General features: G+C 67.8%; 43 protein-coding genes, 2 tRNA genes and 14 pseudogenes (1 of these 59 cut by a window edge). 31 read left to right on the forward strand and 28 right to left on the reverse strand.

Features of this window, described 5'->3' with window-relative positions:
* Positions 1 to 577, forward strand: a pseudogene (locus tag BMG07_RS12050) (DUF349 domain-containing protein); the annotation flags it as partial.
* Positions 578 to 664: 87 nt separating this feature from the next.
* Here the strand turns inward: BMG07_RS12050 and BMG07_RS12055 are convergent.
* The 6 genes and pseudogenes from BMG07_RS12055 to BMG07_RS12080 form a co-directional block, all read right to left on the reverse strand.
* Positions 665 to 1261, reverse strand: coding sequence for a hypothetical protein (locus BMG07_RS12055; RefSeq protein ID WP_198084775.1), 597 nt, complete (start codon positions 1259 to 1261; stop codon positions 665 to 667).
* 93 nt (positions 1262 to 1354) lie between these two features.
* A pseudogene (locus BMG07_RS12060) lies at positions 1355 to 2145 on the reverse strand (zinc-dependent peptidase).
* Between the two features lie 17 nt (positions 2146 to 2162).
* The gene (locus BMG07_RS12065) at positions 2163 to 2942 is read right to left on the reverse strand and encodes a UDP-2,3-diacylglucosamine diphosphatase (protein ID WP_198084776.1); all 780 of its coding nucleotides are present in this window, start codon (positions 2940 to 2942) and stop codon (positions 2163 to 2165) included.
* A gap of 25 nt (positions 2943 to 2967) precedes the next feature.
* Complete coding sequence (locus BMG07_RS12070) at positions 2968 to 3480, reverse strand: peptidylprolyl isomerase (RefSeq protein ID WP_198084777.1); 513 nt, start codon at positions 3478 to 3480, stop codon at positions 2968 to 2970.
* Positions 3481 to 3506: 26 nt separating this feature from the next.
* Positions 3507 to 4103 carry a peptidylprolyl isomerase gene (locus BMG07_RS12075; RefSeq protein WP_198084778.1) on the reverse strand — a complete coding sequence of 199 codons (597 nt, stop codon included), beginning with the start codon at positions 4101 to 4103 and terminating at the stop codon, positions 3507 to 3509.
* Between the two features lie 85 nt (positions 4104 to 4188).
* On the reverse strand, positions 4189 to 4779 hold the full coding sequence (locus tag BMG07_RS12080) for a tetratricopeptide repeat protein (RefSeq protein ID WP_198084779.1): 591 nt from the start codon (positions 4777 to 4779) through the stop codon (positions 4189 to 4191).
* Positions 4780 to 4967: 188 nt separating this feature from the next.
* Between BMG07_RS12080 and cysS the strand changes: the two genes are divergently transcribed.
* The 6 genes and pseudogenes from cysS (at position 4968) to BMG07_RS12110 (ending at position 10463) form a co-directional block, all read left to right on the forward strand.
* Entirely contained in the window at positions 4968 to 6347 is a 1380-nt protein-coding gene (gene cysS / locus BMG07_RS12085; protein ID WP_198084780.1) for a cysteine--tRNA ligase, read from the forward strand.
* A 17-nt stretch (positions 6348 to 6364) separates the two neighbouring features.
* A pseudogene (locus BMG07_RS12090) lies at positions 6365 to 7014 on the forward strand (DNA-3-methyladenine glycosylase).
* Positions 7015 to 7029: 15 nt separating this feature from the next.
* Entirely contained in the window at positions 7030 to 8010 is a 981-nt protein-coding gene (locus BMG07_RS12095; protein WP_198084781.1) for an acetyl-CoA carboxylase carboxyltransferase subunit alpha, read from the forward strand.
* A 23-nt stretch (positions 8011 to 8033) separates the two neighbouring features.
* Positions 8034 to 9019 (forward strand): annotated as a pseudogene (gene tilS / locus BMG07_RS12100) (tRNA lysidine(34) synthetase TilS).
* Positions 9020 to 9074: 55 nt separating this feature from the next.
* Positions 9075 to 10343 carry an aspartate kinase gene (locus BMG07_RS12105; protein ID WP_198084782.1) on the forward strand — a complete coding sequence of 423 codons (1269 nt, stop codon included), beginning with the start codon at positions 9075 to 9077 and terminating at the stop codon, positions 10341 to 10343.
* A gap of 27 nt (positions 10344 to 10370) precedes the next feature.
* A tRNA-Ser gene (locus tag BMG07_RS12110) sits at positions 10371 to 10463 on the forward strand.
* A 146-nt stretch (positions 10464 to 10609) separates the two neighbouring features.
* Here the strand turns inward: BMG07_RS12110 and BMG07_RS12115 are convergent.
* The 4 genes from BMG07_RS12115 to BMG07_RS12130 all read right to left on the reverse strand — a co-directional run bounded on the left by BMG07_RS12115 (position 10610) and on the right by BMG07_RS12130 (position 13511).
* Positions 10610 to 12544, reverse strand: a complete 1935-nt coding sequence (locus BMG07_RS12115) for a sensor histidine kinase (protein ID WP_198084816.1) — start codon at positions 12542 to 12544, stop codon at positions 10610 to 10612.
* Positions 12545 to 12712: 168 nt separating this feature from the next.
* On the reverse strand, positions 12713 to 13069 hold the full coding sequence (locus BMG07_RS12120) for a c-type cytochrome (RefSeq protein WP_198084783.1): 357 nt from the start codon (positions 13067 to 13069) through the stop codon (positions 12713 to 12715).
* A 2-nt stretch (positions 13070 to 13071) separates the two neighbouring features.
* Positions 13072 to 13332: a DUF3592 domain-containing protein gene (locus BMG07_RS41955; RefSeq protein WP_269758885.1), complete on the reverse strand. Its 261-nt coding sequence runs from the start codon at positions 13330 to 13332 to the stop codon at positions 13072 to 13074.
* Positions 13290 to 13511, reverse strand: coding sequence for a DUF3592 domain-containing protein (locus BMG07_RS12130; protein ID WP_269758886.1), 222 nt, complete (start codon positions 13509 to 13511; stop codon positions 13290 to 13292). Before BMG07_RS12130 ends, BMG07_RS41955 begins: the two co-directional genes overlap by 43 nt.
* 235 nt (positions 13512 to 13746) lie before the next feature.
* Here BMG07_RS12130 and BMG07_RS12135 point away from each other — a divergent pair, with 235 nt between their 5' ends.
* On the forward strand, positions 13747 to 14319 hold the full coding sequence (locus BMG07_RS12135; RefSeq protein WP_269758883.1) for a hypothetical protein: 573 nt from the start codon (positions 13747 to 13749) through the stop codon (positions 14317 to 14319).
* A 19-nt stretch (positions 14320 to 14338) separates the two neighbouring features.
* On the opposite strand, the gene BMG07_RS12140 is transcribed toward BMG07_RS12135, so the two are convergent.
* From BMG07_RS12140 to BMG07_RS12160, 5 genes and pseudogenes are all read right to left on the reverse strand, one after another.
* Complete coding sequence (locus BMG07_RS12140) at positions 14339 to 14521, reverse strand: hypothetical protein (protein ID WP_198084785.1); 183 nt, start codon at positions 14519 to 14521, stop codon at positions 14339 to 14341.
* Positions 14522 to 14657: 136 nt separating this feature from the next.
* Positions 14658 to 15464, reverse strand: coding sequence for a PPK2 family polyphosphate kinase (locus tag BMG07_RS12145; protein ID WP_198084786.1), 807 nt, complete (start codon positions 15462 to 15464; stop codon positions 14658 to 14660).
* 67 nt (positions 15465 to 15531) lie between these two features.
* Positions 15532 to 15966 carry an RNA-binding S4 domain-containing protein gene (locus BMG07_RS12150; protein WP_198084787.1) on the reverse strand — a complete coding sequence of 145 codons (435 nt, stop codon included), beginning with the start codon at positions 15964 to 15966 and terminating at the stop codon, positions 15532 to 15534.
* 18 nt (positions 15967 to 15984) lie between these two features.
* Positions 15985 to 17414 (reverse strand): annotated as a pseudogene (locus BMG07_RS12155) (sensor histidine kinase).
* A gap of 115 nt (positions 17415 to 17529) precedes the next feature.
* Positions 17530 to 18209: pseudogene (locus tag BMG07_RS12160) on the reverse strand (response regulator).
* Between the two features lie 131 nt (positions 18210 to 18340).
* Between BMG07_RS12160 and BMG07_RS12165 the strand changes: the two are divergent.
* From BMG07_RS12165 to BMG07_RS12175, 3 genes and pseudogenes are all read left to right on the forward strand, one after another.
* Positions 18341 to 19299: pseudogene (locus tag BMG07_RS12165) on the forward strand (Bug family tripartite tricarboxylate transporter substrate binding protein).
* Positions 19300 to 19437: 138 nt separating this feature from the next.
* Positions 19438 to 19989 carry a tripartite tricarboxylate transporter TctB family protein gene (locus tag BMG07_RS12170; RefSeq protein WP_198084788.1) on the forward strand — a complete coding sequence of 184 codons (552 nt, stop codon included), beginning with the start codon at positions 19438 to 19440 and terminating at the stop codon, positions 19987 to 19989.
* A 1-nt stretch (position 19990) separates the two neighbouring features.
* Positions 19991 to 21513 (forward strand): annotated as a pseudogene (locus BMG07_RS12175) (tripartite tricarboxylate transporter permease).
* Between the two features lie 79 nt (positions 21514 to 21592).
* Here BMG07_RS12175 and BMG07_RS12180 read toward each other — a convergent pair.
* The 4 genes and pseudogenes from BMG07_RS12180 to BMG07_RS12195 form a co-directional block, all read right to left on the reverse strand.
* Positions 21593 to 24708 (reverse strand): annotated as a pseudogene (locus BMG07_RS12180) (efflux RND transporter permease subunit).
* A gap of 21 nt (positions 24709 to 24729) precedes the next feature.
* Positions 24730 to 25929: an efflux RND transporter periplasmic adaptor subunit gene (locus tag BMG07_RS12185; protein ID WP_198084789.1), complete on the reverse strand. Its 1200-nt coding sequence runs from the start codon at positions 25927 to 25929 to the stop codon at positions 24730 to 24732.
* A complete protein-coding gene (locus tag BMG07_RS12190; protein WP_198084790.1) occupies positions 25926 to 27467 on the reverse strand; it encodes an efflux transporter outer membrane subunit in 1542 nt (513 codons plus the stop codon). The genes BMG07_RS12185 and BMG07_RS12190 overlap by 4 nt, the downstream gene beginning before the upstream one ends.
* Positions 27464 to 27931: a CerR family C-terminal domain-containing protein gene (locus BMG07_RS12195; protein ID WP_269758884.1), complete on the reverse strand. Its 468-nt coding sequence runs from the start codon at positions 27929 to 27931 to the stop codon at positions 27464 to 27466. The genes BMG07_RS12190 and BMG07_RS12195 overlap by 4 nt, the downstream gene beginning before the upstream one ends.
* A gap of 373 nt (positions 27932 to 28304) precedes the next feature.
* Here BMG07_RS12195 and BMG07_RS12200 point away from each other — a divergent pair.
* The 12 genes and pseudogenes from BMG07_RS12200 (at position 28305) to BMG07_RS12255 (ending at position 39281) form a co-directional block, all read left to right on the forward strand.
* Positions 28305 to 29851 (forward strand): annotated as a pseudogene (locus BMG07_RS12200) (sigma-54 interaction domain-containing protein).
* 74 nt (positions 29852 to 29925) lie between these two features.
* Complete coding sequence (locus tag BMG07_RS12205; RefSeq protein ID WP_198084791.1) at positions 29926 to 30261, forward strand: hypothetical protein; 336 nt, start codon at positions 29926 to 29928, stop codon at positions 30259 to 30261.
* 2 nt (positions 30262 to 30263) lie between these two features.
* Positions 30264 to 30533 carry a hypothetical protein gene (locus BMG07_RS12210; RefSeq protein WP_307866940.1) on the forward strand — a complete coding sequence of 90 codons (270 nt, stop codon included), beginning with the start codon at positions 30264 to 30266 and terminating at the stop codon, positions 30531 to 30533.
* A gap of 144 nt (positions 30534 to 30677) precedes the next feature.
* Positions 30678 to 31864, forward strand: a pseudogene (locus BMG07_RS12215) (substrate-binding domain-containing protein).
* Positions 31865 to 32050: 186 nt separating this feature from the next.
* Positions 32051 to 33505 (forward strand): fibronectin type III domain-containing protein, encoded by a 1455-nt coding sequence (locus tag BMG07_RS12220; RefSeq protein WP_198084793.1) that lies wholly within the window; start codon positions 32051 to 32053, stop codon positions 33503 to 33505.
* Between the two features lie 47 nt (positions 33506 to 33552).
* Complete coding sequence (locus BMG07_RS12225) at positions 33553 to 34320, forward strand: ABC transporter ATP-binding protein (protein ID WP_198084794.1); 768 nt, start codon at positions 33553 to 33555, stop codon at positions 34318 to 34320.
* Positions 34317 to 35045, forward strand: a complete 729-nt coding sequence (locus BMG07_RS12230) for an ABC transporter ATP-binding protein (RefSeq protein ID WP_198084795.1) — start codon at positions 34317 to 34319, stop codon at positions 35043 to 35045. Before BMG07_RS12225 ends, BMG07_RS12230 begins: the two co-directional genes overlap by 4 nt.
* Positions 35042 to 36022, forward strand: a complete 981-nt coding sequence (locus BMG07_RS12235; protein WP_198084796.1) for a branched-chain amino acid ABC transporter permease — start codon at positions 35042 to 35044, stop codon at positions 36020 to 36022. Before BMG07_RS12230 ends, BMG07_RS12235 begins: the two co-directional genes overlap by 4 nt.
* Before the next feature lie 16 nt (positions 36023 to 36038).
* A complete protein-coding gene (locus tag BMG07_RS12240; RefSeq protein WP_198084797.1) occupies positions 36039 to 37106 on the forward strand; it encodes a branched-chain amino acid ABC transporter permease in 1068 nt (355 codons plus the stop codon).
* Positions 37103 to 37993, forward strand: coding sequence for an alpha/beta fold hydrolase (locus BMG07_RS12245; protein WP_198084798.1), 891 nt, complete (start codon positions 37103 to 37105; stop codon positions 37991 to 37993). Before BMG07_RS12240 ends, BMG07_RS12245 begins: the two co-directional genes overlap by 4 nt.
* Positions 37994 to 38050: 57 nt before the next feature.
* Positions 38051 to 38557, forward strand: coding sequence for a DUF1993 family protein (locus BMG07_RS12250; protein WP_198084817.1), 507 nt, complete (start codon positions 38051 to 38053; stop codon positions 38555 to 38557).
* Positions 38558 to 38717: 160 nt separating this feature from the next.
* The gene (locus BMG07_RS12255; RefSeq protein ID WP_198084818.1) at positions 38718 to 39281 is read left to right on the forward strand and encodes a thioredoxin family protein; all 564 of its coding nucleotides are present in this window, start codon (positions 38718 to 38720) and stop codon (positions 39279 to 39281) included.
* 19 nt (positions 39282 to 39300) lie between these two features.
* Here the strand turns inward: BMG07_RS12255 and BMG07_RS12260 are convergent, their stop codons facing one another.
* Together BMG07_RS12260 and hemH are read right to left on the reverse strand one after the other, a co-directional pair.
* Complete coding sequence (locus BMG07_RS12260) at positions 39301 to 40149, reverse strand: bifunctional 2-polyprenyl-6-hydroxyphenol methylase/3-demethylubiquinol 3-O-methyltransferase UbiG (RefSeq protein ID WP_198084799.1); 849 nt, start codon at positions 40147 to 40149, stop codon at positions 39301 to 39303.
* Entirely contained in the window at positions 40146 to 41177 is a 1032-nt protein-coding gene (gene hemH, locus BMG07_RS12265; protein WP_198084800.1) for a ferrochelatase, read from the reverse strand. Before hemH ends, BMG07_RS12260 begins: the two co-directional genes overlap by 4 nt.
* Before the next feature lie 15 nt (positions 41178 to 41192).
* Between hemH and BMG07_RS12270 the strand changes: the two are divergent.
* Positions 41193 to 41922: pseudogene (locus BMG07_RS12270) on the forward strand (HAD family hydrolase).
* A 7-nt stretch (positions 41923 to 41929) separates the two neighbouring features.
* Here the strand turns inward: BMG07_RS12270 and BMG07_RS12275 are convergent.
* Positions 41930 to 42235, reverse strand: coding sequence for an NIPSNAP family protein (locus BMG07_RS12275; RefSeq protein ID WP_198084801.1), 306 nt, complete (start codon positions 42233 to 42235; stop codon positions 41930 to 41932).
* Positions 42236 to 42353: 118 nt separating this feature from the next.
* Between BMG07_RS12275 and BMG07_RS12280 the strand changes: the two genes are divergently transcribed.
* On the forward strand, positions 42354 to 42998 hold the full coding sequence (locus BMG07_RS12280) for a LysE family transporter (protein WP_198084802.1): 645 nt from the start codon (positions 42354 to 42356) through the stop codon (positions 42996 to 42998).
* Between the two features lie 13 nt (positions 42999 to 43011).
* On the opposite strand, the gene BMG07_RS12285 is transcribed toward BMG07_RS12280, so the two are convergent.
* The 5 genes and pseudogenes from BMG07_RS12285 to hpnC form a co-directional block, all read right to left on the reverse strand.
* Positions 43012 to 43320 (reverse strand): hypothetical protein, encoded by a 309-nt coding sequence (locus BMG07_RS12285; RefSeq protein WP_198084803.1) that lies wholly within the window; start codon positions 43318 to 43320, stop codon positions 43012 to 43014.
* Positions 43317 to 44575: pseudogene (gene hpnE, locus BMG07_RS12290) on the reverse strand (hydroxysqualene dehydroxylase HpnE). The gene BMG07_RS12285 and the pseudogene hpnE overlap by 4 nt, the downstream one beginning before the upstream one ends.
* Before the next feature lie 148 nt (positions 44576 to 44723).
* Positions 44724 to 45386 (reverse strand): hypothetical protein, encoded by a 663-nt coding sequence (locus BMG07_RS12295; protein ID WP_198084804.1) that lies wholly within the window; start codon positions 45384 to 45386, stop codon positions 44724 to 44726.
* Between the two features lie 11 nt (positions 45387 to 45397).
* The gene (gene hpnD / locus BMG07_RS12300; RefSeq protein WP_198084805.1) at positions 45398 to 46237 is read right to left on the reverse strand and encodes a presqualene diphosphate synthase HpnD; all 840 of its coding nucleotides are present in this window, start codon (positions 46235 to 46237) and stop codon (positions 45398 to 45400) included.
* Positions 46234 to 47147: pseudogene (gene hpnC, locus BMG07_RS12305) on the reverse strand (squalene synthase HpnC). Before hpnC ends, hpnD begins: the two are co-directional and overlap by 4 nt.
* Positions 47148 to 47298: 151 nt before the next feature.
* On the opposite strand from hpnC, the gene BMG07_RS12310 reads away from it, so the two are divergent.
* The 4 genes from BMG07_RS12310 to BMG07_RS12325 all read left to right on the forward strand — a co-directional run bounded on the left by BMG07_RS12310 (position 47299) and on the right by BMG07_RS12325 (position 53817).
* Positions 47299 to 49143, forward strand: coding sequence for a potassium transporter Kup (locus BMG07_RS12310; RefSeq protein WP_198084806.1), 1845 nt, complete (start codon positions 47299 to 47301; stop codon positions 49141 to 49143).
* 116 nt (positions 49144 to 49259) lie between these two features.
* Complete coding sequence (locus tag BMG07_RS12315; protein ID WP_198084807.1) at positions 49260 to 50471, forward strand: efflux RND transporter periplasmic adaptor subunit; 1212 nt, start codon at positions 49260 to 49262, stop codon at positions 50469 to 50471.
* Entirely contained in the window at positions 50468 to 53626 is a 3159-nt protein-coding gene (locus tag BMG07_RS12320; protein ID WP_198084808.1) for an efflux RND transporter permease subunit, read from the forward strand. The genes BMG07_RS12315 and BMG07_RS12320 overlap by 4 nt, the downstream gene beginning before the upstream one ends.
* A 104-nt stretch (positions 53627 to 53730) precedes the next feature.
* Positions 53731 to 53817 (forward strand) — tRNA-Leu (locus tag BMG07_RS12325).
* Between the two features lie 75 nt (positions 53818 to 53892).
* Here BMG07_RS12325 and BMG07_RS12330 read toward each other — a convergent pair.
* Positions 53893 to 54879, reverse strand: a complete 987-nt coding sequence (locus tag BMG07_RS12330) for a tetratricopeptide repeat protein (protein ID WP_198084809.1) — start codon at positions 54877 to 54879, stop codon at positions 53893 to 53895.
* 266 nt (positions 54880 to 55145) lie between these two features.
* Between BMG07_RS12330 and tig the strand changes: the two genes are divergently transcribed.
* Both tig and clpP read left to right on the forward strand, forming a co-directional pair.
* Entirely contained in the window at positions 55146 to 56462 is a 1317-nt protein-coding gene (gene tig, locus BMG07_RS12335) for a trigger factor (RefSeq protein WP_198084810.1), read from the forward strand.
* Between the two features lie 116 nt (positions 56463 to 56578).
* Positions 56579 to 56590, forward strand: the beginning of a protein-coding gene (gene clpP / locus BMG07_RS12340; RefSeq protein WP_093129806.1) for an ATP-dependent Clp endopeptidase proteolytic subunit ClpP. It continues 597 nt past the right edge of the window; 12 of the gene's 609 nt are visible here — the first part of the coding sequence; its start codon is at positions 56579 to 56581; the stop codon falls past the right edge of the window.

Consider the following 56590-nt stretch of genomic DNA (forward strand, 5'->3'; position numbering starts at 1 on the left):
CGATCGCGGCGCTCCGCGTCCCGATTCGCGCGGTGACCGTGGCGGCGATCGCGGTGCACCTGGCGGCGGCCGCTTCGGCGACCGTCCCCCGCGCTTCGAAGACCGTGGCCCGCGCCTGGGCGACGCGGCTTTCCGCGCCCAGCGCGAAGCGCTCGAGCGCGCCGACATGGCGCTGCGCAAGCTCGCCGCGCAGGCGCACGGCGAAGCCCTGACGCAGGTGCTCGGCGCCTGGGAGCAGCGCGATGCCGCCCGGCTGCCCAGCGTGCAGGAACTCGGCCGCGCGGTCTCGCCCGCGGTGCGCACCGGCTGGTCGCAAGCCATCGGCTCGGCGCCGTCGGCTGCCGCCGGCGATGCCGCCGAAGCGCTGCTGCGCCTCGAAATGGCCGCTGAAGTGCCGACACCCGCCGAGCAGCTCGACGCGCGCCGCGCGCTGCAGCTCAAGCTGCTGACGAAGCGCGGCGACCCAGCACCGGCCCAGACCTGGGGCCAGGACGCCGGCAAGGTGCTGGCCGCCGCGCACGACGCTTCGAGCGCACGTCGCCTGCAGAACGCGCTGAAGGCGCTGCTGCGCAAGTAAGCCTGCCGCTGGAGTCGGTAAGCGCCCATGAAAAAGACGCCCCGCGGGGCGTCTTTTTCTTTGGGGCGCGAGCGTGCGTCTGTTCGCTCAGACCTTCTCGCCGATCACGGGCGTCTGCACCGTGGCCGCTTGTTCCGCCGCGTAGCCGCTGGCAATGCGGCGCCGGATGAACAGCCCGCCGATGCCCAGCAGCAGGGCGATGGCGCCGACGATCAGCGTGCCCTTGTCGGTGGCGCTCGAGGCCGCGGCCTTGTCCTTGTTCTCCATGATCTTCTGCACGTCGGCAAGCGACAGCACCGGCTGGCCCTTCAGCTTGACCTCGTAGACCAGGTTGTTGTCCGAAGGATCGACGCGCACGTCGACGGCTTCGTCGATCAGCGGCTCCAGCTTGCTGCGGCCGACCGCGTAGTCCACGCGCCATTTCTCGGTGCTGCCGTCAGCCAGCTTGGCGTCGAGCACGAAGTAGTGACGGGTGCTGCTGCCGCCACGGCGGCGCTTGGTGGTCTCGGTGATCTCGCTGCCGCTGACGATGGTGCCGCTCTTGGCCACCAGGTCTTCCACCGCCGTGCCGTGCGTGTCGGCGTTGGCCTTGAACTGCGCGTAGCCCGCCCAGCCCAGGATGCCGATGCCGAACACCAGCGCGATCCACGCTTTGCCCGTGAGTTGATAGAACCAATCCCTCATGTTGTTTACCTTTTTTGCAAGTTGATAACCTGTCAATGGTAAAGGCTGGAGTGCTATCGAATGGATAGCTGAAGGATGAGTCTGGATAAAGGTTTACGGGCGTTTAGGCAGAAAGAATTCATCGAAGATCGCGAGCACTTCGGGGAAATCCCGGCCGAAATTCGGACGGTTCACGAAGTAGGCCTCGCAGGCGACCGCGAAGAACTCGGTGATCGACGTCGCCCCGTATTCATCGAGCCATGGCGGCTCGGCGCCGAAGCGTTCGGCCAGGATGGTTTTCTCGCGGAAATCGTCGTAGGCGGCCTTCATGACGGCCATCCAGGCGGCGCGAGCCTCGCGCGCGTTGCGCCGCCCCCCGAAGCCGGGCGGCAGGGGCGGGCAGCCGTTGGCGTCGCCGTTGCGCATGTCGATCTTGTGGGCGAACTCGTGGATCACGACGTTGTAGCCGCGCCGGTCGTGATGCTGCTGGCGAGCACGTCGTCCCAGCTCAGCATCACGGGGCCGCGGTCCATGGCTTCGCCGGCCACGACTTCGTTGTACTCGTGCACGACCTGGGCGTCGTCGACCACCTTGCGCCGCGCCACGACCTCGGAGCGATGCACCACGATGCCGACGAAATCGTCGTACCAGTCCAGCCCGCCCTTGAGGTGCAGCACCGGCAGCACGGCCTGCGCCGCGATGGCCAGCGCCACTTCGTTGGTGATGGTGAAGCCCCGGGTGCCGTGGAATTCCTTGTCGCGCAGGAACTCGGCCGTCAGGCTGCGAAGCCGCTGCACGTCGGCGGCGGGGCGGTCGCCGAGGAAGGCGTAGCGCGCGAGCACGGCCTGCCAGGCGGCTTCGGGAATCGGGGGCAGGGCGCGCAACCGGCGCAGCCACTTGAACATCGGTGGCGGCGGCGCGGCTAGCGCAGGTCGACGCGCTGCGCGCCGGCCGCGGAAAGGCAGAGCAGTTGCGCGCGCGGCGGGTGGGCCGCGGCGTCCCAGTCGCTCAGCACGATGCGGCGCAGGCCCTGGCCCAGGTCGTGATCGGTGGGGCGGTGCGTGTGGCCGTGGATCAGCGCATGCGCCTGAGCCTGCTGCAGCCATTGGCGCGCCGCGTCGGTGTCGACATCGGCCCAGACGACCGAGGGGTCGCGCTTGCGGTCTTCGCTCTGCACGCGCATCGAACGCGCGAGCGCGCGGCGCTCTTGGAGCGGGCGCGCGAGAAACGCGGCCTGCCAACTGGGCGTGCGCACCTGGGCGCGAAACTTGAGGTAGTCGGTGTCCTCGAGGCACAGGGCGTCCCCGTGGCTCAGCAGCCAGCGCTGGCCGTGCAGCACCAGCACGGTGGGGTCGTCGAGCAGCGTGAAGCCGCATTGCGCCGCGAGCGCGGAGCCGACCAGAAAGTCGCGGTTGCCGTGCATGAAGTACACGGGCAGCCGCTGCGCCGTGCTGCGCAGCAGTTCGGCGCACTGCGCCTCGAAGCCGGGCTGGGCGGCCGAATCGTCGCCCACCCACACTTCGAACAGGTCGCCGAGGATCACCAGCGCATCGGCCGGCGTGGTCTGCAGGTAGCCGCGCCAGGCCTCGAAGGTGGCGGGCTCGCCGGCCTGCAGGTGCAGGTCGGAGATGAGGTCGACGGTGCGCCACGCGGGCGGCGCCACCAGCTCTGCGAAAGCCGGGGTTGGCGCCGTGTCGTTCATGCCGCGTAGCACCCGTTGCCGGCCGTCACTCGGCGGTGACGACGGCCTTTTCGATCACGACGTCTTCGAGGGGCACGTCGTCATGGAAGCCCTTGCGGCCCGTCTTCACGGCCTTGATCTTGTCGACCACTTCGGTGCCGGCAATGACCTTGCCGAACACGGCGTAGCCCCAGCCCTGGGCCGAAGGCGCGGTGTGGTTCAGGAAGCCGTTGTCCGACACGTTGATGAAGAACTGCGCGGTGGCCGAGTGCGGCGCGCTGGTGCGGGCCATGGCCACGGTGTAGTTGTTGTTCTTCAGGCCGTTGTTGGCCTCGTTCTCGATTTCGGCGCCGGTGGGCTTTTGCGTCATGCCGGGCTCGAAGCCGCCGCCTTGCACCATGAAGCCGGGGATCACGCGGTGGAACACCGTGTTGTCGTAGTGGCCCTTCTTCACGTAGGAGACGAAGTTCTCGACCGACTTCGGCGCCTTGGCGGCGTCGAGTTCAAGCGTGATCACGCCGTAGTTCTTGATGTGCAGTTCGACTTGGGGGTTGCTCATGAGGGACTCCTTCTTCGGAAAACGGATTACTTCGCCACCACGGTGGCGGACTTGATGGTGATGGGCTCGACGGGCACGTTCTGCATGCCGCCCTTGTTGCCGGTCTGCACGGCGCGGATCTTGTCGACCACGTCGGTGCCGGCGACGACCTTGCCGAACACGGTGTAGCCGTAGCCGTCGGGGTTGGGCGCGTTCAGCGAGTCGTTGTTCTTCACGTTGATGAAGAACTGCGAAGTGGCCGAGTCGGGGTTGCCGGTGCGGGCCATCGCGATGGTGTACTTGTCGTTCTTCAGGCCGTTGCTGGCTTCCAGCGGAATGGGTGCGCGCGTGGGCTTTTGCTTCATGTCGGCCGTGAAGCCGCCGCCCTGGATCATGAAGCCGTCGATGACGCGGTGGAACACCGTGCCGTCGTAGTGCTTGTCCTTGACGTATTGCAGGAAGTTGTCGACCGACTTGGGTGCCTTGGCGGCGTCGAGTTCGACCACGATGTCGCCGGCCGAGGTGGCGAGCTTGACGCGCGGCGCTGCCGCCGTTTGCGCATACGCGGTGGCGGTGAGCGTGAGGGCGGCGGCCAGCACCAGGGCGCTGCGGCGGCTGAATCGGGAGAGTGCGTGGATCGTCAAGTGATGCTCCGTGTGCGAAAGGGGGAGGGCGGCGCCGACACGATGGGCGCCACGTGGGGCGCGCGCGGGCCGGCTGTCGCCGTGATTACTTGCTGGTGCGACCGACCGGCTTGCGGATGACCACCGGCGCGGCGGGCAGCGCGGCGGCTTCGGCTTCGGACTTCGAGGTGAAGATCTGGCGGATCAGCGACAGCTTGGGCGCAACGCTCGAATTGGTGCTGGCGAATTGCTGGGCGCGCACATATTCCTGGGCCGCGAGGCGGGCGTACACGTCGCCCAGGTTCTCGTGCGCCGTGGCGTAGTTCGGATTGAGCTTGATGGCTTGCTCGAGCGCGGTGCGCGCCTGGTCGAACTTGCTCTGCGACGCGTAGAGCGCGGCCAGGTTGTTGTAGGGCTCCGAAAGCTCGGGGAAGTCCTGCGTGAGCTGGGTGAAGGCGACGATGGCCTCGTCCTGCTTGTTCTGCTCGGTCAGGATCACGCCGCGCAGGAAGCGCATCTGCGGGTCGCGCGGCTTGCCGGCGATGTAGGTGTCGGCCTTGGCCAGCGCCTCGGCCGGCTTGCCCTGGCGCAGCAGCAGGTTCACGTCGTCGTATTCGTTGGCGTGCGCGGCGGCGCCCCACAGGCCGAACAGCAGTGCGAAAACAAGGGGGATTCTGGAGAAAGCGGCGTGCTTCATGAAGCCTCGGAGTGGGAAGTGCGGGCTTGGGGAACACCCGGGAGATACTCGGCAGCAGCCGTTTATACTAGGTTGCATTGTAGCCGAGGGGCCATGTCCAACCCCTCGCGACCACAGCCCCCGTCACCCTGAAAAACACCGTCGTTCGCCCGTGCCGCACGTGCGCGAAGCGACGCTTTCCGAATCTCATGAGTCTGCGCATCTACAACACGCTGTCGCGTGAATTGGAGGAATTCTCCCCCCTGCAACCCGGACAGGTGCGCATGTACGTCTGCGGCATGACGGTCTACGATTTCTGCCACATCGGCCACGCCCGCATGATGATGGCGTTCGACGTGGTGCAGCGCTGGTTGCGCGCCAGCGACTACGCCGTGACCTACGTGCGCAACATCACCGACATCGACGACAAGATCATTGCCCGCGCGGTGCAGCGCGGCATCACCATCCGCGCGCTGACCGACGAAGTGATCGCGGCCATGCACGAGGACATCGGTGCGCTCGGCATCGAGCCGCCCACCATCGAGCCGCGCGCCACCGAATACGTGCCGCAGATGCTGGGCATCATCGAGAAGCTGGAGCAAAAGGGCCTGGCCTACCGCTCCGAGAACGGCGACGTGAACTACGCGGTGCGCAAGTTCCCGGGCTACGGCAAGCTGTCGGGCAAGTCGCTCGACGAGCTGCACGCAGGCGAGCGCGTGGCCGTGCTCGACGGCAAGCAGGACCCGCTCGACTTCGTGCTCTGGAAGGCCGCCAAGCCCACCGAGCCGGCCGACGCCAAATGGGAAAGCGCCTACGGCACCGGCCGCCCGGGCTGGCACATCGAGTGCTCGGCCATGAGCTGCGCCACCCTCGGCGAGACCTTCGACATCCACGGCGGCGGCGCCGACCTGCAGTTCCCGCACCACGAGAACGAAATTGCGCAGAGCGAAGGCGCCAACGGCAAGCCGCTGTCGCGCTTCTGGGTGCACAACGGCTTCGTGCGCGTGGACAACGAGAAGATGTCCAAGAGCCTGGGCAACTTCTTCACCATCCGCGAAGTGCTGCAGAAGTACGACGCCGAGAGCCTGCGTTTCTTCCTGGTGCGCACGCACTACCGCAGCGCGCTGAACTACAGCGACGCCCACCTGGACGACGCCCGCAATTCGCTCAAGCGCCTGTACACCGCGCTCGACCTGGTGGCGCCGGCCGACGTGGCCTCCATCGACTGGACGCAGCCCTACGCCGCGCGCTTCAAGGCCGCCATGGACGAAGACTTCGGCACGCCCGAAGCCATTGCCGTGCTGTTCGAGCTGGCCGGCGAGGTCAACCGCACCAAGTCCGCGGAAACGGCCGGCCTGCTGAAGGCGCTGGCCGGTTCGCTGGGCTTGCTGCAAGGCAACCCGCGGGCCTTCTTGCAGGCCGGCAGCACGCTCGACGACGCGGCCATCCAGGCCCGCATCGCGCAGCGAGCCGCCGCCAAGGCCGCGAAGAATTTCGCCGAAGCCGATCGCATTCGCCAGGAACTCCTCGAGCAGGGCATCGTGCTCAAGGATTCGCCCACGGGAACGACCTGGGCGGCTGCGCAGTGAACGGAACGACGAACCCCATGCCCGCCACCAAGAAGACCAGCGTTCAGATCTATACGCCGGACTATTGGGAAGAGGCATGCAAGCACCTGGCCAAGAAAGACCGCGTCATGAAGCGGTTGATCCCGAGTTCGGCGACGCCTGCCTCGAGTCGCGCGGTGACGCTTTCACCACGCTGGCGCGCAGCGTGGTCGGCCAGCAGATCTCGGTGAAGGCCGCGCAGTCGGTGTGGGACAAGTTCGCCGCGCTGCCGCGCAAGCTGACGCCGGCCAACGTGCTCAAGCTCAAGGTCGACGACATGCGCGCGGCCGGGCTGTCGGCACGCAAGATCGAGTACCTCGTCGACCTGGCGCTTCACTTCGACTCGGGCATGGTGCATGTCGATTCGTGGAAGGACATGTCGGACGAGCTCATCATCGAAGAACTCGTGGCCATTCGCGGCATCGGCCGCTGGACGGCCGAGATGTTCCTCATCTTCCACCTGATGCGCCCGAACGTGCTCCCGGTCGACGACCTGGGGCTGCTCAACGGCATCAGCGTGAATTATTTTTCGGGCGATCCGGTGAGCCGCAGCGATGCCCGCGACGTCGCCGTGGCCTGGGCCCCGTATTGCAGCGTGGCGACTTGGTATATTTGGCGATCGCTGGACCCGGTTCCAGTTGCGTATTGAACACAGGAGAAGACGTTGGCAAAACGAACCTTCCTCGACTTCGAGCAGCCCATTGCTGAACTCGAAACAAAAATCGAAGAACTGCGCTATGTGCAGACCGAATCGGCGGTCGACATTTCTGAAGAAATCGACCAGCTCGGCAAGAAGAGCCAGCAGCTCACCAAGGACATCTACAGCGACCTGACGCCCTGGCAGATCACCAAGATCGCCCGGCATCCGGAGCGTCCGTACACGCTCGACTACGTCAACGAAATCTTCACCGATTTCGTCGAACTGCACGGCGACCGGCATTTCTCGGACGACCTGTCGATCGTGGGCGGCCTGGCGCGCTTCAACGGCGTGCCCTGCATGGTGCTGGGCCACCAGAAGGGCCGCGACACGAAGGAGCGCACTGCGCGCAACTTCGGCATGAGCAAGCCCGAGGGCTACCGCAAGGCCTTGCGCCTCATGAAGACCGCCGAGAAGTTCAAGCTGCCCGTGTTCACCTTCGTGGACACGCCCGGCGCTTACCCCGGCATCGACGCCGAGGAACGCGGCCAGTCGGAAGCCATCGGCCGCAACATCTTCGAGATGGCGCAGCTCGAGGTGCCGATCATCGTCACCATCATCGGCGAGGGCGGCTCCGGCGGCGCGCTGGCCATTTCGGTCGGCGACCAGCTGGTGATGCTGCAGTATTCGATCTACTCGGTCATCAGCCCCGAAGGCTGCGCTTCCATTCTGTGGAAGACCAGCGACAAGGCGCAAGAAGCGGCCGACGCGTTGGGCATTACCGCGCACCGCCTCAAGGCGCTGGGCCTGGTCGACAAGATCGTGAACGAGCCCGTCGGCGGTGCGCACCGCGACCATCGCCAGATGGCCGCCTTCCTGAAGCGCGCGCTCAACGATGCGTTCCGCCAGGTCAGCGACCTGAAGCCGAAGGAATTGCTGGAGCGCCGCTACGAGCGCCTGCAGAGCTACGGCCGTTTCAACGACACCAAGGCCGACAACGGCAGGTAACGGCCGATAACGCGGTCTCTGTCATGAACTCCGCCTTCGAGCGCGCCATGGCCGCGTTCGAGCCGGCGCATTGGCCGCTGGCGGTGGGGTTCAGCGGTGGTGCCGATTCCACCGCCTTGCTGGCCGCCTGCGCGGCGCGCTGGCCGCAGCGGGTGGTCGCCTTTCACGTGCATCACGGGCTGCAGGCTGCAGCGACGATTTCGAGCGGCATTGCCGGGACGTTTGCGAGCGTCTGGCGGTGCCGCTGCGCGTGCATCGCGTCGATGCGCGGCATGCGCCGGGCGACAGCCCGGAAGACGCGGCCCGCCGTGCCCGCTACGGCGCGTTCGCCGAGATGGCGCGCGAAGGCGGGGGAGGCGGGGAGGGCGCGGCTGTTCAATCCATCGCGCTGGGTCACCACGCGGACGACCAGATCGAAACTCTGTTGCTCGCGCTCTCGCGCGGCGCGGGGCTACCGGGCTTGGCCTCGATGCCGCCCCATGCGAAGCGCAACGGGCTCGACATCCACAGGCCGCTGCTGGCCGTGCCTGGCGCGGACATCCGCGAATGGCTGGCCGGCCGCGACCTGCCGTGGATCGAAGACCCGACCAACGGCGATGCACGCTACACGCGCAACCGGATTCGCTCCGTGCTGCTGCCCGCGCTGGAGCAGGCTTTTCCGCAATTCAGGGCCACGTTCGCGCGCAGCATCGGCCACGCGGCGCAGGCGCAGGAACTGCTGGGCGAGCTGGCCGCGCAAGACCTGGAAACGACCGGCAGCCCGCCCCGCATCGCCACGCTGCAGACCCTGTCGCCTGCCCGGCAGGCCAACGTGCTGCGCCACTGGCTCATGCAGGCGCACGGTTGCGCGCCCAGCGCCGCGCAGCTCGACCAGCTGCTCGGACAGGTGCGCGCCTGCACCACCCGTGGCCACCGGATCCACCTGAAGGTGGCCGCGGGATTCATCGAGCGGCAGGGCGATTTCCTGCATTGGTACAATGCCCCGCCCTCGCCGAAGACTTTGCTCTGACAGCTTGCAGGGCGCCGCCTTTCAAGCGGCCCTTTCCTTTTCTCTGATTTCATCCATGGCATTGATCGTTCACAAATACGGCGGTACGTCGATGGGCTCGACCGAGCGCATCAAGAATGTCGCCAAGCGCGTCGCCAAGTGGGCGCGTGCCGGCCACCAGATGATCGTGGTTCCGAGTGCCATGAGCGGCGAGACCAATCGCCTGCTCGGACTGGCCAAGGAACTGGCGCCCAGCAAACCGGGCGTGGCCCACGGCCGCGAACTCGACATGCTGGCCGCGACGGGCGAGCAGGCGTCGTCGGCGCTGCTGGCCATCGCGTTGCAGGCCGAGGGCGTCGAGTCCGTGAGCTACGCGGGCTGGCAGGTCTCGGTGCGCACCGACAACTCGTACACCAAGGCCCGCATCGAAAGCATCGAGGATGCACGCGTGATGGCCGACCTGAACGCCGGCAAGGTGGTGGTCATCACCGGCTTCCAGGGCGTGGACGACGCGGGCAACATCACCACGCTCGGCCGTGGCGGCAGCGACACCTCGGCCGTGGCCATTGCCGCGGCCATGAAGGCGAACGAGTGCCTGATCTACACCGACGTCGACGGCGTCTACACGACCGACCCGCGCGTCGAGCCCGATGCGCGTCGCCTCACCACCGTGAGCTTCGAAGAGATGCTCGAAATGGCGAGCCTGGGCTCCAAGGTCCTGCAAATCCGCTCGGTGGAATTCGCCGGCAAGTACAAGGTGCCGCTGCGCGTGCTTTCGAGCTTCACGCCGTGGGACATCGACATCAATGAAGAGGCCAAGTCCGGCACGCTGATCACTTTCGAGGAAGACGAAAACATGGAACAAGCCGTCGTATCCGGCATCGCATTCAACCGCGACGAAGCCAAGATCTCGGTGCTCGGCGTCCCCGACAAGCCGGGCATCGCGTATCACATCCTCGGTGCCGTGGCGGACGCCAACATCGAAGTCGACGTGATCATCCAGAACCTCAGCAAGGACGGCAAGACCGACTTCAGCTTCACCGTGCATCGCAACGAATACGCGAAGACGGTCGACCTGCTGCAGTCGAAGGTCATGCCTTCGCTGGGCGCGACCGAGATCGTGGGCGACACCAAGATCTGCAAGGTCAGCATCGTGGGCATCGGCATGCGCAGCCATGTGGGCGTCGCGAGCAAGATGTTCCGCGTGTTGAGCGAAGAGGGCATCAACATCCAGATGATCTCGACCAGCGAAATCAAGACCTCGGTCGTGATCGATGAAAAATATATGGAACTTGCAGTGCGCGCATTGCATAAAGCCTTCGATCTGGATCAACCGAGCGCCTAAGTAATGGCATAATCGTGGCTTCTTTCAGGAACTGTGACCGAGTGGCCGAAGGTGCTCCCCTGCTAAGGGAGTATGGGGTGTAGAGCCTCATCGAGGGTTCGAATCCCTCCGGTTCCGCCAAACAAAAGCCCCTGTAGCTGTCCAGCTACAGGGGCTTTTTGTTTGGGCTGCTTCGAGGCCTGAAACTGGTAGCGAGCGAGCTCACCGCTGATCTCCAGATCGAGGCCGCGCTCTAAAGAGAGAAGAGGGCATGGCGCCCGAAGGCCTCACGCCGCAGCGACCCGTGCCTCGCGCTCCAACGGCAGCCACAGCACAAACCGCGTTCCGCTCGGCCGCGACTCCCAACTGACCTCGCCCTGGATCGACGCCGCGCGCCGTCGCTGGTTCTGCATGCCCCGCCCCGACGGCGAGGCCAGCACCTTGTCGACGTCGAAACCCTGCCCGTTGTCCTCGATCGTCACGCGCACGCCGTCGGCGTGCAGCGCAGTCTCCACGCGGATTTCCGTCGCCCGCGTGTGGCGCAGGATGTTCGAGATGCTCTCCTGCACGATGCGCAGGATGTGCAGCGCGCTCGACGGGTCGAGCCAGGGCAGGGCGGGCAGCTCCCGCACTTCCCAGCGCAGCGACACCCCCGTGCCCTCGAGCCGCGGCGCCAGCCGGTAGCGCAGGGTCGCGAGCAGCAGCAGCAGGTCGGCCTCGACCGGCTCCAGCGAGTCGAGCGTCAGCTTCAGGTCGTCGAGGCAGCTCTTGAGAATCTGCGAGATCTTCTCGTCGCTCATGCCGCCGCTTTCGACCGAGCGGATCGCGCTGACCAGCGACGAGCCCAGCCCGTCGTGCATGTCCTGCATCAGGCGCTGGCGTTCGTCGCTGATGGTCTGCAGCCGCTCGATGTCGCGCAGCCGCCGGTGGCTGAGTTCGAGCTCGGCCTCGCGCTTGTGCAGCCGTTCGGCGAGGCTCGCGTTCAGCTGCTCCACCGCGCCGATGGCGTGCATGTAGCGCCGGTACATCAGCGCGCCGAACACGCTGAAGGTCACGGCGTTGGTGTACGCGCCAAGGTACCAACTCGGGCTGATGAAGTTGTTCTGCAGCAGCCAGTCGGTCATGCCCAGCAGCACGCAGATACCGATGCCGACCGCCACCAGCCGGCCCTCGGTGGAGCGGCGCCATGCGCTGATGCCGCCGACCAGGCAGACGGCGGTGCCCATGAGGGCCGCGACCGCGTAGATCAACGGCGTCACGCGGGGCGTGTTCTGCACCAGGTTCAGGCCGGGCAGGGTCAGCACGCCGATGGCGGCGGTGGCTGCCACCACGGCATGCGTCAGCCACTTGAGCCGCCGCTGGTGCAACTGCCGCAAAAAGAAATGCACCACCAGCACCAACCAGAACAGCGAGTTGACGGTCAGCCAGGCAAACCAGTCGTTGGCGACCGGCTGGCCCACGTAGAAATGCAGGCCCCGCATGAAGGACGTGGCCGAGAGATTGAAGAACAGCAAATAGCCGGTCTCGTCGCGCCGCCTGAACCACACGAACAGCGCGAACACGCCCACCGCCATGAAGGCGGCGCTGAGCATCGCGGGCAGCTCCTGCTGCAGCCATTGGCGCAGGCCGTGGCGGCCTCGCAGCGCCTCGACGGGTCCGACCCACAGCGACGACACCGCCACCTGCGTGTTGCGGGAGTGCTCCAGGCGGATGAGGATCTCGTGCGGCGGCGTGCCGTCGGTGTGCTTGTCGAGTTCGACCCACAGCGGGGTGCGGGTGCTGTTCCACAGCGGGCCCAGTTGCTGCGCGCGATGCACCAGGCGGCCGTCGGCATACACGGCGATGGTGCCATCGGTCTTGATGCGGGCGCCATACAGCGCCAGCGGCCCGGACGAGGGCGGCAGGTCGCGCGTGGAGACCCGCAGCCAGGTCGTGCGGGTCGCCCGGAAGGCGCGAGGCGTGGCCGCGTTGCTGGTGGTGGTAGTGCCGACGGCGGCATCGGTGTCGGCCTGGCGCAGCAGCGCGATGGGCATGGCCAGCGGCAGCTCGACCGGACGCCAGTCGTCGGGCAGGTCGCGGCTGTCCCGGTGCATGGGCGGCGTGCTGAACCCCGAGGAGTCCTGGGCCTGCCAGTCGGCCTGCCGCAGGTGCAGCGCCGCGTGGGACTGCTGCAGGCCGGCGGTTCCGCCGAAGAAGGCGCCGATCACGGCAAGCAGCGTCATCGACAGGACGAGCACCACATTGGCGAAGAAAGGCGCGGGACGGGAATTCAAGGCGGTTCGGGAGGGCGCGTCCAAAAATTGACGCACCCAGTATGTAACCCATTTTCGCTCTTTGTTACCAATCCGGCGTTCTGCGGGTCTTCCCCGCAGGAGGCGGGCGGCCGCGTGTCAGTGTGTCGCGGGCCGGGACAGCACCCACCGCGCCAGCGCCTGTGCCTCGGCTTCGGACACCTGGGGCTGGCGCGGCATGATGACGCGGCCCCAGTTGCCCACGCTGCCGCCGCGGATCCTGCCGGCCAGGCGCGCGGGCGCTTCACTGTCGTTGCGGTAGCGTTCGGCGATCTGCGCGAAGCCCGGGCCCACCTGCTTGTGGACGAGGCCGTGGCAGGACATGCAGCCGTTCTTCTGCGCCAGGTCCGCCGGCGCGGTCTGGGCGGCCGCGGACATGGCCGCCTGCGCGGCAAGAAGGCCGGCGGCGGCCAGCAGGCGTCGCGCGCGGCGGCGCTTTCCGATGAAAGGCGCCATGCTCAGGCCTGCGTTTTCTCGTCGCGCCCGATCCGCCACAGGAACCAGGCGAACAGCGAGAAGACGGCGCCGATGATGCCGGCCATCGCCGGGCCGCCCCACAGCTCGAACGGGTCGTCGAGCAGGGCGTCGGCCGGGTCCGAGGGCTGGAAGAACACCTGGATGCTCTCGCCTGTCTCGTAGCGCGGCGTGCCGCTGCTGCTCGAGGTGGTGAAGTCGATCAGCGCCCCGGACGCGCCCGGAAGCGCACCACCGGCCGCCAGGTGCCCTCGGTGTTGTTCTTGTTGGTGCTGCGCACGTGCTGCAGGTCGATCACCTGGCCCTGCACCCGCTCGGCCGACATGATGAACTTCAGCTTGCCATAGAGGAGATAGCCGCTCAACGCGAGCACCCCGATGCTGATGAGCGTGAAAAGGAACTTGGCGACGGTCTCGATCTTCATGGGCGGGGCGGTGATGCGTTCGGTGCATCGTCGCAAATCCTGGGCGTCGTGCATTCGCGACAAGGCGATTCAAGAGTAACTATATGTATGGTTAAATCCCCGCAACTATCGCGAAGAAGACGAGGGATTGCATGAAGTTCCTGCTGAGCATTGCGGCCGTTGCTGTCGCATTGGCTGGCTGTGTGAGCCAGCCGGTGACGCCGACCGAACCCGGAACGGGACCGGCCTCTCCTATGTGCCGAAGGTCGCCATGGAGGGCGTCGACAAGGCGCGCTACGCCGCCGACGTGGCCGCTTGCCGTGAGACCGCCACGCGCATCACCGCGCGCAGCCAAGCCAACCCCGATGCGATGTGGGCCGCCATCGGGCTGGGGCTCGTCACCTGGTACAGCCAGGGCCTGGCGAGCGGCGTCGCGGTGGGGGGCTTCGGCTCGGCTGCCGTCGACTTCGCGGGGCAGCCCTCGGCCAGCCTCATTGCCGAGCACCAGCAGATCGCCGTCGTGCATTGCTTGGCCAAGCGCGGCTATCGCAACCTCGACGAAGGCGTGCGCGACACCTTCTACGGCGACAACAACTTCAACCCGAGCGTGGTGCTGATGAAGCCGCGCCGCACTGGTGTCGACACATACAACGTCGAGACCCTGGCCAAGGCCGGCCGCTGCAACCTGCAGCCGCGCGCCGAACTCACGGCCAAGGGCCCGGGCTACGAAACCTACAACGTGCCTTGCGACAACGGCGCCACCTGGGCGGTGCGCTGCGAGTTCGGCAAGTGCCGCGTGCTCGCACAGGCGCTGATCCGCCGCTCCTGAGTTTGTTCAGCCGCCGGCGTCAGCGCCAGACGTAGTGGCCGCGCACCATGCGGCCGTGCTCGCGGTGCGCCGGCACCCACACCTTGTGCGGGCGGTGGTGCCCACGGTCATATCCGGGGCCCGGGCCGCGCGGTCCCGGCTGGGCCAGCGCGGCGGTGGATGCGAGCAGGCAGGCGGCAAGAACGAAGATTGTTTTTTTCATGTTGGAGTCCTTCTGGTTGTTGCACCGCGATCGGTGCGGAAGCCAGCTTAGTGGTGGGCCCCAGGCCGCTCGCGTAGGCGAAATGGCACTTTACAAAAGCGACACGAAAGGCCGCTTCCCCCGGCCGTGACGCGCATCACTTGATGATCATGCCCTTGAGCGCCGGATCGGGCGGCGGTGCCTTGAGCTTCATCTGCCGCAGCGTCTTCACCAGCAGCTGCGCGATCATCACGTTGCGGTGCCGCTTGCTGTTGGCGGGTATCACGTGCCACGGCGCGTGGTCCGTCGAGGTGGCGGCGAGCGCGCTCTGGTAGGCCTGCTGGTAGGCGCTCCACTTGCCGCGCACCGCGAGGTCGTCCATGCTGAACTTCCACTGCTTGCCGGGCGTGTCGATGCGCGCCTGCAGGCGCTCGCGCTGCTCGTCCTTGTCGATGTGCAGCATGCACTTGATGACCACCGTGCCGGTCTCGGTCAAGAGCCGTTCGAAGTCGTTGATCTGCGCGTAGCGGCGCTTGGCCTCGGCCTTGTCGATCCAGCCTTCGACCACGGGCACCAGCACGTCTTCGTAGTGGCTGCGGTTCCACACCATGATCTCGCCGGTGCGCGGCACGGCGGCATGGCAGCGCCAGAGGTAGTCGTGCGCGCGCTCTTCGTCGTTGGGTGCCTTGAAGGCCGTCACGCGCACGCCGAGCGGCGAGGTGCGCGAGAACACCCAACGCACCGTGCCGTCCTTGCCGCTGGTGTCCAGCCCCTGCAGCACCAGCAGCAGCTTGCGCTTGCCTTCGGCATGCAGCAGGTCTTGCAGTTCGTCGAGCTCGACGGCGAGCGCATCGACTTCCGCGCGCTGCGAGGCTTCGTCGCCCTCGCAAAAAGGCGTGTCGTCGGGGTCGATGTGAGAGAGCTTGAACTTGTCGCCGACGCGGTATTTCTTGAAGCTGGCCATGCAGTGGAACTCCTCGAAGAAGTAGGAAGGCCCACAGGGTAAGCGATCGGCAGTCGGCGATCGGCCCTCAGCGTTCAGGCTCTTCCGGGTCCAGCGAGGCGCTCCAGCGGTTGTCCCATTCGGCATGCCGCACCGCGCCGTCGAGCTCGCGGCGGTCGCGCTTGGTGGGGCGGCCCTGCTCGATGGCCAGGGCCGGCTCGCTGCCCATGCGGCGCAGCTCGCGCATCGCGACCTGGGCGGCAATGCTCTCGGCGGTTTCCTCGTACAGCAGCTGCGCCACCGGCGCCGGGCCGCGCTGGCCGCTGACGCCGCGCACCGTCACGGTCCGCGTCTGAGCGCCCTGGCGCATCGTCACGGTGTCGCCGGCCTTGACCTCGCGCGAGGCCTTGGCGATGTCGCCGTTCACCTGCACGCGGTTCTTGCCGATTTCTTCCGCGGCCAGCGAGCGCGTCTTGAAGAAGCGGGCGGCCCAGAGCCATTTGTCGATGCGCAGACGTTCCATGGATATTGCGAGTGGATATCAGGAATTGTGCCGCCACAGCGGCAGATGCACCACGGCGTCGAGCCCGATCATCCGCGCGGCGCCGTCCGGCGTGGCGGGCGCGACACGGTTGTCCAGCGCGATGCGCCCATCCAGCGCCAGCACGATCTCGCGGCAGATCGCCAACCCCAGCCCCGAGCCGCTTGACGCGCTGCCGGCGGAAAAAGGCGCGAACAGCCGCTGCCGCAATTCGGGCGAAATGCCCGGGCCGTCGTCGCGCACGGTGAGCACGGCCTCGCCGCCCTCGGCGCGCACCGACACCGACAGGGCCGCGCCCGCCGGGCTTTGCTTGATGGCGTTGTGCAGCAGGTTGCGCGTGAGCTCCTGCAGCATCCACTGGTGCGCGCGCACCACCACCGGCGCGTCGATGGCCAGCTCGAAGTCCAGCGCCTTGTCGGCCACCAGCGGCGACAGGTCGAGCGCGATCTGCCGTGCGATGGCGCCCAGGTCGAGCGCCACCGACTCCGGCTGCTGGCGCAACTGCTCCACCTTGGCCAGCGACAGCATCTGGTTGGCCAGCGTGGTCGCGCGCTCCACGGTCTGGCTGATTTCGCCCAGCGCCTGTTCGGGCGCCACGTCGCCGCGCCGTGCCGACTGCACCTGCGCCTTGAGCACCGCGAGCGGCGTGCGCAGCTGGTGCGCGCTGTCGCGCACAAAGCGCTTCTGGTGGTCGAGCAGCCGCTGCAGCCGGCCCATGACTTCGGTGGTGGCGTCGATCAGCGGGCGCAGCTCGCGCGGGGCATCGGGCGCGTCGATGGGCGAGAGGTCGTCGGCCGCGCGCTTCTCGATGGCTTCGCCCAGCTCGCGCACCGGCCGCGTCGCGCGCTGCACCACGAACAGCGTGGCCAGCGCGATCACGCCCATCAGCAGGAACTGGCGCCACAGCGTGTCGAGCAGCAGCTTGCGCGCCAGCGTCTCGCGAATCTCCAGCGTCTCGGCCACCTGCACCACCGCCATGCCACGGCCTCGCGCGCTGGCCACCGGCTGCAGCAGCACCGCCACGCGCACCGGCTGGTTGCGGAATTGCGCGTCGTAGAAATCGACCAGCGCCGCGTAGGCGCTGCGGTCGGGAATGCGGCCGCGCCAGAACGGCAGCTCGGCAAAGCCCGAGATCATTTCGCCGTCGAGCGCCGACACCCGGTAGAACAGCCGGCTGCGGTTGTCGGCCTCGAAGGCTCGAGCGCGGAGTAGGGCACGATCGCGCGCAGCTGCGCCATCTCGTCGTAGCCCTCCACGTCGAGCTGCTCGCCGATGGTCTTGGCCGACGCGAGCAAGGTGCGGTCGTAGGCCGTGGTGGCCGCGGCCAAGCTCTGGCGGTACAGGCTCACGCTGTTGATCACGATGAACACGGCAATCGGCGCGAGGATGCCGAGCAGCAGCCTGGCGCGAAGCGAGATCGCGCGGCTCATCGAAATGGCTTGCAGGTCGGGGAACGCCGCGGAACCGGCTTTGCCGGGCCGCAGGCGTTGCCCCCTGCAAGGGGGTGGGCGAAGCGACACGAAGTGCGCGGAGCCTGGGGGTGAATCATGTTTCCGGGCGCAGCAAGTAGCCGAGCCCGCGCATGGTCATCAGCACGGCGCCGGTGCCCGCGAGCTTCTTTCGCAGCCGGTACACCACCACCTCGATGGCCTCGTACTGCACCTCGGTCTCGCCGGGGAACACCAGCTCGAACAGGCGCTCCTTGGTCACGGCGTGGCCGGGTTTCATCATCAGCGCCTTCATCAGCGCCAGTTCGCGCGGCGTGAGCTCGAGCAGGTCGGCGCGGTTGTAGATGGCGCCGTTGTCGGGCTCGAAGCGCAGCCCGCCGATCTCCTGCGGGTTCAGCCCCATGTCGGTGGCCACGCCATGGCTGCGGCGGCGCAGCGCGCGAATACGCGCCTCCAGCTCGTCCAGGTCGAAGGGCTTGGGCAGGTAGTCGTCGCGCCCGCGTTCAGGCCGACGATGCGGTCGCCCACCGTGCCGCGCGCCGTGAGCAGCAGCACCGGCGTGCGCAGGCCCTCGGCCCGGGCCTGTGCCAGCACCTGCAGGCCGTCGAGGTTGGGCAGGCTCAGGTCGAGCGCCACCACGTCGGGCTCGATGGCGTGCCACTGGGCCACGGCCAGTGCCCCGTCGCCGCAGACGCGCACGTCGATCCGCCGGCGCCCGAGGGTGCGCTGCAGGGTGATTTGCATCGAGGGGTCGTCTTCGACCAGCAGCAGCTTCATGCGGGAAACGGGTAGGGGGATTTCGGTGTTTTCCCCAGTCTGGCGGACAGCCAACTGACAGCGGGGCGGCGCATGATACTCAGGTTCAAGTCAGGTTCCTTTCAAGTTCCTTCCAGTCTCAGGAGACAACAATGCGTCGCGATACCTTTTTGAAGTCCTTGGCCGCGCTGGCCGCCGCCGGGGCCCTTCCACTGTCCGCCCGGGCCGCCGCCAACGTCAAGATGATGATCCCGGCCAACCCCGGTGGCGGCTGGGACACCACCGGCCGCGCGCTGGGCAAGGCGCTGAACGACGCCAAGGTGGCCGACACCGTCACCTACGACAACAAGGGCGGCGCCGCCGGCGCACTGGGCCTGGCCCAGTTCGTCAACGGCTCCAAGGGCGACGCCAACGCGCTGATGGTCATGGGCTCGGTCATGCTGGGCGGCATCATCACCGGCAAGCCGCCGGTCAACCTGTCGCAGGCCACGCCCATCGCGCGCCTGACCACCGAATACAACGTGTTCGTGCTGCCGTCGAACTCGCCCTTCAAGACCATGAAGGACGTGGTCGACCAGCTCAAGAAGGACCCGGGCAGCGTGAAGTGGGGCGGCGGTTCGCGCGGCTCCACCGAGCACATCGCCGCGGCCATGATCGCGCAGAAGGTCGGTGCCGACCCCTCGAAGATCAACTACGTGGCCTTCCGCGGAGGCGGTGAGGCCACCGCCGCCATCCTGGGCGGCAACGTCACCATCGGCGGCAGCGGCTACAGCGAGTTCGCCGAGTACATCGCCGCCGGCAAGATGAAGGCCATTGCCGTCACCTCGGCCCAGCGCCTGCCGGGCATCGACGTGCCCACGCTGAAAGAGCAGGGCATCGACGTCGAAATCGGCAACTGGCGCGGCGTGTACGGCGCGCCCGGCATCTCGGCCGAGCAGCGCAAGTCGCTGACCGACATGGTGCTGGCCGCCATGAAGAGCGCGTCGTGGGCCGAATCGCTCAAGAAGAACGACTGGACGCCCGCCGTGCTGTCGGGCGAAGCTTCGCGAAGTTTGTCGACGACGACTTCGCCAGCCTGCGCGCCATCATGACCAAGTCCGGCATGGTCTGAACAGGGCTCGCCCCCAGGCTGCGTGCACTTCGTGTCGCTTCGCCAACCCCCTGCCGGGGGCAACACCTGCGGCCCGGCACAGCCGGTTTCGCGGTGTTTCTGGAAGGGGGCGTCGGTACTCCCACTCCAGGATAAAAAATGACAACTCCAGACTCCACGGTCCCGTCTTCCGACGGGGCCGGCAATCCCGCGGCCACATGGCCGCAAACCCTGGTCGGCGCCGGCGTGCTGCTGACCGGCCTGGCGCTGGCTTTCGGCGCCATCGGCATTTCTTCCGAGGCCGGCTACGGCGGCGTCGGACCCAACTTCCTGCCCTGGCTGGTGTCGGTGGTGCTCGTGCTGTGCGGTGGATGGATTCTTTGGGAAGCACGCACCGGCGGCTTCCGCGAGCTCGACGCGCCCTCTGGCGCCGACCACGCCTACTGGCCCGGCTTCATCTGGGTGTCGGCGGGGCTGCTGCTCAATGCGGCGCTCATCACCACGCTCGGCTTCATCCTGAGCTGCACGCTGTGCTACGTGCTGGCCGTGCAGGGGCTGCGCCGCGCGAGCGGGCAGGCCGGCGTCAATGCGCCGCGCACCTGGGCCACCGACTTCATTGCCGGCGCGCTGATCTCGGCGCCGGTGTTCTGGATGTTCACGAAATTCCTGGCCATCAGCCTGCCGGGCCTTACTTCCACCGGGTGGCTCTGACATGGATATCTTCAACGCACTGATGACGGGGTTCGCCACCGCGATCACCCCGATCAATCTGCTCTGGTGCCTGGTCGGCTGCGCGCTCGGCACGGCCGTGGGCGTGCTGCCCGGCATCGGCCCGGCCGTGGCCGTGGCCATGCTGCTGCCGATCACCGGCAAGGTCGACATCACGGCCTCGATGATCTTCTTCTCGGGCATCTACTACGGCGCCATGTACGGCGGCTCGACCACGTCCATCCTGCTGAACACGCCCGGCGAGACCGCCAGCATGGTGACCGCGATGGAGGGCAACAAGATGGCCAAGAGCGGCAGGGCGGGCGCGGCGCTCGCCACCGCCGCCATCGGCTCGTTCGTGGCCGGCACCATCGCCACCGTCATCGTCACGCTGTTCGCGCCCTTCGTGGCCGAGTTCGCGGTCAAGCTCGGCCCGCCCGAGTATTTCCTGCTGATGCTGCTGGCCTTCACCACGGTGAGCGCGGTGCTCGGCAAGAGCACGCTGCGCGGCATGACGGCGCTGTTCGTCGGCCTGGCCGCTGGCTGCGTGGGCCTCGACCAGATCTCGGGCCAGGGCCGCTACACCGGCGGCGTGCCCGAGCTGCTCGACGGCATCGAGATCGTGCTGGTGGCCGTGGGCCTGTTCGCCGTGGCCGAAGTGCTGTACGCGGTGCTCTACGAAGGCAAGGTCACCGAAGGCCAGAACAAGTTGAGCCGCGTGCACATGACCAAGCGCGACTGGAAGCGCTCCATTCCCGCGTGGCTGCGCGGCACCGCCATCGGCACGCCCTTCGGCTGCATTCCGGCCGGCGGCACCGAGATCCCGACCTTCCTGAGCTATGCGACCGAAAAGAAGCTGGCCAAGGACAAGGAAGCCAAGGCCGAGTTCGGCACCACCGGCGCCATCGAAGGCGTGGCCGGCCCCGAGGCCGCCAACAACGCCACGGTGACGGCCGCGCTGATTCCGCTGCTCACGCTGGGCATTCCGACGTCGAACACCACGGCCATCCTGCTGGGCGCGTTCCAGAACTACGGCATCCAGCCGGGCCCGCAGCTGTTCACCACCTCGGCCGCGCTGGTGTGGGCGCTGATCGCCTCGCTGTACATCGGCAACGTGATGCTGCTGGTGCTGAACCTGCCGATGGTCGGCCTGTGGGTCAAGCTCTTGAAGATTCCGAAGCCCCAGCTCTACGCCGGCATCCTGATCTTCGCGACGGTGGGTCCTACGGCATGCGCCAGAGCGCGTTCGACCTGTTCCTGCTGTACGGCATCGGCCTGCTGGGCGTGGTGATGCGCCGCTTCGACTTCCCGACCGCGCCCGTGGTGGTCGGCATGATCCTGGGCCCGCTCGCCGAAGCGCAACTGCGCAACGCGATGTCGATCGGCGAGGGTAGCGCAATGGTGTTCTTCCAGCGCCCGATGTCGATCGCGCTGGTGATCATCGTGGTGGCCGTGCTGGTGCTGCCGCGCCTGGCCAAGCGCATGAGCGAACGCAAGCTGCAGCGCCTCGCACAGCTGGACGCCTGAGCTTCCTCGGGCGGTCCCCGAGCGCAATAAAAAAAAGCTGCGGCATTGCCGCAGCTTTTTTCGTTTCACGCCTGAAGGCCTATCGTCCTGCGGCGGGCGTCTCGGCCAGGTCGTCGTCGATGTGCGGGTCCGCCGGCTGCCCGCGCAGCTTGCGCACCGTGCGCCGGATCCAGTGCTCGATGTCGTCCACGTAGGTGAATACGGCCGGCACCACCAGCAGGCTCAGCACGGTCGAGGTGATCAACCCGCCGATCACCGCCATCGCCATCGGCGAGCGGAAGCTCGAGTCGGCCGCGCCGAAACCGACCGCGATCGGCAGCATGCCCGCGCCCATGGCCAGCGTGGTCATGATGATGGGCCGCGCGCGCTTGTGGCAGGCGTCGCGCAGCGCGTCCCAGCGGCTCATGCCGTGGTCGCGGCGCGCCACGATGGCGTACTCCACCAGAAGAATCGAGTTCTTCGTGGCAATGCCCATCAGCATGATCAGGCCGATGAGCGAAGGCATCGACAGCGCCTTCTGCCCGATCAGCAGGCCCACGAAGGCACCGCCCAGCGCCAGCGGCAGCGCGCACAGAATCGTCACCGGGTGCAGGAAGTCCTTGAACAGCAGCACCAGCACGATGTAGATGCACAGCACGCCCGTGAGCATGGCCAGGCCGAAGCTTGCGAACAGCTCGGTCATCACCTCGGCGTCGCCCACTTCGGCGATGCGCACGCCCGGCGGCAGCTTCTGGATCGACGGCAGCTTGGTCACCGCGGTCTTGGCGTCGCCCAGGCCCACGCTCGACAGCTCGATCTCGAAGTTGACGTTGCGCGAGCGGTCGTAGCGGTCGATCACGGCCGGCCCGCCTTCCATGGTCAGCGAGGCCACCTGGTTCAGCATCACCGGGCCGCGCGCGCCGGGCACCGACAGGCGGCCGAGCAGGTCGAGGTCTTGCCGTGCCGAGTCTTGCAGCTTCACCACGATGGGCACCTGCCGCTGCGCGAGGTTGAGCTTGGCGAGCGACTGGTCGTAGTCGCCCAGCGTGGCCACGCGCAGGGTCTCGGCGATGGCCGAGCTGGTCACGCCCAGGTCGGCGGCGCGCGCGAAGTCGGGGCGCACGGCGATCTCGGGGCGGATCAGGCTCGCGGTCGAGGTGATGTTGCCCAGGCCGGGAATGGTGCGCAGGTCGCGCTCGACCGCGCTCGCGGCGCTGGCCAGCGCCACCGGGTCTTCGCCGGTGAGCGCCAGGATGTACTTCTCGCCCGAGCCGCCCAGGCCCACCGTGCTGCGCACGCCGGGCAGGGTTTCGAGCGCGGCGCGGATCTGGTTCTCGATCACCTGCTTGCGCGGCCGGTCGCGCGCGGGTCGAGCTTGATGGTGAGCGTTGCCTTGCGCGTCTCGGGCGTGCCGAAGTTGGCGAACGGGTCGCCGCCCGCGCTGCCGCCCGCCACCGTGGTGTAGACGCTCTTCACATGCGGGATCTGCATCACGCGGCGGCGCGTTTCTTCCGACGCCGCCGTGGTCTGCGCGAGCGTGGAGCCCGGTGCGAGCGACAGGTACACCTGCGTCTGCGAGTTGTCGTCCGGCGGAATGAAGCCGGTCTTCAGCAGCGGAATCATCGCCAGCGAACCGAAGAAGAAGAGGGTGGCCAGCACCATCGTCTTGAACCGGTTGTGCGTGCTCCACGTCACCGCGCGCATGTACCAGCGCAGCCAGCCGGGCTCGGTTTCCTGCGTGACGATGGGCTTGAGGATGTAGGCCGCCATCATGGGCGTGAGCACCCGCGCCACCACCAGCGAGGCGAACACCGCGAGCGACGCCGTCCAGCCGAACTGCTTGAAGAACTTGCCGGCCACGCCGCTCATGAAGGCCGTGGGCAGGAACACCGCGATCAGCGTGAAGGTGGTGGCGATCACCGCCAGGCCGATTTCGTCGGCCGCCTCCATGGCCGCCTGGTAGGGCGTCTTGCCCATGCGCAGGTGGCGCACGATGTTCTCGACCTCCACGATGGCGTCGTCCACCAATATGCCGACCACCAGCGACAGCGCCAGCAGCGAGATCACGTTGACCGAGAAGCCCAGCAGGTGCATGCCGATGAAGGCCGGAATCACCGACATCGGCAGCGCCACGGCCGACACGAAGGTGGCGCGCCAGTCACGCAAGAAGAGCCACACCACGATGACGGCCAGGATGGCGCCTTCGTACAGCAGGTGCAGCGAGCCGTTGTATTCCTCTTCCACCGGGTCGACGAAGTTGAAGGCCTCGGTCAGCTCGATGTCGGGCCGCTGCGCGCGCATGTCGGCCAGCGCTTTCTGCACCGCGTGGCCCACTTCCACCTCGCTGGCGCCGCGGCTGCGGGCCACCTCGAAGCCCACCACCGGCTTGCCGTTGAGCAGCGCGGCCGCGCGCGGCTCGGCGATGGTGTCGCTGATGCGCGCCACCTGGTCCAGGCGGATGCGCCGGCCGTCGCTCAGCGCGATCTGCATGTCGGCGAGCTGGTCGGCCGACTGCACGGTGGCCATGGTGCGCACCGGCTGTTCGCTGCCGCCCAGGTCGAAGCGGCCGCCCGCGCTCTCGGTCTGCACCTGGCGCAACTGGCGCGAGATGTCGCCCGCCGATGCGCCCAGCGCCTGCAGCCGGGCCGGGTCGAGGTCGACGTGCACCTGCCGCGTGACGCCGCCCACGCGGTTCACCGCGCCCACGCCGGGCAGCGCGAGCAGCTTCTTGGTGATGTCGTTGTCGACGAACCAGCTCAGCGCCTCGCCGTCCATCTGCGAGGAGGCGATGGTGAAGGCCAGCACCGGCTGCGCCGCGAAGTCGAGCTTGGTGACGACCGGGTCGCGCACGTCGGCCGGCAGGTCGGCGCGCACGCGCTGCACCGCGGAGCGCACGTCGTCCACGGCTTCCTGCACGGGCTTCTCGAGCCGGAACTCGACGATCAGCGTGGCGGCGCCGTCCTGCACCTTGGTGGTGATGTGCTTCAGGCCCTGCACGGTGGCGATGGAGTTCTCGAGCTTGCGCGCGACGTCGGTCTCCAGCTGCGAAGGCGCGGCGCCGGGCAGCGACACCGAGACCGTCACGGTCGGCAGGTCGATGTCCGGAAAGTTCTGCACCTTCATCGCGTTGAACGACAGCAACCCACCGAAGGTGAGCAGCACGAACAGCATCACCGCCGGAATCGGGTTGCGTATGGACCAGGCGGAAACGTTCATGGGCGAGTCCTTTGTTTCTGCTTACTTGGCCGCGGCGGCCGCTGCGGGAGCGGGCACGGCAGCGGGAGCCGGGGTCGGGGCCGGCGTGTCGACCACGCGCACCAGGTCGCCGTCGTTGAGGAAGCCCGCGCCTTGCACCACCACGCGCGCGCCTTCGGGCAGTGCGCTGGTGATCTCGATGCGGTCGTTCAGGCGCCGGCCGACCTGCACCTTCAGCTGCGACACGTGGTTGTCGGGCTTGAGCAGGAAGACGTTGTTGAAGCCGTCGCGCGGCACGATGGCGCTTTGCGGCACCGTGGGCGCCGAGCTGCGGCCCAGTTCGAAGTCGCCGCGCGCGAACATGCCGGCCTTGATGCCGGTGTTCTGCTGCACGTTGGGCAGGTCGACATACACGAGCGCCGCGCGCGTCTGCGGATCGACCGTGGGCGCGATGCTGCGCACTTTGCCGCGCACCTGCGCGCCGCTGGCGCTGACCACGAAGGCGGTGGTGCCGACCGAGATGCGGCCCAGCTCGGCCGAGGTGACTTCGGCGCGCCATTCGAGGCGGCCCTGGCGGATCAGGCGGAACAGCTCGGTGCCGGCGGACACCACGCTGCCCACGGTGGCGGTGCGCGCCGAGATCACGCCGTCGTCGGGCGCCAGCACCTGCGTGTTGCGCCCGCGTACTTCCTGCGCGGCCAGCACGGCCTCGGCCGCCTCGACGCGCGCCTTGGCGGTCTGCTCGGTGGTCTGGTACTGGTTGATCTGCTGCTGGCTCAGCGCGCCGGTGGCCTGCAGCGTGCGGGCGCGCGCGGCGTTGCCGGCCGCGTCGGCGGCGGTGGCGCGGGCTTCGGCCAGCGAGGCGCGCGACTGCGCGATGTCGGCGCGCACCGTCTCGGGCGAGAACACGGCCAGCACCTGGCCCTTCTTGACCACGTCGCCCACGTTCACGCGCACTTCGGCCAGCTTGAGCCCGTTCGACTCGGAGCCGACCACGGCCTCCTGCCAGGCGGCCACGTTGCCGTTGGCCGCGAGCGTGACCGTGAGCTCGGTGGCCTCGGGCCTGGCGACGGTCACGGTGAGCGCCGGCTTGGGCGCGGGGGCGCCGTCTTTGGTCTTGCCGGCCGTGGCGGCGGCCGCGGCCTTGTCGGCGGGCTTGCGCGTCATGAACACGGCGGCCGCGATGACGACGGCCAGCGCGACCAGCGCGATGACGAGGGTGGAACGCTTCATTGTTTTCATGGCGACGTCGCGACCTTGGCGGCCGGTGTGGTGGTCATTGGGGACGATTCGGAAAGCGCTTCGGAGGACGGGGCGGGCCGGCTCCAGCCGCCGCCCATCGAGCGGTACAGCGCCACCCAGGCTTCGGTGCGCTCGCGCTGCAGCGACACGCGCGCGGTTTGCGCCGAGAACAGCGTGCGGCGCGAATCCTCCAGCTCGAACAGGCTGGCCAGGCCGCTGCTGTAGCGGGCCTGCGTGGCGTCGAAGGAGGCCTGGTAGTTCTTCACCGCCGTGTCGGCGTCGGTGGCGCGGGCGTCGGTGGCGTCGAGGTTGACGAGCGCCTCCTCGACCTCGCGCACCGCCTGGCGCACGTTGGCGCGGTAGATCGACACGGCCTCGGTGTAGCGGGCCTTGGCCGCGTCGGCATTGGCCTGGCGCGAGCCGCCGTCGAGCAGCGGCACGGTGAGCGACACCGGGCCCACGGTCCAGGTCTCCAGCGACTGCTTGAAGCCCGAGGTGCGGTACTGCGTGCGGCCGATCGAGCCCGAGATGGTGAGCTTGGGGTAGCGCTCGGCTTCGGCCGAGCCCACGTCGGCGCTGGCCGAGGCCACGCCCAGCTCGGCCGCGTACACGTCGGGCCGCTGCGAAATCGCTTCGGCCGGCACGCTGGCGATGGCACCCACGGCCGGCAGCGGGCGCTGCGTGGCCGCGGCGGCGAGCTTCTGTTCGAGCGTGGTCTCGTCGATGCCGCTGAGCGCCACCAGCGCCTTGCGCTGCACCGCGCACTGCGCGCGCTGCTGGGTCAGGCGGCCCGAGGCGTCGGCGGCGCTGGCGCGGGCCAGCGCGGCTTCGGCGGGGGCGGTGAAACCGGCGCGCATCGACAGGTCGTTGAGCCGCGAGGTCTCGGCGCGCGAGCGCGTGTCGGACTCGGCCACGCGCAGCTGCTGCTGGCAGGCGCGCTCGGCGAAATAGGCGTTGGCCGTTTCGGCCGCCACCGCCACGCGGGCGTCGTGCCACTTGGCGTTGGCGCTGTTCTGCTTGGCCTCGGCGGCGTCACGGTCGGCGCGCAGGCGGCCGAACAGGTCGACCTCCCACTTTGATTGCAGGCCGGCCTGCAGCGTGGTGATGGGCGTGCTGGCCGATGCGGTGCCGCTGCTGTTGCCGCTGCCTCCGGACGCGCCGGATCCACCGCTGGTGGGCGCCGAAGCAAAGCCCGAGGTGCCCCGGCTCGCCGAGGCCGTGCCGTCCAGGCTCGGCAGCAACGCCGCGCCTGTCTGCACGCGCGTGAAGCGCGCCTCGGCCACGCGCGCGGCGGCGCTCGCGACGTTGGGGCTCGCGGCTTCGGCGGCGGCGATCAGCTCGACCAGCAGCGGGTCGTCGAGCTGGCGCCACCAGTCGGCCAGCGACGCAAGCGAGCCGCCGTGGGGCAGGGGCGCATGCCATTGCGCGGGGAAGGGCGCCTCGACCTGCGACGGCGGGCGCGTCAGCGCGCAGCCCGAAAGGCCGAGGCCGAAGCCCAGCGGCAGGCACAGGGTGGCAATCAGTCGGAGTCTTCTCATTTCTTCAGCTTTCTCTCGGCGCGGCGGCGCACCGCCTCGGCCTCGACCAGCGCCATGGCATAGCCGGTCAGGCGGTCGGCCCAGGTGTCGATGCCGCGCGCCGTGCGCAGCAGCGAGGGACGGATGGCCTCGATGAAGTCCTGGCTCACGTAGAGCTGCATCGACAGCCCGGTGATCGCAAACGTCAGGCGGTGGATGTCGTCGTCGGCCCGGTCGATTTCCAGGTGGCGGCACAGCAGCTCGGCGATGGCGCGGTGCGGGCCCTTGATGTCGTGCTCGAGCTCCTTGGCCCAGCGGCTGCTGGGCTCGAGCATTTCGCGCATGTGCAGCTGGATGCATTGCCGCACGATCTCGCCCTGCTTGAGCGGGTCGATCATCGACACCATGCAGATGCGCAGCGTGTCTTGAAGCGACTGGCCCGGCACGTTGCAGGCGGCCACGAGGTCGGCGGAGTCCGCCCCCATGGGCTCGGAGAAGGTGGCCGCGTACAGGCCTTCCTTGTCGCCGAAGTAGTAGCTGATGGCCGAGATGTTGACCTCGGCCTCGCGGGCGATCTCGCGGGTCGAGGTCTTGGCGTAGCCTTTTGCGCGAACAGCCGCAGCGCGGTGTGAAGCAGCCGGTGGCGTGCCTCGGCGCCGTCGCTGCGCGGTGCGCGGCGCGGGGCCTGGGTGGTGGCTTTCTTCGCGTTCATGCGGCGTATTAGACCACGTACAAAATCAAACGATTGATTAACTTAAGGTTTGCTGAAGGACTTTCCTTCTCTTACGCAGCCTGAGCATTTCCTGAAGGAAATCGCTGCCGGACCGGTTGCGAATCGATGCGCGCTACGATCCCGCCATGCCTGCTGCTCCTTCCGTACCGACCACATTGCCGCTCGACGCCGAGGGCATCCTCGCGCTGGCCGCGCGCTCGATGTTTCATTTGTTTTCAAGCATCAGCCAGGGCATGTTCCTGGTCGACCGGGGCGGGCGCATCGTGTGGGTCAACGAGGGCTACCGGCGCTTTCTGCCGGCGCTGGGTTTTTCGTCGATCGACCAGTTCATGGGGCACATGGTGGAAGACGTGATTCCGAACACGCAGATGCGCCGCGTGCTCGAAACCGGCGAACCCATCCTGATCGACCTGCTGACCAACAAGGCCGGCACCTTCGTGGTCAGCCGCATTCCGCTGCGCGAAGAGCGCGGGGGCGGCGAGGCCGGCATGGGCGGCATGGGCGAGGTGATCGGCGCCATCGGCATCGTGCTGTTCGACCAGCCCGAGACCACGCTGCAGCCGCTCATCAGCAAGTTCGCGCTGCTGCAGCGCGACCTGGACGACGCGCGGCGCGAACTCGCGAGCCAGCGCAACAACCCGCTGTACCAGCATGCGGCCGACGGGCAGCGGCGCTCCAAGTACACCTTCGCCAGCTTCATCGGCAGCAGCCCGGCGGCGGTGGAGGTCAAGCGCCACGCGCGCCGCGCGGCGCAGTCGGCCAGCCCGGTGCTGCTGCTGGGCGAGACGGGCACGGGCAAGGAACTGCTGGCGCATGCCATCCATGCATCGTCGGCGCGCGCCAAGGGGCAGTTCGTCAGCGTCAACATCGCGGCCGTGCCCGACACGCTGCTCGAGGCCGAGTTCTTCGGCTTCGCGCCCGGCGCCTTCACCGGCGCCGACCGCAAGGGCCGCGAGGGCAAGTTCAAGCTGGCCGACGGCGGCAGCCTGTTCCTCGACGAGATCGGCGACATGCCGCTGGGCCTGCAGGCCAAGTTGCTGCGCGCGTGCAGGAGGGCGAGATCGAGCCGCTGGGCTCGAACAAGCTCGTGCCCTTCGACGCGCGCGTGATCGCTGCCACGTCGCGCGACCTGCCGGAGCTGGTGCGGCGCGGGCAGTTTCGCGAAGACCTGTATTACCGTCTCAACGTGCTGCCGCTGCGCGTGCCGCCGCTGCGCGAGCGGCGTGCCGACATTCCCGCGCTGGTCGAGGCGTTGGGCGAAGACATGGCGCTGCGCAGCGGCGAGGCGCCGCCCGAACTCACGCCCGACGCGCTCGCGCTGCTGGCCGGCCAGCATTGGCGCGGCAACATCCGCGAGCTGCGCAACGTGCTGGAGCAGGTGACCATGCGCAGCGACTCGCAACGCATTGACGCGGTGCAGCTGGAGCGCATCCTGCGCGAGGCGGGGCTGGAGCAGATCGAGCTGCCCGCGACCTTGCAGAACGCGCACGATGCGGATGAGCAGGCGGCGCTGCTGCGGCCGCTGGCGCAGCAGGTGGCGGAACTGGAGCGCAAGGCGATTGCGGCGGCGCTGGCATCGACGGGCGGGAACAAGCTGGCGACGTCGCGGCTGCTCGGCATTTCGCGGGCGACGCTGTACGAGCGGATGACGAGCCAGGAGCGGTCGGCGTGACGCTGCCCCCTGCCTGCAAGTGCACTAGGCCGAGCGATACTCGCGCCCCTGAACCCAACCCGACCCCACGACCCATGAAGGCTCTCGCCCGCATCGCCGCCTGTTCCATCCTCTGTGCCGCCGCCGGCACGGCCAGTGCCGCACCGCCGCAATGCGCGCCCGAAGCCGTGGTGCAGGCGAAGAAGCTCCTGGTCTTTCACTTCGGGGAGGACGACCGCATCCAGATCGAACCCGAGGTCAAGGTGCTGGCGCCCCTGCGCAACCCGGCCAACAAGAAGCAGCAGTTCCAGGTGCTGGAGGTCTGGGGCTCGATCTACAAGGGCAACTACCGGATGCGGCTGATCTACTACCCCATGGACAAGAGCTGCGTGCTGATGGGGCAGGAAGTCCTGGAGCTGGCAAACCTGTGAGCGTGCGCGCCCTGCGCTCCACCTTCGGCCCCAACTGCCATTGGTGCGGCCTGCCGATGGATTTCAGCGAGCCCGTCGGCCGCCCCGAGTCCGCCACCATCGAGCACCTCGTCGATTCCACCTTCGGTGGCGTGCGCTCGTCCAAACACCGGCGGCTCGCGCATGCCGCCTGCAACCATGCGCGCAACGAGTTCCGCATGCAGGCCGAGCGGCAGTTCAAGCAGTGGATCGCGGAGCGCCAAGCCTCCGCGAAAACCCTGACTGATAAATAAACACTTGTCTGGAAATCAGGCGGTCTCAGTGTTCTGAATCCAGTCGAACGGCGTTCTTCCCGAATGAAGAAACGTTTGTTATCAATGGCTTAGAGAATGGCACGAACTGTGCAATATTCAGTCACCATTTTCAGGAGACAAAGAATGAACCGTCGTCACCTCGTCGCGCTGGCCGCGCTCGCCACTTGCGCCGCCGCCGTTCCCGCCTGGGCCCAGTCCAACGAAATCCGCATCGCCCACATCTACAGCAAGACCGGCGCGCTGGAGGCCTACGGCAAGCAGACCCAGACCGGCTTGATGATGGGCCTGAACTACGCCACCGAAGGCACGATGATGGTCAACGGCAAGAAGCTGGTGGTCATCGAGAAGGACGACCAGGGCAAGCCCGACCTGGGCAAGTCGCTGCTGGCGGCCGCCTACTCGGACGACAAGGCCGCGCTGGCCGTCGGCCCGACCGCTTCGGGCGTGGCGCTGGCCATGCTGCCCGTGGCCGAGGAATACAAGAAGATCCTGCTGGTCGAGCCCGCCGTGGCCGACTCGATCACCGGCGACAAGTGGAACAAGTACATCTTCCGCACCGGCCGCAATTCGAGCCAGGACGCGATCTCCACGCCGTGGCCGTCGACAAGGCCGGCGTGACCGTGGCCACGCTGGCACAAGACAACGCCTTCGGCCGCGACGGCGTGAAGGCCTTCGGCAGCGCGCTGAAGAAAGCCAAGCTGGTCCATGAAGAGTACCTGCCGCCCGCCACCACCGACTTCACGGCCGGCGCGCAGCGCCTGATCGACAAGCTGAAAGACCAGCCGGGCCGCAAGATCATCTGGATCGTCTGGGCCGGCGCGGGCAACCCCTTCAAGATCGTCGACCTCGACCTGAAGCGCTACGGCATCGAGATCGCCACCGGCGGCAACATCCTGCCGGCCATGGCCGCGTACAAGGCGCTGCCGGGCATGGAAGGCGCGGCGTACTACTACTTCGGCATTCCGAAGAACCCGGTGAACGACGCGATGGTGTCGGCCCACTACAAGGAATTCAAGTCGCCGCCGGACTTCTTCACGGCCGGCGGTTTCTCGGCCGCGATGGCGGTGGTGACGGCGCTCAAGAAGACGGGCGGGGATACCAACACCAACAAGCTCATCAGCACCATGGAAGGCATGAGCTTCGACACGCCCAAGGGCAAGATGACCTTCCGCAAGGAAGACCACCAGGCCATGCAGTCGATGTACCACTTCAAGATCAAGGTCGACCCGGCGTTCGCCTGGGGCGTGCCCGAGCTGGTGCACGAGATCAAGCCTGAAGAGATGAACATCCCGATCAAGAACAAGCGCTGAGCACGGCGCCGATCGTCACCTGAACCCCGCGGCGCGCACAAGGCGCCGCTGCCTTTTCGCCCCGGACGGCCGCCGGGCGAAGCGCCAGCCTGCGCCTTTTTCTAAAAGGCGCGGCGCATGGCGCGCTCCACGGCCTGATTCGTCAGCAAGCAAGCGTTCGATACCCACAACATTTAGGAGACAGCGATGCCAGCGATGCGATGGAACTGGAAGGGACTTGCCGCGGCCGCGGCGATGACGGTGGCGGCGCATGCCGCGACGGCGGCGGTGCCGCTGCCGGCGCTCGGCGCCAATCTGGCGGAGGTGAGCGTGTCCGGCCTGTCGGCCGGCGGTTTCGCGGCGGTGCAGCTTCACGTGGCCTATTCGGCCACGTTCAAGCGCGGCGCCGGCGTGGTGGCGGGCGGGCCGTTCTATTGCGCCGAGGGCTCGGTGCTCAACGCCACGGGCCGCTGCATGACGCACAGCAGCAGCATTCCGGTGTCGTCGCTCGTGAGCACCACCAACAGCTGGGCCGCGAGCGGCGCGATCGACCCGGTGTCGAACCTGAGCGGCTCCAAGGTCTACATGTTCTCGGGCACTTCCGACAACACCGTCACGCAGGCGGTGATGAACGACCTGAAGACCTACTACCAGAGCTTCGTGCCCGCGGCCAACATCGTCTACAAGAACAACATCGGCGCGGGCCACGCCATGGTCACCGACGACTACGGCAGCGCCTGCAGCACCACCGCCGCGCCCTACATCAACAACTGCGGCTTCGACCTGGCGGGCGAGATCCTCACCCAGCTGTATGGCCCGCTGAACCCGCGCAACAACGGTACGCTGGGCGGCACCTTCACCGAGTTCAACCAGTCGGAGTTCGTCTCCGGCCACGGCATGGCCGCCACAGGCTGGGTCTACGTGCCCCAGGCCTGCACCACCACCTCGTGCCGCGTGCACCTGGTGCTGCACGGCTGCAAGCAGAACTACTCGGACGTGAGCGACCAGTACGTGCGCAAGACCGGCTACAACCGCTGGGCCGACACCAACAACATCATCCTCATCTATCCGCAGACCAGCACGGCCGCCACCAACAGCTGCTGGGACTGGTGGGGCTACGACAGCGCCAACTACGCCAAGAAGTCGGGCCCGCAGATGATGGCGTTCAAGGCCATGATCGACCGCGTGACCGGCTCCAGCGGCGGCAGCGGATTGCCCGCGCCCACCGGCGTGGGCACCTCGGGCGCGACCAGCAGCAGCATGGTCGTCGGTTGGGCCGGCGTGAGCGGCGCCAGCGGCTACAACGTGTACCGCGGCGGCAGCAAGGTCAACGCCGCGCCGGTCACTGCCACCAACTACACCGACACCGGCCTGGCCGCGTCCACCACCTACAGCTGGACCGTGGCCGCGCTGAACGCCGGCAACGCCGAGGGCGCGATGTCGGCCGCCGCCACGGGCACGACCCTGGCGGGCGGCGGCGGCACCGGCGGCACCTGCTACACGGCCAGCAACTATGCGCATACGCTGGCGGGGCGCGCCTACGCGCTGTGGGGCATCACCTATGCCTACGGCTCGAACCAGGCCATGGGGCTGTGGAACATCTACGTGACGACCACGCTGAAGCAGACCGGCCCCAACTACTACGTGATCGGCAGCTGTTGAGGCCGCCGTGCCATTTTTCGATTCCTGATTTGCAATGACCAACAACGATGCTTGAGACCCGAGATCTGACCATCCGCTTCGGTGGGCACGTGGCCGTCAACAACGTGAGCTGCGCTTTCGCGCCGGGCACGCTGACGGCCATCGTGGGGCCCAACGGCGCGGGCAAGACCACTTACTTCAACCTGATCTCGGGCCAGCTCAAGGCGAGCGCGGGCACGGTGTCGCTCGACGGCCAGCCGCTGTCGGGCCTGTCGCCGTCGGCCCGCACGCACGCGGGGCTGGGGCGCGCGTTCCAGCTCACCAACCTGTTCCCCAACCTCACGGTGCTGGAGAACGTGCGCCTGGCCGTGCAGGCCACGCGCGAGGGCGCGCACCGGCGCGGGCTGAACCTGTGGAGCATCTGGAGCGACCACAAGGCGCTGACCGAGCGCGCCGACCAGATCCTGGCCGACGTGTCGCTGAAGTCGCGCGAGCACGCCACCGTGGCGAGCCTGCCGCACGGCGACCAGCGCAAGCTGGAGGTGGCGTTGCTGATGGCGCTGGAGCCCAAGGTCTTCATGTTCGACGAACCCACGGCCGGCATGAACGCGGCCGAGGCGCCGGTCATCCTGGACCTGATCCGCAAGCTCAAGCAGGACAAGACCAAGACCATCCTGCTGGTGGAGCACAAGATGGACGTGGTGCGCGAACTCGCGGACCGCATCATCGTGCTGCATAACGGCACGCTGGTGGCCGACGGCGAACCGGCGGAGGTGATCGCCTCGCCGGTGGTGCAGGAGGCCTACCTGGGCGTGGCCAAGGAGCAAGACCGATGACAAACCCGAACCTCCTGACCCTCGAAGGCGTGCACACGCACATCGGGGCGTACCACATCCTGCACGGCGTCGACCTCGCCGTGCCGCGCGGCCAGCTCACCATGCTGCTGGGCCGCAACGGCGCGGGCAAGACGACCACGCTGCGAACCATCATGGGCCTGTGGCATGCTTCGCAGGGCAGGGTGCGCTTCGGTGACAAGGAAATCACCGTGCACAACACCCCGCAGATCGCCGGGCTGGGCATTGCCTACGTGCCCGAGAACATGGGCATCTTCTCCGACCTCACGGTGAAAGAGAACATGCTGCTCGCCGCGCGCGGCGCCAAGAACGCGCAGCAGATCGACGACACGCGCCTGAAGTGGATCTTCAAGCTCTTCCCCGCGGTCGAGAAGTTCTGGAACCACCCGGCGGGCAAGCTCTCGGGCGGGCAGAAGCAGATGCTGGCCGTGTCGCGCGCCATCGTGGAGCCGCGCGAGCTGCTCATCATCGACGAGCCCAGCAAGGGCCTTGCGCCCGTGATGATCAACAACATGATCGACGCCTTCGCCGAATTGAAGCGCAGCGGCGTGACCATCCTGCTGGTCGAACAGAACATCAACTTCGCCCAACGCCTGGGCGACACCGTCGCGGTCATGGACAACGGCCGCGTGGTGCACAGCGGCTCCATGGCGGCGTTTTCCGCCGACGCGCAACTGCAGCAATCGCTGCTCGGACTGGCTCTATGAAACTCGACTTCGACTGGAAGCCGCTGCTGCTGGCGCCGGTGCTCGCGCTCGTCGCGCTGCCGCTGACCGGCTCTTTCTCCACCTGGCTCACGCTCACCGTGGCGGGGCTGGCGATGGGCATGATCATCTTCATCATCGCCTCGGGCCTCACGCTCGTGTTCGGCCTGATGGACGTGCTGAACTTCGGCCACGGTGTGTTCATCGCGCTGGGCGCCTTCGTGGCCAGCAGCGTGCTCGGCCTCATGGGCGACTGGACCGGCTCGGGCGAGCTGTGGCGCAACCTGGTGGCGGTGTTCCCGGCCATGCTGGTGGCGATGGCCGTGGCCGGCGCGGTGGGCCTGGCGTTCGAGCGCTTCATCGTGCGGCCGGTGTACGGCCAGCACCTGAAGCAGATCCTCATCACCATGGGCGGCATGATCATCGGCGAGGAGCTCATCAAGGTGATCTGGGGCCCGGCGCAGATTCCGCTGCCGCTGCCCGAGGCGCTGCGCGGCTCGCTGCTGGTGGGCGACGCGGCCATCAGCAAGTACCGCCTGCTGGCGGTGGCCGTGGGCGTGGTGGTGTTCGGCGTGCTCGCCTGGACGCTGGGCCGCACCAAGATCGGCCTGCTCATTCGCGCCGGCGTGCAGGACCGCGAAATGGTCGAGTCGCTGGGCTACCGCATCGGGCGCCTGTTCGTCGGCGTGTTCGTGGTCGGCAGCGCGCTGGCCGGCCTGGGCGGCGTGATGTGGGGGCTGTTCCAGCAGAACCTGGTGCCGCAGATGGGCGCGCAGGTCAACGTGCTGATCTTCATCGTGATCATCATCGGCGGGCTGGGCTCGACGGGCGGGGCGCTCATCGGCGCGCTGCTGGTGGGGCTCATGACCAACTACATCGGCTTTTTGCTGCCCACGCTCACGCAGTTCGCGAGCATCCTGCTGATGGTGGCCGTGCTGCTGTGGCGCCCGCAGGGCGTGTACCCCGTGGCCAACCGTTGAGAAGAGAGAAGCCCACATGTTCCTGAAACGACTTCTCTCCAACGACATGCCGCGCAGCCGCCTGCTGGCGCTGCTGCTGGTGGTGCTGTTCATCGCGCTGGCGTTCGCGCCGTTCATCTTCCCGGGCGTGAAGGCGCTCAGCGTGGCGGCCAAGATCCTGGTGTTCGTGGTGCTGGTGGCCAGCTTCGACCTGCTGTTGGGCTACACCGGCATCGTGAGCTTCGCGCACACGATGTTCTTCGGCATCGGCGCCTACGGCATCGCCATCTCGGCTTCGCGGCTCGGGCCCAACTGGGGCGCGGTGCTGGTGGGGCTGGGCGCGTCGCTCGCGATCTCGCTGGTGCTCTCGTTCGCCATCGGTTTGTTCTCGCTGCGGGTGCGCGCGATCTTCTTCGCGATGATCACGCTGGCCGTGGCCTCGGCGTTCCAGACGCTGGCCTCGCAGCTGTCGGACTTCACCGGCGGCGAAGACGGCCTGACCTTCAAGCTGCCCGAGCTGATCTCGCCGAGCTTCGAGTTCGCCGAAGAGCCCTTCCTCGGCGTGTCGCTCGACGGGCGCCTGCTGTGCTACTACCTGCTGTTCGTGGCGGCGGTGGTGCTGGTGCTCGCGCTGCTGCGCATCGTGAATTCGCCGTTCGGCCGCGTGCTGCAGGCCATTCGCGAGAACGAGTTCCGCGCCGAGGCCATCGGCTACCGCGTGGTGGTGTACCGCACCACGGCCGCCGTGCTGTCGGCGCTGTTCGCCACGCTGGCCGGCGCGATGCTGGCCATCTGGCTGCGCTACAACGGCCCCGACACCTCGCTGAGCTTCGAGATCATGATCGACGTGCTGCTGATCGTGGTGATCGGCGGCATGGGCACGATCTACGGCGCGGCCATCGGCGCGGTGCTGTTCGTCATTGCGCAGAGCTACCTGCAAGACCTGCTGCGCGTGGGCAGCGAGGCCGCGAGCGGCCTGCCGTGGCTGGCCGCGCTGCTGTCGCCCGACCGCTGGCTGCTGTGGCTCGGCGTGCTGTTCGTGCTGTCCGTCTATTACTTCCCCACCGGCATCGTCGGCAAACTGCGAGCAAGGGCCGCGCGATGAGCGACAACAACCATCACATTCCCCTGTCCCGCTACGCGCAACTCGCGGGCCGCGAAATCCACTGGCTCGAATGGGGGGCGCAAGACGCGCCCGTGGTCATCGCCTGGCACGGCCTGGCGCGCACCGGCCGCGACATGGACGAGCTGGCGCAGCACTTCGCGTCGCGCGGCTTCCGGGTGATCTGCCCCGACACCATCGGCCGCGGCCTGAGCCAGTGGAGCCCGCTGCCCGACGAGGAATACACGCTGCGCTTCTACGCGCGCATCGCCGATGCGCTGTGCGACGAACTGCGACTGGGCCGCGTGCACTGGGTCGGCACGTCGATGGGCGGCGCCATCGGCACGGTCTGCGCGTCGGGCCTGTTCGAGCCGCGCATGAAGGCGCGCATCGCAAGCCTGGTGCTCAACGACAACGCGCCCGAGCTGGCCCAGGCGGCCATCGAGCGCATTCGCGCCTATGCGGGCCAGCCGCCCGCGTTCGACACCGTGGCCGAGCTGGAGGCTTTTTTCCGTACCGTCTACAAGCCCTACGGCTGGCTCAGCGACGCGCAGTGGCGCCGCCTGACCGAAAGCTCCACGCGCCGGCTGGCGGATGGCCGCGTCACGCCGCACTACGACCCGGCCATGGTCCGCCAGTTCAGCGCACACGACAACGACTACCTGATCTGGCCGCACTACGACGCCATCGAGGTACCGGTGCTGTGCCTGCGCGGCGCCGAGTCCGACCTGGTGCTGCCCGAGGTGGTCGAGCAGATGCGCCTGCGCGGCCCCGGCGCGGCCGGCAAGCTGCAGGTCATCGAAGTGCCTGCCTGCGGTCACGCGCCCGCGCTCAACGTGCCCGGACAACTGGAGCCGGTCGAAGGGTTTATCCGCGCCGCCGGTCGCTGAAACCATGGCGGCGTGACAATCGCCGCCGCTTTCAACCACCACAAGGCCTCGAACACCATGGCGCTCTCGATGTACGACCTGTCCGTTCCCGTTTTCACGCGCGGGCTCGGCCAACTCACCCATTTGCTCGACAAGAGCCTGGCGCACGCCAAGGCCGAGGGCATCGATCCGGCCACGCTGGTCGAGGCGCGCCTGGCGCCCGACATGCTCACGCTGGCCGGCCAGATCCAGCGCGCGAGCGATGCCTGCAAGCTGGGCACCGCGCGCATCGCGGGCATCACGGCGCCGAGCTTTCCCGACGAGGAAAAGACCTGGGACGACCTGCTGGCGCGCATCGCGAAGACCGAAGACTTCTTGAAGAGCGTCGACCGCGCCCTCATCGACGGGCAGGAAGAGCGCCCCGTGACCATCAAGGCCCGCGAAGGCGAGGCGCATTTCACCGCGCAGCGCTACCTGCTGCAGTTCGCGCTGCCCAACTTCTTCTTTCACGTGGTCACCGCCTACGACGTGTTGCGCCACAAGGGCGTGCCGGTGGGCAAGATGGACTACCTCGGCAAGTTCTGAGGCACCCCGGTCCCGGTCCCGGCCCCGGCCCCGGCCTTCACGCCGCCGGGACAAACTTCAAATTGCCGTGACACATGCGCACGCCCGCCGTGCGCCGCGAACAATCGCGCCTGACCGCTGTCGGTCTGCCAGACGAGCGAGGTTTGCGATCATGAAGAGCATGTTGTCCAGAAGGGCGTTCTCGGGCCTCGCCGTGGGGTCGTCGGCGCTGGTTGCAGCGGCCGGCGGCGCGTGGCCGCTGCGCAGTGCCTTGGCGGCGTCCCCGGGCTTGCAGGACTACGGCCGCGCGCCCGAGTTCGCGGGCATCGACAAGTGGCTCAACTCGGAGCCGCTCACGCTCAAAGGCCTGGCCGGCAAGGTGGTGCTGGTCGATTTCTGGACCTACTCCTGCATCAACTGCATCCGCACGCTGCCGCACGTGGTGCGCTGGTACGAGAAGTACAAGGACCAGGGCTTCACGGTGGTGGGCGTGCATTCGCCCGAGTTCGCGTATGAGAAGCTCACGCGCAACGTGCAGGACGCCATCGAGCGCTTCAACATCCGCTACCCGGTGGCGCAGGACAACGGCTTTGCGACCTGGAAGGCCTACCAGAACCAGTACTGGCCCGCGTTCTACCTGGTCGACGGCAAGGGCCAGGTGATGCGGCAGCACTTCGGCGAGGGCGAATACGCCGAGATGGAGGCCGCGATCGAGGCGCTGCTGGCGCGCAGGTCGGCGGTCTGAGGCGCGCCGCGCGGGCGCGTCAGGGCTTGCGCGCGCAGAGCGAATACATCAGCGGAATGCGCGGCATGCCTTCGGGCGGCGCCATGCGGCGCCCGCCGATGTCGCGCATGCCCTCGAAGGGCTTCCAGCCGTTGGCGTACGGATACTCGTCGAGGCGCTCGATGGCGAGGCCGGCCTGCGACAGCGCGGTCGTCACCTGGCCCACGCCCCAAGAAAACTCGAAGCTCGGATGCGGGTTGCTGAAATTCTCGACGCCGCGTTCGTAGCCCTCGCGCACGAGGCCGTCGCCCGACTGGGCCACGTAGTCGCCCACGCCTTCTTCCGGCACGGGGGCGTCGTTGAAATAGTCGTAGTGAAACTTCCACGACGGGTCGAACACCATCGCGAACGGATGGAAGTCGATGAAGACGAAACGCCCGCCCGGCGCAAGCAGTTGCGACACCCCACGCGCCCATGCCGAAAGATCGGACAGCCAGCACAGCGTGCCGTACGAGCAGAAGACCACGTCATGCCGCTCGCCGCGTGCCTGCGCCTCGCGAAAGTAGTCGTAGACGTCGCTGCGCACAAAGCGCGCCGGAATGTCCGATTGCGCCGAGAGCCGCGTCGCGAAGGCAATGGCCTCGTCGGAAATGTCCACGCCCGTGACCGCCGCGCCCAGGCGCGCGATGCTCAGGCTGTCCTGCCCGGCATTGCATTGCAGGTGCAGCACCGACAGGCCCGTCAGGTCGCCCAGCAGCGCGGCTTCTTCGGGGAACAGCGTCGAGCCGCCGTTGCGGAAGAACGCGGCCTGGTCGCCCTTGTGGCTGTTGTGCGCGGCGGTGGCCGCGTTCCACGACAGCCGGTTGGCTTCGTGCAGTTCCTTCTTCATGGCGAGGTCGCTTGCGTGGGCCAGCCCGCGAGGTTGCGTTCGGCAATGCCCGTGAGCGCGGTGATCCACGCCGGGCTGTCGTTGAGGCAGGGGATGTAGCTGAAGGCCTGGCCGCCCGCGTGCAGGAAGGCCTCGCGGCCCTCCATGGCGATTTCCTCGAGCGTCTCGAGGCAGTCGGCCGGAAAGCCGGGGCACACCACGTCGACGCGCTTGACGCCCGACGCGCCCAGCGCGCGCAGCGTGGGCTCGGTGTAGGGCTCGAGCCACTTCGCGCGGCCGAAGCGCGACTGGAAGGTCACGCGGTACTGCGCGTCCGCCAGGCCCAGCCGGGCCGCGAGCAGGCGCGCGGTTGCGAGGCACTGCGACTGGTAGGGATCGCCCAGCGCGATGTTGCGCGCGGGAATGCCGTGGAAGCTCATCAGCAGCACTTCGCCGCGGCCTTCGGTCTTCCAGTGCTTCTCGATGCCTTGCGCGAGTGCGTCGATGTAGGCCGGGTCGTCGTGGAAGTCGTTGACGAAGCGGAACTCGGGCAGGCGGCGCTGCTTGCGGCTCCAGTCGTTCACCGCGTCGATCACGCTGGCGGTGGTGGTGGCCGAGTATTGCGGGTAGGCCTGCAGCACCAGCACGCGCGTGGCGCCCTCGGCCTGCAGCGCGTCCAGCCGCGAGGCGATCGACGGGTTGGCGTAGCGCATCGCGTCGCGCACCGTCACGCGGTGGCCGCGTTCGCCGAGCCAGCCCGCGAGCAGCGTGGCCTGCTTCTGCGTGAACACCTTCAGCGGCGAGCCTTCGGCCGTCCAGATGCTCGCGTACTTGGCGGCCGACTTGGCGGGCCGCGTGCGCAGGATGATGCCGTGCAGGATCAGCGCCCAGATCGCCTTGGGGATTTCGACCACGCGCGGGTCGCCCAGGAAGTCGGCGAGGTAGGGGCGCACGGCGGCGGCGGTGGGTGCGTCGGGCGAGCCCAGGTTGCACCAGAGCACGGCGGTGCGCGGGTTGCCCGGCGGGGCGTTCACAGGGGTTGGAGGCATGCGATATTCTCAGGCATGACCTCCGCTCCCACGCGCCCGCGAGCGCCGAACCCCTCGACATCCAACGCATTTCCGCGATCTCGCTCGACCTGGACGACACGCTGTGGCCGATCTGGCCGACCATTGAGCGCGCCGAAGTCGTGCTGCAGGAGTGGCTGCTGCGCGAGGCGCCCAAGACGGCCTCGCTGCTGCTCACGCCGGGCATTCTTCGCGAGCTGCGCGAAGCCACCGAGAAAGAGCGCTCCGATCTCGCGCACGACCTGAGCGCGCTGCGCCGTGAATCGATCCGCACCGCGCTCAAGCGCGCGGGCGAAGACCCGGCGCTGGCCGACCCGGCCTTCGAGGTGTTCTTCGAGGAACGCCAGCGCGTGACGCTGTACGACGACGCACTGCCCGCGCTCAAGTGGCTCAGCGAGCGCTATCCGCTGGTGGCGATCTCGAACGGCAACGCCGACCTTCAGCGCACCGGCGTCAGCCGCTGGTTTCGCACCGGCTTCAATGCACGCGCCTTCGGCAGCGGCAAGCCGCATGCGCCGATCTTCCGCGCGGCCGCCGCGTCGGTCGGCTTCCTGCCGAAGGACGTGCTGCACGTGGGCGACGACGCCGAGCTCGACGTGGTGGGCGCGCTCACGCCGGCATGCAGGCCGCGTGGCTGGTGCGCGACGAGCGGCCGTGGGTGCATGGCGCCCGGCCGCAACTGATCGTGCCCAACCTGCACGCGCTGTGCGTGGCGCTGGGCGCCTGACGCGGCCTTACTCGAAGACGGGGCGGAAGAAGCTGCGCTCGTAGCTCACGATGCAGCGGGTTTCTTCGGCGTACTTGAACGCGGCCTGGCACGCCGGGTCTTCCATCGAGTCGGCGCGGTACTTTTCGTAGGCGGCCAGGCTCGGAAAGCTGAACATCGCCAGCGCGACGTTGTTCGCGCCTTCCGAGGGCAGGAAGTAGCCGTGGTGCTGGCCGCCGAACTTCTCGACCAGCGGGATCCAGAGCTTGCCGTAGTGCTCGAATTCCTTGAGCTTGTGGGCGTCGACGATGTAGCGCAGATAGCAGGTGACCATGGGGCGGGTTTCCGGGGTGTGAGGGTTATTGGCGCGGCGCCTGCGGCGATTCGCCGGGCTGACTATAGTTTCCTGTCCCCATCCCCCTTGCGGCTTCGCGCCGGGCAGGAAACCCAAAGTGCATTTCTCCAACTGGCTCATCTTCTGCGGCGTCACGCTGCTCGTCGCCTTCACGCCCGGCCCGGCCGTGCTGCTGGCGGTCTCGAACTCGATGAGCGTGGGCCCGCGACGCGCGATGATCAGCTCGCTGGGCAATGCGATGGGCCTGTTCATGGTGTCGGCCGCCGCAATGGCCGGGCTCGGCGTGGTGCTGGCCACCTCGGCCCATGCGTTCATGCTGCTGAAGCTGGCCGGCGCGGCCTACCTGATCTACCTGGGCATCAAGCAATGGCGCAGCCAGGGCAGCGTGTTCGCCGACCTGCAGGGCGAGCCGGGCGGCGTGGCACCGCGTTCGAGCCTGCGCCTGTTCGGGCACGGCCTGACGGTGGCGCTGACCAACCCCAAGGGCATTCTTTTCTTCTCGGCGCTGTTCCCGCAGTTCCTCACGCAGGACGCGCCGCTGGCCATGCAGTTCGTGGTGCTGACCACCACCTTTGCAACGGCCTCGGTGCTGTCGCATGCGTTCTACGTGCTGCTGGCGCGCCTGCTGCGCAAGCAGCTGTCGGACCCGCGTCGCACGCGGCTGTTCAACAAGCTGTCGGGCGGGGCGTTCGTGCTGCTGGGCCTGAGCCTGCTGCGCCTGCGCAACAAGACGGCCGCCTGATTCGCCGGCGCCCTCAGTCCAGCGCGAAGTGCTCGCGCAGCGCCGCGCAGAAATCGGCGGTGCCGCTGAGCGAGAGCGTGAGGGTGTCGAAGCGCGGGTTGTCCTCGCGCGTTTCCTGCAGATCGTAGTCCCACACCGCGCCTTCGTCGAGGGCGCCGCGCGCATGCGGGAACGTGGCTTCGGCCCAGGCCAGCACGACGGCGATTTCTTCCTTCACCTCGGGTGTCTTGTCGGGCGTGGTCGACGCCATCGCGTCGAAGGTGCCGTGGTCCTCGGTGTCTTCGCTGTAGTCGAAATCGAGGTAGCGCAGTTCGGTCGTCATGCGTGCAGTGCTTTCGCTGCCGCCAGCCCGCTGAGGACGGCGCCTTCGAGCGTGGCGGGGTAGGGGCCTTCGGTGTAGTCGCCGCAGGCCTGCAGGCCCGGCGCGATGGCCGAAGGAGGGCGTGCGAGCGCCGGCGTGCAGGCGAAGGTGGCGCGCTTCTCGACCACGGTCTGCACGAGCTGCAGCTTCGCCTGGCCCAGTTGCGTGGCCGCTTGGGCGATCACCTGTTCTTCCAGCACTTCGCGCGAAGCCTCGTTGGCACTGACGACCATCGCGAGCACGCCTTGCAGGCCGCCGAGCTGGCCCCGGTCGAAGGCGAATTGCGCAGGGGCCGTGGCCGGGTCGCTGCGCAGCGCCAGCATCGGTTCCGCAAGCGGCGAGGCGCCGCGCACGTAGACGGTGGCGATGGCCTCGAAGCGCAGGGCTTCGGTGGTTTCGCACCAGGCATCCGCCACCAGGCCGCAGGCGCGGACCAATCGCGCCGCATCCCACGGCGCGCAGGCCAGCACCACCCGATCGAAGGCTTCGTCGTCGACACGCCATCGCTCACCCTCGGGCGCGATGGCGCGCACGCGGGTGCCGATGCGCGTCTCGGCGCCGTGTTGCGCGAGCCATTGAATGGCGGCATCGGGCAGCAGCGCGCCGAGGTCGGCGCGCGGCAACAGCAGGTCGGCGCCGCCGCTGCCGCTGAACAGCGCGTCCTTCAGCACGCGCAGGAACACTTCACCGCTCGACTGCGCCACCGGCGTGTTGAGCGCGGAAACGCACAGCGGCTCGATCAGCTCCTTCATGACGCGCGGCGTGAGGCCCGCGCACAGGTCGGCGACGGTGGTGGTGTTCGCGCAGCGAAAGCCGGCAAGGCGCCAGCCGATGGCGGTGCGCAGCAGCGACGACCTGTCGCGCCACGTCCAGCCGCGCGCGGTGAAGATGCCGGCCAGCAGGTCGAGCGGCGCGGGCAGGCGCGGCAGCTTGAGGCCGCCGCCGTCGGCGAAGCGCAACGACAGCGGCAGGCGAAGCAGGGCGCTGTCGACATCGACGCGACGTCGCGCATGAGCGTGAGCGTGGCCGTGTACGCACCGATCAGGATGTGCTGCCCGTTGTCGAGCGCCAGGCCGTGCATGTTGTCGACGCGCCGCGCCCGCCCGCCGGGCATGTGCGCGGCTTCGAACAACGTGACCGCATGCCCGAGCCGCGTGGCCTCGACCGCGCAGGCAAGGCCGGCCCAGCCGGCGCCGACGACGGCAATTCTTTTCATTGGAAGTCGCGTGGAAGCAGGATGCGGTCGTCGTAGGGATGCCGGTCGGCGTCCGGCTTTGTGCATCTGACGAAGCACCCGTTCGTCAGCAGTTCGATGCGCTCGGCCCTTGTCAGCCCGTCTTCGCGCGTTCGCAGGCCTCTGTCATTCAAGTCGTATTCGCCATCTGCGTTGAAGAGCAACTGGTCGCCCACGATGTAGTCGCGCCTGACTTCGTTGTCCACTGCGAGTTGGAACCCCACCCGTCCGCCAGGTCTTCTCTGGGGCGGGACTTGCGCCGGTGGGCCCAATAGAGGGTCGACGACGTCGCGATTTGGGGTTGCAGTGCGCCGTGCACGCAGGACACGGCGACACCCGCACGCGAAAACATCATGGGACCGAGCATCAGTGCGGGCCAATCCACCCTTTCGAGATCGATGTAGTCCTTGCGGGGGCTTGCTCCGTCTGCTTCGACGACTTCGACGATTTCGTGAAAAAAAGGCGAGTAGGTCGGCTCATCGGCCACGCGAAAGCCCAAGCCGGTCATGAACGCCAGGTACTCCGGCATGGTCAAGGCCGGACCTTCCCAACTGTCGTGTGTTCCCCGTTGAAAAGCCAGCAACAAGATCTGGTTGATGCGCGAAAGCGCATAGAGGTGCCATGAGTCCTCGATCTCGATGGGCCCAGGCGACATTTGCTGCTCGAACGCGGTCAACCATTCGCGCTCGCCTGCCATCCATGGACTGAGCAGCTCATGAAAAAGGTCGGCCTCGGGGTCCAGGCTGAGGATCGCCCTGAACAAGCCGATGTCGGAAAGCTGGGATGCATCCATGGGCGCGGAAGCTAGATGCGCCCTAGCGCCTGAACCTTCCACGCCAGCCAGAACTTGCGCACGGGCGTCAGGCTCACGCGCTGGTTCAGCACCTGGAAGTCGTCGCGCTCGATCTCGCGCAGCAGCGTGCGGTAGATGCTGGCCATCATCAGGCCGGGCTTCTGCGTGCGGCGGTCGGCCAGCGGGAGCAGGGCGAGCGCTTCGTCGTAGGCCACGTGGGCGCGCGCGGCCTGGAACTTCATCAGCGTGACGAAGCGGTCGGAGTGCACGCGGTTCAGGATCTCGTGCGCCTTCACGTCGAACTTCTGCAGCTCGTTCACCGGCAGGTAGATGCGCCCGCGCAGGGCGTCTTCGCCCACGTCGCGCAGGATGTTGGTGAGCTGCAGCGCCAGGCCGAGCTTGTGGGCGTAGGCGGTGGTCTGCGGATCGGTCTGGCCGAAGATGCGGGCCGCGACTTCGCCGACCACGCCGGCCACCAGGTGGCAGTAGCGCGAGAGGCCGGGGAAGTCGAGGTAGCGGGTCTGGTCCAGGTCCATCTGGCAGCCGTCGATCACTTCGTTGAGCTGGCGCGCCTCGATGCCGTAGGCCGCGGCGTGCGGCATCAGCGCCTGCATCACGGGGTGGCGCGGCGTGCCGGCGAACGCCTGGGCCACCTCGGTGCGCCACCAGGCGAGCTTGGTGGCGGCCACGCCGGGGTCGCTGACCTCGTCGACCACGTCGTCGACCTCGCGGCAGAACGCATAGAAAGCCGTGATCGCGGCGCGGCGCGGCTTGGGGAGGAACAGGAAGGCGTAATAGAAACTGCTGCCCGAGGCGGCGGCCTTGTCTTGCACGTATTGCTCGGGATTCATCGGGGAGGCGCTGCTTTCATGGGCCGCCATTGTCTCCGCATCCGCATGGCCTTCCAGAGCAGCAGGGGTGCGTCGGTCTTGCCGATGGTGGGGCGCTGCGAGAAGGTGTCGAAACCCAGGTCGGTGATCTTGTCGAGGATGCGCAGGCCGCCCTGCACCACGAAGCGCAGCTCCCAGCCCGCGCGGCCCGGCAGCCGGTGCACGAGCGGGGCGCCCTCGGTCATGAGTTCGCGCGCCCAGTGCACCACCACTGCTATCAAGTTGATAGCCTCCTGCGGTGGCGGCGCGGACGACAGCGGCGCGAAGACCTTGAAGTGCTCGCGCGTGAGGCCGCGCCGGGCGCAGTCGGTCAACGGGAAGTAGAAGCGCCCGCGCGGCACGTCGACGCTGGGGTCCTGCCAGAAGTTGATGAGCTGCAGCGCGCTGCAGATGGCGTCGCTCTGCGCCAGCGCCTGGGCGTCGTGCACGCCGTACAGGTGCAGCAGCAGGCGGCCCACGGGGTTGGCGGAGCGACGGCAGTAGTCGAGCAGCTCGGCGCGGTCGGCGTAGGTGCCGCGGTCGCGGGTTTTTCGATGTCCTGCATGAAGGCGCTCAGCAGGTCGGCGAGCAGGTCTTCGGGCAGGCCGTATCGGGCGATGCTGTGGGCCAGCGGGCCGAACACATGCGGCCAGTGCGACGAGGGCAGCGCCTGGCCGCGCGCGGCGGCGGCCAGCTCTTCGCGGTAGGCGCGCAGTTCGGCCAGCCGCTGCTCGGGCGAGGCGTCGCCTTCGTCGGCGATGTCGTCGGCGGTGCGCGCGAAGTGGTAGATCGCGGCAATGGGCGGGCGCAGGTGCGGCGGGCACAGCCACGAGGCGACCGGAAAGTTCTCGTAGTGCGCCGGCGGGGCGGCATGGGGTGGAGTGGCGGACACACCACGATTGTCCGCGACGACGCCACGGCCGGGCACTATGCTCGCAGCGTCGCCACTTTGAACTTCCTGCTTCATGAAAGCATCCGCACCGGCTTCCGGGCCCCTGGTTTCAGCGCACGGCGAGGCAGCGCATCCGGCGGGGCCGGGACTGATGATCGCGGCGCTGGGCGTCGTGTTCGGCGACATCGGCACCTCGCCGCTGTACGCCTTCAAGGAGACGATGAACCCGGAGCATGGCGTGCCGTTCTCGCCCGACTCGGTGCTGGGCCTGCTCTCGCTGATCTTCTGGGGGCTGATGTTCGTGGTCACGCTGAAGTACGTGGTGTTCGTGCTGCGGGCCGACCACGACGGCGAAGGCGGCATCCTGGCGCTGCAGGCGCTGGCGCGCAACGCGGTGGCCGGGCCCAAGACCCGGCCCTGGGTGTGGAACGTGATCGGCATGCTCGGGCTGGTGGGCGCGGCCATGTTCTACGGCGACAGCCTCATCACGCCGGCCATCTCGGTGCTGTCGGCCGTCGAAGGCCTGGAGGTGCAGGCGCCGGTGCTGCAGCGGGCGGTGCTGCCGATCACGGTGGTGATCCTGATCGGCCTGTTCGCGGTGCAGAAAAAAGGCACGGGCGTGGTCGGCAAGGTGTTCGGGCCGATCATGCTGCTGTGGTTCCTGGTGCTGGCCGCGGCCGGGCTGTGGCAGGTGCTGCAGCAGCCGCAGGTGCTGGCGGCGCTCGACCCGCGCCGGGCCTTCGGTTTCCTGCTCGAGCACCGGGCGCAGTCGCTGGCGGTGCTGGGCGCGGTGTTCCTGGCCTTTACCGGGGGCGAGGCGCTGTACGCCGACATGGGGCACTTCGGCGCCAGGCCGATCCGGCTTGCGTGGCTCTTCATCGCGCTGCCGGGGCTGGTGCTGAACTACTTCGGGCAGGGCGCGCTGGTGCTGGCGAACCCGGCGGCCATCGACAACCCGTTCTTCCGGCTGTTCCCTTCATGGGGCGTGCTGCCGATGGTGGTGCTGGCGGCCATGGCCACGGTGATCGCCTCGCAGGCCGTGATCTCGGGCGCCTTCTCGCTCACGGCGCATGCCATGCGCATGGGCTACCTGCCGCGCATGCGGGTGATCCAGACGTCGGGCACGGCCATCGGGCAGATCTACGTGCCGGCGGTCAACTGGCTGCTGATGGTGGGGGTGCTGCTGCTGGTGCTGGGCTTCCGCAGTTCGGGCGCGCTGTCGGCGGCGTACGGCATCGCGGTGTCGATCACGATGGTGACCACCACGCTGCTGGCCGGCATCGTGGCCTGGGGGCTGTGGCGCTGGAACAAGGTGGCGGTGGTGGTGGGCGTCGCGGCCTTCGCCGTGGTCGACCTGACCTTCGTGATCGCCAACAGCCTGAAGGTGGCCGAGGGCGGCTGGCTCACGCTGGCGGTGGCGGCCGTGGTGATGGTGCTGTTCACCACCTGGGCCAAGGGGCGCCGGCTGGGGCTGGAGGCGGCCGCGGCCGAGAGCCTGCCGCTGCGGCCCTTCGTGGAGTCGCTGGCGCTGCACATGCCGCACCGCGTGAGCGGCACGGCCGTGTTCCTGAACCCCGACGCCACGGCGGTGCCGCACGCGCTGCTGCACAACCTCAAGCACAACCAGGTGCTGCACGACCAGATCATCGTGCTGCGCGTGCTCCCCTGCGACACGCCGCGCGTCGACGCGCGCAACCGCATCGAGGCCGAGCAGCTGATGGAAGGCATCTGGGTGGTCACGGCGCGCCACGGCTTCATGGAGCGGCCCGACGTGCCCGAGTTCATCCGCATCCTGGCCTACCAGAAGACGCTGGCGATCGACTCGATGAAGACCTCGTATTTCGTCTCCCGCGCCTCGGTCGGCGAAGAAAACCTGCCGGGCATGAACCCGATCCGCCGGGCGCTCTTCGGCTGGCTGCAGCGCAACGCGGGCCGGGCGTCTGACTACTTCGAGCTGCCCGACAACCGCCTCGTGGAGATGGGCCAGCGCACCTAGTTTTCAGCGGGCGCCGGCCCTAGTGACCAACGGGTCATTGACAGTGGTTCACGTTTACCCTAGATTACTAACCAGTGGGTCAGTAATGACTCGGTTCGTCCTCTCCTGGGTGTCTCATGACCGCCTCCACCACTGTCTTTTCCCGTGCCCGCGGCGCCGCATGGCTGCTGCTCCCCGTCATTTTTCTGGCGGGCTGTTCACCTAAACCCGCGGCCGAGGACCCCGTTCGCGCGGTCAAGTTCGTGACCGTGGGGGCCAGCGAATTCGACGCCCAGCCCGAGTTCTCGGCCGAGGTGCGCGCGCGCGTCGAGTCCCGCCTGGGCTTTCGCGTGGCGGGCAAGATCACCAAGCGGCAGGTCGACCTCGGCCAGCACGTGCAGGCCGGCCAGGTGCTGGCCCAGCTCGACCCGCAGGACTACAAGCTCGCCGCCGATGCCGCGCGCGCCCAGCAGGCCGCCGCGCTGACCAACCGCGACCTGGCCGCGGCCGACCTGAAGCGCTATGCCGAGTTGCGCCAGCAGAACTTCATCAGCGGCGCCGAACTCGAGCGCCGCGAAACCACCTGGAAAGCCGCGCAGGCCCAGCTCGAACAGGCGCAGGCGCAGCTCGCCTCGCAGGGCAACCAGGCCAACTACACGACGCTGGTGGCCGACGTGGCCGGCGTCATCACCGCCATCGAGGCCGAGCCGGGCCAGGTGGTGCAGGCCGGCACGCCGGTCGTGCGCATCGCCCAGGACGGCGCGCGCGACGTGGTATTCGCGGTGCCCGAAGACCGCGCCACGCTCATCAAGGCCGGCTCGCCGGTCACGGTGCGCGGCTGGTCGGGCGGCAACGAGCTGCAGGGCCAGGTGCGTGAAGTGGCGGCCAGCGCCGACGCGGTCACGCGCACCTATTCGGTCAAGGTCGCGATCGACGCGGCCACCGCGCCGCCGCTCGGCGCCACGGTCTACGCGCGCCCGCAGGCACTGGCGCACGGCGCCGCCACGGTGATGAAGCTGCCGACCAGCGCGCTGCGCCAGGAAGGCAAGGGCTCGGCCGTGTGGGTGCTCGACAAGTCGACCATGACGGTGCGCTCGCAGCCCGTGCAGGTGGCCACCGCCGACGGCAATGAAGCCGTGATCGCCGCCGGCATCACGCCGGGCATGATGGTCGTGGCCGCGGGCGTGCATGTGCTGCAGCCCGGGCAGAAGGTCACCATCTACCAGTCCAAGGAGGCGGCGGCCGCCGCCGCCAACGCCGGCGCGAAGGAGTCGGTGCAGCCCGTGGCGGCCGTTGCCGCGACCGGCAAGGAAATGGCGGCGGGTGCCACGGGTGGTGTTGCCAAATGAGCGGCGGCGCCACGGAAACCACCGACAAGCCCGCCGGCTTCAACCTCTCCAAATGGGCGCTGGACCACGCGCCCCTCACGCGCTACCTGATGGTGGTGCTGATGGTGCTGGGCGCGTTCGCGTACTTCCAGCTCGGCCAGGACGAAGACCCGCCGTTCACCTTCCGCGCCATGGTCATCAAGACCTATTGGCCCGGCGCCACCGCGCAGCAGGTGGCCGAGCAGGTGACCGACAAGCTCGAGCGCACGCTGCAGGAGGCGCCCTACGCCGACAAGATCCGCAGCTACTCGAAGCCCGGTGAGTCGCAGATCATCTTCAACATCAAGGACTCGTCGAAGTCCACCGAGGTGGCCAACGTCTGGTACACGGTGCGCAAGAAGATCGGCGACATGCGCGCCACCTTGCCGGCCGGCGTGCAGGGGCCCTTCTTCAACGACGACTTCGGCGACGTCTACGGCGTGATCTACGCGCTGGAAAGCGAAGGCTTCAGCTACGCCGAGCTCAAGACGCTGGCCGACGACGTGCGCCAGCAACTGCTGCGCGTGAAGGACGTGGCCAAGGTCGACCAGTTCGGCGTGCAGGACGAGAAGGTCTACATCGAGATCTCGCAGAAGCGCCTGGCGCAGCTGGGGCTGGACTTCAACGCGGTGCTGGCGCAGCTGGGCTCGCAGAACGCGGTGGAAAGCGCGGGCTCGATCTCCTCGCCGCTCGACGTGGTGCAGGTGCGCGTGGCCGGCCAGTTCACCAGCGTCGAGCAGTTGCGCGAGATGCCCATTCGCGGCAGCTCGGGCAGCCAGATCAAGCTGGGCGACATCGCGGACATCCACCGCGGCTACATCGACCCGCCGGCGGTCAAGATGCACCACCAGGGCAAGGAAGTGATCGGCCTGGGCGTGTCGATGGCCAAGGGCGGCGACATCATCGCGCTGGGCAAGGCGCTGAAGGCCACCACCGCCACCATCGACCAGCGCCTGCCGGCCGGCGTGAAGCTGGCGCAGGTGCAGGACCAGCCGGTGTCGGTGGCCAGCTCGGTGAACGAGTTCGTCGGCGTGCTGATCGAGGCCGTGGCCATCGTGCTGGCCGTGAGCATCATCTCGCTCGGGCTGCACAAGGGCGGGCGCTTCGGCTGGTACATCGACATGCGCCCGGGGCTGGTGGTGGCGATCACCATTCCGCTGGTGCTGGCCGTGACCTTCCTGGCCATGAACTACTTCGGCATCGGGCTGCACAAGATATCGCTGGGCTCGCTCATCATCGCGCTCGGCCTGCTGGTGGACGACGCCATCATCGCGGTCGAGATGATGGTGCGGAAGATGGAAGAGGGCTACGACAAGGTCCGCGCCGCAACCTTCGCCTACGACGTCACGGCCAAGCCCATGCTCACGGGCACGCTGATCACGGCGGCGGGCTTTCTGCCGATCGGCCTGGCCAAGTCGGTGACGGGCGAGTACACCTTCGCGATCTTCGCGGTGACGGTGATCGCGCTGGTGCTGTCGTGGATCGTCTCGGTGTACTTCGTGCCGTACCTGGGCACGCTGCTGCTCAAGGTGAAGCCGCACGACCCCGACGCGCCGCCGCACGAGCTGTTCGACACACCGTTCTACAACGCCTTTCGCCGCGCGGTGAACTGGTGCGTGCAGCACCGCTGGACGACCATCGGCGCCACGGTGCTGATTTTCGCGCTGGGCATCGTCGGCATGGGCAAGGTGCAGCAGCAGTTCTTCCCCGATTCGAGCCGGCCCGAGATCCTGGTGGACATCTGGTTCCCCGAAGGCACCTCGTTCGCGGCCAATGAAGAAGTGGCCAAGCGCGTCGAGAAGCGATTCATGCAAGAGGCCGGCGTGAGCACGGTCAGTACCTGGATCGGCTCGGGCGTGCCGCGCTTTTATTTGCCGCTGGACCAGGTGTTCCCGCAGACCAACGTGTCGCAGCTCATCGTGCTGGCCAAGGACCTGAAGGTGCGCGAGACGCTGCGCCTGAAGCTGCCGCAGGTGCTGGCGCAGGAATTCCCCGAGGTGCGCGGCCGCGTCAAGCTGCTGCCCAACGGGCCGCCGGTGCCGTACCCGGTGCAGTTCCGCGTGATCGGGCCCGACCCCGCGCTGCTGCGCGGCCACGCCGACGAGGTGAAGGCCGTGATGCGCGACAACGCCAACATGCGCGGCGTGAACGACAACTGGAACGAGTCGGTGAAGGTGATCCGCCTCGAAGTCGACCAGGCCAAGGCGCGCGCGCTCGGCGTGACCAGCCAGGCCATCGCGCAGGCGTCCAAGACCATGTTCAGCGGCACCACTGTGGGCCAGTACCGCGAGAACGACCTGCTGATCGACATCGTGCTGCGCCAGGCGCCCGACGAGCGCCAGGCCATCTCGGACATCGGCAACGCCTACATCCCGACGAGTTCGGGCCGCTCGATTCCGCTCACGCAGATCGCCAAGCCGGTGTTCACCTGGGAACCGGGCGTGATGTGGCGCGAGAACCGCGACTACGCCATCACCGTGCAGGGCGACGTGACCGAAGGCCTGCAGGGCGCGACCGTGACCACGCAACTGCTGCCCAAGCTGCGCGAGCTGGAGGCCGGCTGGGCCGCGGCCGGGCAGGGCGGCTACCGCATCGAGGTGGCGGGCGCGGCGGAAGAAAGCAGCAAGGGCTCGGCCTCGATCGTGGCGGGCGTGCCGATCATGCTGTTCCTGGTGTTCACGCTGCTGATGCTGCAGCTGCACAGCTTCAGCCGCTCGCTGCTGGTGTTCATCACCGGGCCGATGGGCATCGCGGGTGTCGCAGCCGCGCTGCTGCTGCTGAACCGGCCCTTCGGCTTCGTTGCGCTGCTGGGCGTGATCGCGCTGATGGGCATGATCCAGCGCAACGCGGTGATCCTGATCGACCAGATCGAACTCGACCGCGCGGCGGGCGTGCCGGCATGGGACGCGATCGTGGAGTCGGCGGTGCGGCGGCTGCGGCCGATCGTGCTGACGGCGGCGGCCGCGGTGCTGGCGATGATTCCGCTGTCGCGCAGCGTGTTCTGGGGGCCGATGGCGGTCGCGATCATGGGCGGGCTGATCGTCGCGACGGTGTTGACCCTGCTCGCGTTGCCGGCGATGTACGCCGCCGCATTCCGTGTGAAGCGGGAGCCGAAAGTCGCGCCGATTAGCGTTTAAAATCGTAAGCTGACCGATTTCAAGCGGATGGTCTTTGGCCCACGGCAGCCCGTGGCGCCGGAAGCCCGTCCGCTTTTGCATTCACCTGAAAAAAGATTGGCATCGCGCGGGTGGCGAAATTGGTAGACGCACCAGGTTTAGGTCCTGACGTTCGCAAGAACGTGCCGGTTCGAGTCCGGCCCCGCGCACCAGCCCTGCTTACGTAGCCCGTTCTATCGAGCAGTGAAAAAGCCCCCGTTTCGAAAGAGACGGGGGCTTTTTCTTTTTTACCAGTCGCTGTCGCTGCTGCTGCTGTTGTCGCTGCCGCTGTCGAAGCTGCCACCGCTGTTTGCGTCGTCCCAGGAGCTCGTGTCCCTGATGCCGAAGTCGTTGTCGACGATGCGCTCGGGCTCCGGCGATGTGGACGAGGAAGGCCCGAGGCCGCGGCCCATCTCGGCGTTGCCGCTGTCGGCGACGCGCGAGTTGTTGTTGTAGTTGCCGGTGTTGCCGCCGTAGTCCCTGTCGCTGGTGTCGTTGCGGTCGTGCATCCAGTGGCGCACGGCCTCCTGGGCCACGATGGCGCCGACGCCCACCGCAGCGCCGGTGGCCAGGGCGCCGCCCAGGCCCATGCCGGGGCTTGCGGCGGGCGGCGGCGCGGGTGTCCAGTTGCCGCCGGGGCCGTAGCTGCCGTAACCCGCCGGCGCGCCCGGCATGCCCGATGAGGGGCCGTATGACGGGGCAGCGGGGGCGGATGGTGGCGCGACCTTGCGGCGGAAGGCGAGGTAGCCGATGGCCAGCAGCCCCACCAACACGATCGGCGTCCAGGGCACGGAGCTGCCCGTGGGCTGTGCCTTCAGCGGCGCGGGCACGGGCACGGGCTCGCTCGCGCGTGTCGGCTCGCTCCGGGTCTGCGATGCGGCGGGCTTCTCGAGCTTGCCCGTGAGCCGTTCGACGGCCTCGGGCTTCGCGAAGGCGAGGCCGGGCGACAGCGTCCTGGCTTTCGCAAGCTCGCTCCTCGCGTCGTCGAGCTTGCCTTCGGCCGCGAGCAGTTCGGCATGGACGAAGCGGGCCTTCGCGCTTTCGGGGTGGTTCTTCAGCACCTTCGCGATCATGGCGTCGGCGTCGGACATCCTGCCGCCGTTGGCGGCCTCGTAGATCTGCTGGATGGTCGGTTCCCTGGCCGCCGGGGCGTCGGTTTTCGCCTGCGCGAGCGAGGGCGTGCCGAGTGCGATGACAAGGGAGAAGGCGAGGGCGGCGAACAATCGCTGAAGCATGAAGTTTTCCTGTGCGTTCCCGTGCAAGCGCACGGATCGAGGCTCACTTTACGGCCGGAATATTGGGCAAACCTGACCGGCGTGGGCCCGGCGCTTCGACCCCGTGAAAACCCGCTTTTGCGCCGGATTAGAATCGCAGGTTGCCCAGTTTTGCGCGCGGCACGCGTGTGCCTCGCATCAATCCCGCTTGGCGCGTGTAAGTCCTTGATCTGTATTGATAAAAAAGTGCAGGCCCCGCGCACCAGCCCCCTTACCAGGAAGACATCATGACCGTGAACGTTGAAACTCTCGAGAAGCTCGAACGCAAGATCACGCTGACCCTGCCGGTCGGCACCATCCAGTCCGAAGTCGATTCGCGCCTCAAGAAGCTCGCGCGCACCGTCAAGATGGACGGCTTTCGTCCCGGCAAGGTGCCGATGAACGTCGTGGCCCAACGCTACGGCTACTCGGTGCACTACGAGGTCATGAACGACAAGGTCGGCGAAGCCTTCTCGCAAGCCGCGAACGAAGCCAAGCTGCGCGTGGCCGGCCAGCCCCGCATCACCGAGAAGGAAGAATCGCCCGAGGGCGAGCTGGCCTTCGACGCCGTCTTCGAAGTGTTCCCCGAAGTCAAGATCAACGACCTGTCGGGCGCTGAAGTCGAGAAGCTCTCGGCCGAAGTGGGCGACGACGCGATCGACAAGACGCTGGACATCCTGCGCAAGCAGCGCCGCACCTTTGCACAGCGCGCGCAAGACGCCGTCGCGCAAGACGACGACCGCGTGACCGTCGACTTCGAAGGCAAGATCGACGGCGAGCCCTTCCAGGGCGGCAAGGCCGAAGACTTCCAGTTCATCGTCGGCGAAGGCCAGATGCTCAAGGAATTCGAAGACGCCGTGCGCGGCATGAAGTCCGGCGACAGCCGCACCTTCCCGCTGTCGTTCCCGGCCGACTACCACGGCAAGGACGTGGCCGGCAAGCAAGCCGACTTCCTCGTGACCGTGAAGAAGATCGAAGCCTCGCACCTGCCCGAAGTCAACGAACAGCTGGCCAAGTCGCTCGGCATCGCCGAAGCCACCGTGGAAGGCCTGCGCGCCGACATCAAGCGCAACCTCGAGCGCGAAGTGAAGTTCCGCCTGCTGGCCCGCAACAAGAACGCCGTGATGGACGCCCTGGTGGCCAACGCCGAGCTCGACCTGCCGAACGCCAGCGTGCAGTCGGAAGTCAACCGCATGGTCGAAGGCGCCCGCGCCGAGCTCAAGCAGCGCGGCATCAAGGACGCCGACAAGGCCCCGATCCCCGACGAAGTGTTCCGCCCGCAAGCCGAGCGCCGCGTGCGCCTGGGCCTGGTGGTGGCCGAGCTGGTGCGTGCCAACAACCTGCAGGCCAAGCCGGAGCAGATCAAGGCCCACATCGACGAGCTGGCCGCCAGCTACGAAAAGCCGGCCGACGTGGTGCGCTGGTACTTCAGCGACAACAACCGCCTGGCCGAAGTCGAAGCCGTGGTCATCGAGAACAACGTGACCGACTTCGTGCTGAGCAAGGCCAAGGTCAACGAAAAGTCGGTGTCGTTCGACGAACTGATGGCGCAACAGCAAGGCTGATTTCCGACGCTGCCCGCAACGCCAATGGGGCTTGTGCTTTGCGGCACGAGCCCCATTTCACTCAGGCGTACAGTTCATTCACAGCGAACGATTCCATCTTCCCGGAGAGCTACTTCATGATCGCAAAC

The organism is Variovorax sp. E3 (genome assembly GCF_016082275.1).
Lineage (GTDB): Bacteria > Pseudomonadota > Gammaproteobacteria > Burkholderiales > Burkholderiaceae_C > Variovorax.

Excerpts from the sequence above, each read along its gene's own strand:
- cysS (WP_198084780.1), top strand. The coding sequence starts at position 4,968 with ATGAGTCTGCGCATCTACAACACGCTGTCGCGTGAATTGGAGGAATTC.
- BMG07_RS12190 (WP_198084790.1), bottom strand. The coding sequence starts at position 27,467 with ATGAGAAGACTCCGACTGATTGCCACCCTGTGCCTGCCGCTGGGCTTC.
- BMG07_RS12320 (WP_198084808.1), top strand. The coding sequence starts at position 50,468 with ATGAGCGGCGGCGCCACGGAAACCACCGACAAGCCCGCCGGCTTCAAC.
- BMG07_RS12195 (WP_269758884.1), bottom strand. The coding sequence starts at position 27,931 with ATGGGGGCGGACTCCGCCGACCTCGTGGCCGCCTGCAACGTGCCGGGC.
- BMG07_RS12250 (WP_198084817.1), top strand. The coding sequence starts at position 38,051 with ATGGCGCTCTCGATGTACGACCTGTCCGTTCCCGTTTTCACGCGCGGG.
- BMG07_RS12260 (WP_198084799.1), bottom strand. The coding sequence starts at position 40,149 with ATGAAGAAGGAACTGCACGAAGCCAACCGGCTGTCGTGGAACGCGGCC.
- BMG07_RS12170 (WP_198084788.1), top strand. The coding sequence starts at position 19,438 with ATGACAACTCCAGACTCCACGGTCCCGTCTTCCGACGGGGCCGGCAAT.
- BMG07_RS12205 (WP_198084791.1), top strand. The coding sequence starts at position 29,926 with ATGAAGGCTCTCGCCCGCATCGCCGCCTGTTCCATCCTCTGTGCCGCC.
- BMG07_RS12140 (WP_198084785.1), bottom strand. The coding sequence starts at position 14,521 with ATGAAAAAAACAATCTTCGTTCTTGCCGCCTGCCTGCTCGCATCCACC.
- BMG07_RS12240 (WP_198084797.1), top strand. The coding sequence starts at position 36,039 with ATGTTCCTGAAACGACTTCTCTCCAACGACATGCCGCGCAGCCGCCTG.
- BMG07_RS12230 (WP_198084795.1), top strand. The coding sequence starts at position 34,317 with ATGACAAACCCGAACCTCCTGACCCTCGAAGGCGTGCACACGCACATC.
- BMG07_RS12235 (WP_198084796.1), top strand. The coding sequence starts at position 35,042 with ATGAAACTCGACTTCGACTGGAAGCCGCTGCTGCTGGCGCCGGTGCTC.
- BMG07_RS12255 (WP_198084818.1), top strand. The coding sequence starts at position 38,718 with ATGTTGTCCAGAAGGGCGTTCTCGGGCCTCGCCGTGGGGTCGTCGGCG.
- BMG07_RS12065 (WP_198084776.1), bottom strand. The coding sequence starts at position 2,942 with ATGAACGACACGGCGCCAACCCCGGCTTTCGCAGAGCTGGTGGCGCCG.
- hpnD (WP_198084805.1), bottom strand. The coding sequence starts at position 46,237 with ATGAATCCCGAGCAATACGTGCAAGACAAGGCCGCCGCCTCGGGCAGC.
- BMG07_RS12115 (WP_198084816.1), bottom strand. The coding sequence starts at position 12,544 with ATGACGCTGCTTGCCGTGATCGGCGCCTTCTTCGGCGGAACCGCCGGC.
- BMG07_RS12055 (WP_198084775.1), bottom strand. The coding sequence starts at position 1,261 with ATGAGGGATTGGTTCTATCAACTCACGGGCAAAGCGTGGATCGCGCTG.
- BMG07_RS12120 (WP_198084783.1), bottom strand. The coding sequence starts at position 13,069 with ATGGCGCCTTTCATCGGAAAGCGCCGCCGCGCGCGACGCCTGCTGGCC.
- BMG07_RS12315 (WP_198084807.1), top strand. The coding sequence starts at position 49,260 with ATGACCGCCTCCACCACTGTCTTTTCCCGTGCCCGCGGCGCCGCATGG.
- BMG07_RS12105 (WP_198084782.1), top strand. The coding sequence starts at position 9,075 with ATGGCATTGATCGTTCACAAATACGGCGGTACGTCGATGGGCTCGACC.
- BMG07_RS12130 (WP_269758886.1), bottom strand. The coding sequence starts at position 13,511 with ATGAAGATCGAGACCGTCGCCAAGTTCCTTTTCACGCTCATCAGCATC.
- tig (WP_198084810.1), top strand. The coding sequence starts at position 55,146 with ATGACCGTGAACGTTGAAACTCTCGAGAAGCTCGAACGCAAGATCACG.
- BMG07_RS12080 (WP_198084779.1), bottom strand. The coding sequence starts at position 4,779 with ATGAAGCACGCCGCTTTCTCCAGAATCCCCCTTGTTTTCGCACTGCTG.
- BMG07_RS12245 (WP_198084798.1), top strand. The coding sequence starts at position 37,103 with ATGAGCGACAACAACCATCACATTCCCCTGTCCCGCTACGCGCAACTC.
- BMG07_RS12295 (WP_198084804.1), bottom strand. The coding sequence starts at position 45,386 with ATGGATGCATCCCAGCTTTCCGACATCGGCTTGTTCAGGGCGATCCTC.
- BMG07_RS12330 (WP_198084809.1), bottom strand. The coding sequence starts at position 54,879 with ATGCTTCAGCGATTGTTCGCCGCCCTCGCCTTCTCCCTTGTCATCGCA.
- BMG07_RS12225 (WP_198084794.1), top strand. The coding sequence starts at position 33,553 with ATGCTTGAGACCCGAGATCTGACCATCCGCTTCGGTGGGCACGTGGCC.
- BMG07_RS12185 (WP_198084789.1), bottom strand. The coding sequence starts at position 25,929 with ATGAAAACAATGAAGCGTTCCACCCTCGTCATCGCGCTGGTCGCGCTG.
- hemH (WP_198084800.1), bottom strand. The coding sequence starts at position 41,177 with ATGCCTCCAACCCCTGTGAACGCCCCGCCGGGCAACCCGCGCACCGCC.
- BMG07_RS12275 (WP_198084801.1), bottom strand. The coding sequence starts at position 42,235 with ATGGTCACCTGCTATCTGCGCTACATCGTCGACGCCCACAAGCTCAAG.
- BMG07_RS12150 (WP_198084787.1), bottom strand. The coding sequence starts at position 15,966 with ATGGAACGTCTGCGCATCGACAAATGGCTCTGGGCCGCCCGCTTCTTC.
- BMG07_RS12145 (WP_198084786.1), bottom strand. The coding sequence starts at position 15,464 with ATGGCCAGCTTCAAGAAATACCGCGTCGGCGACAAGTTCAAGCTCTCT.
- BMG07_RS12220 (WP_198084793.1), top strand. The coding sequence starts at position 32,051 with ATGCCAGCGATGCGATGGAACTGGAAGGGACTTGCCGCGGCCGCGGCG.
- BMG07_RS12285 (WP_198084803.1), bottom strand. The coding sequence starts at position 43,320 with ATGACGACCGAACTGCGCTACCTCGATTTCGACTACAGCGAAGACACC.
- BMG07_RS12070 (WP_198084777.1), bottom strand. The coding sequence starts at position 3,480 with ATGAGCAACCCCCAAGTCGAACTGCACATCAAGAACTACGGCGTGATC.
- BMG07_RS12310 (WP_198084806.1), top strand. The coding sequence starts at position 47,299 with ATGATCGCGGCGCTGGGCGTCGTGTTCGGCGACATCGGCACCTCGCCG.